Source organism: Streptomyces sp. CoH27 (assembly GCF_020181035.1).
Taxonomy (GTDB): domain Bacteria; phylum Actinomycetota; class Actinomycetes; order Streptomycetales; family Streptomycetaceae; genus Streptomyces; species Streptomyces camelliae.
Window position 1 is genome coordinate 100,705 of the sequence record NZ_JAIQYY010000022.1, and the last position, 57,671, is coordinate 158,375.

At 70.3% G+C, this 57,671-nt stretch carries 31 protein-coding genes and 5 pseudogenes (1 of these 36 running past the window's edge); 15 read left to right on the forward strand and 21 right to left on the reverse strand.

Features of this window, described 5'->3' with window-relative positions; translation table 11 throughout:
* From LE548_RS32885 to LE548_RS32930, 10 genes and pseudogenes are all read left to right on the forward strand, one after another.
* Window positions 1-762, forward strand: a 762-nt coding sequence (locus LE548_RS32885) for a carbohydrate ABC transporter permease (RefSeq protein ID WP_225100660.1), incomplete at its 5' end; no start/stop codon positions are given.
* Window positions 763-874: 112 nt separating this feature from the next.
* On the forward strand, window positions 875-1,729 hold the full coding sequence (locus tag LE548_RS32890; protein WP_225100661.1) for a carbohydrate ABC transporter permease: 855 nt from the start codon (window positions 875-877) through the stop codon (window positions 1,727-1,729).
* A 74-nt stretch (window positions 1,730-1,803) separates the two neighbouring features.
* A complete protein-coding gene (locus LE548_RS32895; protein WP_225100662.1) occupies window positions 1,804-3,816 on the forward strand; it encodes a hypothetical protein in 2,013 nt (670 codons plus the stop codon).
* Window positions 3,813-4,160 carry an L-rhamnose mutarotase gene (locus tag LE548_RS32900; RefSeq protein ID WP_225100663.1) on the forward strand — a complete coding sequence of 116 codons (348 nt, stop codon included), beginning with the start codon at window positions 3,813-3,815 and terminating at the stop codon, window positions 4,158-4,160. Before LE548_RS32895 ends, LE548_RS32900 begins: the two co-directional genes overlap by 4 nt.
* A 38-nt stretch (window positions 4,161-4,198) precedes the next feature.
* Window positions 4,199-5,083: an amidohydrolase gene (locus LE548_RS32905; RefSeq protein ID WP_225100664.1), complete on the forward strand. Its 885-nt coding sequence runs from the start codon at window positions 4,199-4,201 to the stop codon at window positions 5,081-5,083.
* A 38-nt stretch (window positions 5,084-5,121) separates the two neighbouring features.
* Window positions 5,122-5,964: pseudogene (locus LE548_RS32910) on the forward strand (alcohol dehydrogenase catalytic domain-containing protein).
* Window positions 5,965-6,018: 54 nt separating this feature from the next.
* Window positions 6,019-6,721 (forward strand): annotated as a pseudogene (locus tag LE548_RS32915) (SDR family oxidoreductase).
* On the forward strand, window positions 6,718-6,858 hold the full coding sequence (locus LE548_RS32920; protein ID WP_225100665.1) for a hypothetical protein: 141 nt from the start codon (window positions 6,718-6,720) through the stop codon (window positions 6,856-6,858). Before LE548_RS32915 ends, LE548_RS32920 begins: the two are co-directional and overlap by 4 nt.
* A gap of 324 nt (window positions 6,859-7,182) precedes the next feature.
* A complete protein-coding gene (locus tag LE548_RS32925) occupies window positions 7,183-10,284 on the forward strand; it encodes an RICIN domain-containing protein (RefSeq protein WP_225100666.1) in 3,102 nt (1,033 codons plus the stop codon).
* A gap of 97 nt (window positions 10,285-10,381) precedes the next feature.
* Entirely contained in the window at window positions 10,382-12,433 is a 2,052-nt protein-coding gene (locus LE548_RS32930) for a family 43 glycosylhydrolase (RefSeq protein WP_225100667.1), read from the forward strand.
* Between the two features lie 16 nt (window positions 12,434-12,449).
* On the opposite strand, the gene LE548_RS32935 is transcribed toward LE548_RS32930, so the two are convergent.
* The 4 genes from LE548_RS32935 to LE548_RS32950 form a co-directional block, all read right to left on the reverse strand.
* Entirely contained in the window at window positions 12,450-14,006 is a 1,557-nt protein-coding gene (locus tag LE548_RS32935) for an alpha-L-arabinofuranosidase B (RefSeq protein ID WP_225100668.1), read from the reverse strand.
* Window positions 14,007-14,088: 82 nt separating this feature from the next.
* The gene (locus tag LE548_RS32940) at window positions 14,089-15,645 is read right to left on the reverse strand and encodes an alpha-L-arabinofuranosidase B (RefSeq protein WP_225100669.1); all 1,557 of its coding nucleotides are present in this window, start codon (window positions 15,643-15,645) and stop codon (window positions 14,089-14,091) included.
* A 150-nt stretch (window positions 15,646-15,795) separates the two neighbouring features.
* Window positions 15,796-18,489: an RICIN domain-containing protein gene (locus LE548_RS32945; RefSeq protein WP_225100670.1), complete on the reverse strand. Its 2,694-nt coding sequence runs from the start codon at window positions 18,487-18,489 to the stop codon at window positions 15,796-15,798.
* Between the two features lie 343 nt (window positions 18,490-18,832).
* Window positions 18,833-20,758 carry a glycoside hydrolase family 97 protein gene (locus tag LE548_RS32950; RefSeq protein WP_225100671.1) on the reverse strand — a complete coding sequence of 642 codons (1,926 nt, stop codon included), beginning with the start codon at window positions 20,756-20,758 and terminating at the stop codon, window positions 18,833-18,835.
* A 312-nt stretch (window positions 20,759-21,070) separates the two neighbouring features.
* Between LE548_RS32950 and LE548_RS32955 the strand changes: the two genes are divergently transcribed.
* A complete protein-coding gene (locus LE548_RS32955) occupies window positions 21,071-22,564 on the forward strand; it encodes an RICIN domain-containing protein (RefSeq protein WP_225100672.1) in 1,494 nt (497 codons plus the stop codon).
* 347 nt (window positions 22,565-22,911) lie between these two features.
* On the opposite strand, the gene LE548_RS32960 is transcribed toward LE548_RS32955, so the two are convergent.
* From LE548_RS32960 to LE548_RS32970, 3 genes and pseudogenes are all read right to left on the reverse strand, one after another.
* Window positions 22,912-23,694, reverse strand: a complete 783-nt coding sequence (locus LE548_RS32960) for an alpha/beta fold hydrolase (RefSeq protein WP_225100673.1) — start codon at window positions 23,692-23,694, stop codon at window positions 22,912-22,914.
* A 284-nt stretch (window positions 23,695-23,978) separates the two neighbouring features.
* A complete protein-coding gene (locus LE548_RS32965) occupies window positions 23,979-25,511 on the reverse strand; it encodes an APC family permease (protein ID WP_225100674.1) in 1,533 nt (510 codons plus the stop codon).
* Window positions 25,512-26,103: 592 nt separating this feature from the next.
* Window positions 26,104-26,373, reverse strand: a pseudogene (locus LE548_RS32970) (transposase); the annotation flags it as partial.
* Here LE548_RS32970 and LE548_RS32975 point away from each other — a divergent pair.
* Both LE548_RS32975 and LE548_RS32980 read left to right on the forward strand, forming a co-directional pair.
* Window positions 26,373-26,519, forward strand: a pseudogene (locus LE548_RS32975) (DinB family protein); the annotation flags it as partial. The pseudogenes LE548_RS32970 and LE548_RS32975 overlap by 1 nt on opposite strands.
* Before the next feature lie 215 nt (window positions 26,520-26,734).
* A complete protein-coding gene (locus tag LE548_RS32980; protein ID WP_225100675.1) occupies window positions 26,735-27,427 on the forward strand; it encodes a SpcZ in 693 nt (230 codons plus the stop codon).
* A gap of 31 nt (window positions 27,428-27,458) precedes the next feature.
* On the opposite strand, the gene LE548_RS32985 is transcribed toward LE548_RS32980, so the two are convergent.
* The 14 genes from LE548_RS32985 to LE548_RS33050 all read right to left on the reverse strand — a co-directional run bounded on the left by LE548_RS32985 (window position 27,459) and on the right by LE548_RS33050 (window position 55,945).
* A complete protein-coding gene (locus tag LE548_RS32985; RefSeq protein WP_225100676.1) occupies window positions 27,459-28,331 on the reverse strand; it encodes a TauD/TfdA family dioxygenase in 873 nt (290 codons plus the stop codon).
* A 25-nt stretch (window positions 28,332-28,356) separates the two neighbouring features.
* The gene (locus LE548_RS32990; protein ID WP_225100677.1) at window positions 28,357-29,064 is read right to left on the reverse strand and encodes a hypothetical protein; all 708 of its coding nucleotides are present in this window, start codon (window positions 29,062-29,064) and stop codon (window positions 28,357-28,359) included.
* On the reverse strand, window positions 29,027-30,067 hold the full coding sequence (locus LE548_RS32995) for a GSCFA domain-containing protein (protein ID WP_225100678.1): 1,041 nt from the start codon (window positions 30,065-30,067) through the stop codon (window positions 29,027-29,029). Before LE548_RS32995 ends, LE548_RS32990 begins: the two co-directional genes overlap by 38 nt.
* Complete coding sequence (locus tag LE548_RS33000; RefSeq protein WP_225100679.1) at window positions 30,064-39,429, reverse strand: non-ribosomal peptide synthetase; 9,366 nt, start codon at window positions 39,427-39,429, stop codon at window positions 30,064-30,066. Before LE548_RS33000 ends, LE548_RS32995 begins: the two co-directional genes overlap by 4 nt.
* Entirely contained in the window at window positions 39,429-43,328 is a 3,900-nt protein-coding gene (locus tag LE548_RS33005; RefSeq protein ID WP_374116204.1) for an amino acid adenylation domain-containing protein, read from the reverse strand. Before LE548_RS33005 ends, LE548_RS33000 begins: the two co-directional genes overlap by 1 nt.
* A 1,792-nt stretch (window positions 43,329-45,120) precedes the next feature.
* Window positions 45,121-45,621 (reverse strand): hypothetical protein, encoded by a 501-nt coding sequence (locus tag LE548_RS33010; RefSeq protein WP_225100681.1) that lies wholly within the window; start codon window positions 45,619-45,621, stop codon window positions 45,121-45,123.
* A 39-nt stretch (window positions 45,622-45,660) separates the two neighbouring features.
* Window positions 45,661-45,870: a hypothetical protein gene (locus tag LE548_RS33015; RefSeq protein ID WP_225100682.1), complete on the reverse strand. Its 210-nt coding sequence runs from the start codon at window positions 45,868-45,870 to the stop codon at window positions 45,661-45,663.
* A 235-nt stretch (window positions 45,871-46,105) separates the two neighbouring features.
* Window positions 46,106-46,801: a TetR/AcrR family transcriptional regulator gene (locus tag LE548_RS33020; RefSeq protein WP_225100683.1), complete on the reverse strand. Its 696-nt coding sequence runs from the start codon at window positions 46,799-46,801 to the stop codon at window positions 46,106-46,108.
* 49 nt (window positions 46,802-46,850) lie between these two features.
* A complete protein-coding gene (locus tag LE548_RS33025; protein ID WP_225100684.1) occupies window positions 46,851-48,515 on the reverse strand; it encodes an allophanate hydrolase in 1,665 nt (554 codons plus the stop codon).
* Window positions 48,516-48,520: 5 nt separating this feature from the next.
* Window positions 48,521-52,114 (reverse strand): urea carboxylase, encoded by a 3,594-nt coding sequence (uca, locus tag LE548_RS33030; RefSeq protein ID WP_225100685.1) that lies wholly within the window; start codon window positions 52,112-52,114, stop codon window positions 48,521-48,523.
* The gene (locus tag LE548_RS33035; protein ID WP_308030887.1) at window positions 52,111-52,911 is read right to left on the reverse strand and encodes an urea amidolyase associated protein UAAP2; all 801 of its coding nucleotides are present in this window, start codon (window positions 52,909-52,911) and stop codon (window positions 52,111-52,113) included. Before LE548_RS33035 ends, uca begins: the two co-directional genes overlap by 4 nt.
* A 1-nt stretch (window position 52,912) precedes the next feature.
* Window positions 52,913-53,824, reverse strand: coding sequence for an urea amidolyase associated protein UAAP1 (locus tag LE548_RS33040; protein WP_225100686.1), 912 nt, complete (start codon window positions 53,822-53,824; stop codon window positions 52,913-52,915).
* 61 nt (window positions 53,825-53,885) lie between these two features.
* Window positions 53,886-55,490 carry an amino acid permease gene (locus tag LE548_RS33045; protein ID WP_225100687.1) on the reverse strand — a complete coding sequence of 535 codons (1,605 nt, stop codon included), beginning with the start codon at window positions 55,488-55,490 and terminating at the stop codon, window positions 53,886-53,888.
* Window positions 55,491-55,660: 170 nt separating this feature from the next.
* Window positions 55,661-55,945 carry a hypothetical protein gene (locus LE548_RS33050; protein WP_225100721.1) on the reverse strand — a complete coding sequence of 95 codons (285 nt, stop codon included), beginning with the start codon at window positions 55,943-55,945 and terminating at the stop codon, window positions 55,661-55,663.
* Between LE548_RS33050 and LE548_RS33055 the strand changes: the two are divergent.
* A pseudogene (locus tag LE548_RS33055) lies at window positions 55,916-56,047 on the forward strand (IS5/IS1182 family transposase); the annotation flags it as partial. The gene LE548_RS33050 and the pseudogene LE548_RS33055 sit on opposite strands and share 30 nt — an antisense overlap.
* 469 nt (window positions 56,048-56,516) lie before the next feature.
* A protein-coding gene (locus LE548_RS33060) for a lipase family protein (RefSeq protein WP_225100688.1) crosses the window boundary here: on the forward strand, window positions 56,517-57,671 show its 5' portion. The gene runs 60 nt beyond the window's last position; only the first 1,155 of its 1,215 coding nucleotides appear in the window; it begins with the start codon at window positions 56,517-56,519; its stop codon lies off the right edge, out of view.

Below are 57,671 nucleotides of genomic sequence, written 5' to 3' on the forward strand. Positions count from 1 at the left end.
TTCACCGACGCCGGGGGCACGGTCACCGGCTTCGCCAACTTCGTCACCACGGTGCAGGACTTCCGCTTCCTGGACGCTGTGAGCCATGTGGCCGCCTACCTCGCCTTGTGGCTGGCGTCCCTGATGGTGTTCGTGGTGGCCCTGGCGCTGCTGTTGCACCGCCTGGCCTCGGGTTCCGCCGGCAAGGCGCTGCGCTTCCTCTACTACATCCCCGGAGCGCTCGCCGGCGCCGCGAGTGTGCTGGTGTGGCTGTTCATGCTCGACCCGACCGTCAGCCCGGTCAGCTCGCTGCTGGGCGCGCTGGGGTTCCACACCTTCGGCGAGGTGATCGCGCCCGGCAACCTGCCCCTGCTGTTCACGATCATCGCGTTCTGGACCGGCGCGGGCGGCTGGATCGTCGTCATGTACGGCGCGCTCAACAACATCCCCACGGACGTGATGGAAGCCGCGCGCATCGATGGCGCGGGCGCCTGGAAGACCGCCTGGCACGTGCAGATCCCGATGCTCCGCAAGTGGATCGTGTACATGGTGATCCTGGCTTTCGCGGGCGGCGCCCAGCTCTTCGTCGAGCCGCAGCTGCTCTCCCTCGCCAGCGTGGGCGTGGCCGGACGCGACTACTCGCTCAACCAGCTGACGTACGACTTCGCCTTCCAGATGAACAACGTCAACGGCGCCGCCGCGGTCTCGGTGGAGCTCCTGGTCGTCAGTGTGTCGGCCGCCGCCGTCTTCGTCGCACGGTCGGGGTTCTTCGATGCCGAATAAGTCCTCTGCCATCCCGGTCGCCGCCACCCCGCATGCGGAAGGGGAACCGAGCGTCATGAGCCGAACGCAGCACCGGGCTCCGCAGCGGCGGCGTCCCCGTCCCCAGCGGCGCGTGGCATCACAGCTGCTGACCGGATCCGTACTGGCCGTGTTCCTCGCCTTCTTCGTGCTGCCGGTGCTGTGGCTCGTCCTCGCGGCGACCAAGACCGACCAGCAGCTGGTCCACGACAACCCGCTGTCCTTCGGGTCGTGGCACGTGCTGAAGGCCAACTGGGACGCGCTCACGGCGTTCCAGGACAACGCCGTCATGCAGTGGCTGGGCAACTCGGCCCTCTACGCGGTGATCTCGCTGGTCATCACCCTCGGTGTCGCCATTCCCGCGGGATACGCCCTGGCCATGACCGAGTTCCGCGGCCGGCACACCCTGCTGGTCGCGACGCTGGTCGTGATGCTCATGCCGAATGCCACCCTGGTGGTGCCGTTGTTCCTGGAGATCAACGCGGTGCACCTGATCGGCACGATGTGGTCGATCATCCTGCCGTACTCGTTCTACCCGTTCGGCGTGTACCTGACGTACATCTACTTCACCACCGCCGTACCGAAGGACCTGCTGGCGGCGGCCCGGATGGACGGCTGCTCGGAGTTCCGCGTCTTCTGGCACATCGCGCTGCCGCTGGCGACCCCGGTCGTCGCGCTCGTGGGCTTCTTCAGCTTCGTCGCCAACTGGACCAACTACTTCCTGCCCTACGTCATGCTCCCCGAGAGCAGCCAGATGCCCATCCAGGTGGGAGTCGCAACCCTGCTCAGCAACGTGCCGTCCTTCAATCCGGCCGTCGGTGACCTGGCGATCCAGCGGCCGGAGCTGGCCCTGGCGACGCTCGTGGCCATCACGCCCGTGCTGATCGTCTTCCTCTTCGCCCAGCGCTTCCTGGTCAGCGGGATGCTCGCCGGCGCCACCAAGGAATGACACAGGCCCAGTCCGCCCGGCCGTCGTCCCCAGCGTGCGCCGTCCCCGCCGCCCGCCCCGAACGGAGTACTCCCATGCCCTTCAGCTCTGCCGGCCGCACCACGGCCGAGGACGCCCCCTGCGACCACCCGGTCGCGCCACCCGAGATCGAGGCGGGGGTGCCGCTGCTCGAACCACCCGGCTGGGCTGTGGCCCAGCGGTCCCTGTTCGACCTCCTCGACCACGCCTGGCGCCGCTTCGCCCGCGATTTCACCGGCCCGGACGGACGGCTGAACTACTCCGGCCGGCTGACCACCCGTGACGGCGTGGACGACTTCTACGAGGTGTTCTTCAACTGGCCCCAGCTGTACCTCCTCGGCGGCGCCGACGACCTGCTGCCCGCCAGTGAGAAGCACTGGGAGGGCGTGACCCGGCAGCTCACCGAACTGGGCATGCTTCAGCAGGAGTTCGAACGCGGCTACGACTGGTTCCACCAGGGCGAGAGCATGCTCCTGCTCTACTTCCTGTGCATGGCCGCCCCCGACCGCTGGTCCGAGCGCGCTCTGCGCTTCGCCGAGTTGTTCGTCGACCCGGCCAAGGGCAACTACGACCCCGAGCACCGCGTCATCACCCGCCCGCACAACGGCAGCGACCCCGACCGCACGGGCCTGTTCGACGGCGACGTCTATCCCTGGCTGGAGAAGGAAGCGGAGACATACGGCTTCCCGCTGGACTGGATACCCGAGGCGGACGGCGGCCCGCACCCGCTCTCGGAGGATCCGCGTCTCGGCGCGCAGATGCGAGACCGGATGGGCGTCGGCGACACGGCGGTCAACCTCGCCGCGGCCGGGCTGGTCCTCAATGCCTGGCTCCTGTCCGGCGAGGAGCGCTACCGTGACTGGATCGTCGAGTACGTCGGCGCGTGGCGGGAGCGCACCGAGGCGAACGGCGGTCTCATCCCGGACAACGCCGGCCCGGACGGCGTCGTCGGCAGCCTGCTGGAGGGCCGCTGGTACGGGGGCCACTACGGCTGGTCCTGGCCGCACGGCTGGCACAGCGTGGGCCACGCGGCCTGTGTGGCGGCGCTCGCCGCGGCCACGGTCACCGGGGACGACGACTACCTCTCCATGGTCGCGACCTCCCTCGACACCCTCATCGGCCACGCCAAGGTGATGCCCCACACGGAGGCGGACTCCAGCCTCCCCTCCAAGTGGGCGGTCGAACTCGGCCCCGACATCCACACGCCCACGCTCCACCTTCCGTTCCGCCACAACGACTCCGGCTGGTTCGACTACAACCCGGCCACCCCGCCGGTCCCGGTGGCCCTGTGGCACCACACCTGCTCCGACGCCGACCGTGCCCGGCTGGAGCGGCTGCGTGAGGCCGACGGCGTCGACTGGCGCACCGTGCGGCCGTTCCGAGCCAAGGAGGAGTCCGGACACGAGAAGGCGTGGTTCGCCTTCCTCGCCGGCGACGACCCCGGCTACCCCGAGCGGATCCTCGCCGCGGCGCAGGCCCAGATCCGCCACCGCCTCAGCCGCATCGACCGCTACCGCGACCTGGACGTGCCCGAGGCCGACATCCACGTCTGGCAGCAGTGCAACCCCGTGTCCACCGAAGCCCTCGTCCAGCTGACCTGGGGCGGCCCCCAGGTGCTCTACAACGGCGGCCTGCAGCAGGCCCGGCTGCGCTACCACGACGCCGAGGCCCGCCGTGCCGGCCTGCCACCGGACGTGGCCGCTCTGGTCACCTCCATCGACCCCGAGGAGACCACCGTCGAGCTGGTGAACCTCTCTCCCGAGGCCGAGCGCACGGTGATCGTCCAGGCGGGCGCCTTCGCCGAGCACACCATCACCGCCGTCCGGTACACCACCTGCCAGGACGACGGCTGGATCGGCGACATGTACGACTACGGCCACACCGAGCCCGTCGTCACCGAGTCGGAGCAGGTCTGCGACAACACCTTCCTGACGGTCCGGCTGCCCGCCTCCACCCGCATCCGGCTCGCCCTGCGCCTCCGACTGCGCGCCGGCACACCCAGCTACCGCACTCCGTTCGACACCCCAGCCGGCCGGCCCTCGCGGGTCACGGAAGGAGAAACCGCATGAAGCGCGTCGCCCAGACCATCAGGCTCCGACCCGAGCACCGCGAGGAGTACCTTGAACTCCACTCGGCCGTCTGGCCCGGCGTCGAAGCCGCCCTGCACCGGGCGAACATCCGCAACTACGGCATCTTCCTCCACGGCGATGCGCTGTTCGCCTACTTCGAGTACCACGGCGACGACTTCGAGGCCGACATGGCCGTCCTCGAAGCCGACCCCGAGACCCAGGAGTGGTGGAAGCTCACCGACCCCTGCCAGGAACCCTGGCCCGACCGGGGCGACTCACGCCAGTGGACGGAACTCACCGAGATCTGGCACCTGAACCCGCCAGGCGAAGACGCCACCCCCTGACCCGGCCCGCACCGGACCGAACCGACTTGGAACCTGCCGTGACCTCCACCCCCGCCCCCGTCCTCATCGACGCCCACCACCACCTGTGGGACCTCGACCAGCGTCCGCAACCCTGGCTGGACGACCCCGCCGTGGCATCGATCCGTCGCACCTTCACCCCCGGTGACCTGAGGGCCACCGCCACTCAGCCCATCGCGGGCCGCCGTCTGCACAGCACGGTGGTCGTGCAGTGCATCCCTGACGTGCCCGAGACCGAGGACCTGCTCGCCCTCGCGGAGCAGGAGCCGCTGATCGGGGCGGTGGTCGGCTGGGCCGACCTGACGTCTCCAGCCATCGGCGAGGTGCTGGACCGGCTGCTCGCCGGACCGGGCGGCGCGTATCTGCGCTCCCTGCGCCATCTCGTCCAGGGTGAGACGGACCCGGGCTGGCTGCAACGCCCGGGCGTTGAGCGGGGGTTGGCGGTGGCCAGGGACCGCGGGCTCTCCTACGACGTGCTCGTCCGCAGCCATCAGCTCGACCAGGCGATCCGGCTGGCCGAGCGGTTCCCCGACCTACCCCAGGTGCTCAACCACGCGGGCAAGCCTCACATCGCCGGGCGCGAACTGGCGGACTGGGGACGCCAGGTGCAACGGCTGGCCGCGCACCAGCAGGTGGTCTGCAAGCTGTCGGGACTGATCACCGAGGCCGACCACGACAGCTGGACCACCGCCGACATCCGCCCGGTCTGGGACATCCTGATCACCGCCTTCGGCCCGGACCGGCTGATGTTCGGCTCCGACTGGCCGGTCGCCAACCTCGCCGGCGGCTGGAACCGCTGGGCCGCCACCGTGGACGAACTGCTCACAGACTGCACCGAGAACGAGATCCACGCGCTCCTCGCCGGCACCGCGACCGCCTTCTACCGCCTTCCCGCCCGCAGCTGACCGTCGGCGCTGGTGCTGAACGAACTCTGGGGAACACGATGACACTCGCCGTCCGACACACGGCCGCCCGCACCCTGGACACGGCCCCGCCGAGACCCGCTCCCACGGCCCCGCTGAGGTGGAGCCGGCCCCCGGATGTGGAGGGCTGGGTGCCCGGCGACGCGGTGACCGTGATGCCCCTGCGGTGGGACAACACCTGCCCCGCTTGCCTCAAGGGCCATCAACACACCTGCTATCACCTGATCTTCATCGGCATCGACCCTCCCGGCGCGATGCAGCAGTGCTGGACAGTGCCTGCCTGCCTCGTTCGCCTGCCCGACGCACTGGCACTGGACCGGGCCGCGCTCGTGGAGCCCACCGCGGTGGCCGTGCACGACGTGGGCCGGGCTGAGTCGCCGAGGGCGAGAAGGTCGTCGCGGTCGGCGGTGGCCCGTCGGCATCCTCGTAGAGCTGGTCGCGCGGGCGGTCGGAGCCGATGTCCGGGTGGTGGAGCTCAGCGCCCACCGACGGCTGCTCGCCGAGGAGTTGGGCTGGCCACGTGCGATCCGACAGCCGCTGATGTGCCCGAGCTGGTCCGTGAGTGGAGCGGGGACGCGGGCGGCTTGCGCCTGGTGGTCATTCACCCCCCAACCCCGGCAGATCAATCTGCGCCGCTTCTTCTGGCGCGAATTCACCCTGGCCGGGGCCCGGTTGTACGTCCGGACCGACTTCGGGAAGGCGGTGTCGCAGCTCGACGACAGCACTATTCCGGCCGAGCGGCTGATCAGCAAGGTGATGCCGCTCGCTGAGGCGTTGGCCGCTTTCGAGGCCCTGGAGGCGGCGGTGACGTGATGAAGATCCTCGTGGACTGCACCGTTGACGTTCAGGGAGTGGCCGCATGACCGCTTTTCGACCTCACCGGGAAGCTCGCCGTCGTCACCGGAGCCCGGCGCGGCATCGGCCGGGCCATGGCCCGCGCGCTCGCCGAGGCCGGCGCGGACGTCATCGGCGTCAGCGCCTCGCTGGAGGAGTCCGGCAGCGACGTGGAGAAGGACGTCCTCGCCGCGGACCGCAGCTTCGAGGCGATCCGGACCGACTTCGCCGACCCCGAGGCCGTACATGCCCTGGGTGCGAACCTCGCCGGACGGGAGCGGCAGGTGGACATCCTGGTCAACAACGCGGGCAAGATCCGTCGCACCCTGTCCGCCGAACCTGGCAACGGAGACTGGGAGTTGGGGCTCCAGGTCAACCTCAGCGCGCAGTTCGCGCCAATTCGAGCCGTCTGCGGGGCGAGGATGGTCCGCGATCAGGGAAAGGTCATCCTTACGGTGTCGCTGCTCAGTTTCCAGGGCAGAATCACCGTGCCCGGCTGCACCGCCGCCAAGCACGGGGTCGCCGGACTAACCAAGGCGCTGGCCAGCGAGTGGGTGCCGCACGGCGTCAACGTCAACGCCATCGTCTCGGGCTGCATAGCCGCCGACAACACCCAGGCCTTCCAAACGCCCCGGGCCGCAGCAAGCGATCCTGGACCGCATCCCGGCCGGACGCTGGGGCAGCGCCGGCGACCTGGCGGGCGCCACGGTCTTCCTCGCCTCCGCTGCCGCCGCCTACGTCCACGGCACCGTCCTGCCCGTCGACGGCGGATGGCTCGGCCGATGAACGCCGGCCTCGACTCCGTGCTGTCCGGCACGCACATCGTGCCGGTGTTGACCGTGCCGGTGGTGGCGTCGGCCGGCCCGCTGGCCGACGCGCCGGCGGCGCCCGGTGCGCCGTGGGGCACTTCCCGATGCCGCTGATCGACAAGGACGACCACCGCGGGGCAGCCACCGTGGACGAACTGCTCCACGACCTCGTACAGGACGCGATCCACACGATCCCCGCCGGCGCCACGACCACCTTCTGCCGTCCACCCGACCGATTACACAGGCCACGCCGCGTCCGTCGGGAGGGAAGCCCGCACCGCTTCTGTCGCTGCGAAGTCGCCCCCATCCGCGAGGCTGTGCCCCCGGGCCGCTCAAGGGCCGGGGCGATGAAGATCCACGTCAATCACACCGACAACACCCTCGGAGCCGCCGCATGAACGCTTTCCCGACCGTCCGAACCAGCAGGAGGGGCAGACGATGAGGCCCGTCACCTCCGCCATCCGCACGTTGTCAGCAGTGCTCGTGATGGCCCTCTCCGCGGTGCTGCTGACATCCCTCACGACGCCGACCCCGGCCTCGGCCGCGACCCAGGCGACCTACTATGTCGCCCCGGACGGTGACGACGCCAACGCCGGGACGATCAACGCGCCGTTCAAGACCCTGCAGCACGCACGGGATGTCGTGCGCACGGTCGACAGCAACATGACCGGAGACATCAACGTCTATCTCCGGGGCGGTACCTACCCGGTGGGCAGCACCGTCGACTTCACCTCGGCCGACTCCGGCACGAATGGACACCGTGTGGTCTACGCCGCCTACCCCGGCGAGAAGCCGATCCTGGAGGGCGGCGTTCAGGTGACGGGCTGGACCCAGCACAGCGGGAACATCTGGAAGGCCACCCTCAACCGGGACGACAAGCTCCGCGCGCTCTACGTCAACGACAAGCGCGCTCAGATGGCGTCGAAGACGATCAACTCGGCCGGATGCTACGGAACCTACAGCGTCACGGCAGGCCAGGCCCCCTGGGCCTGGGAGTCGGGTTCGCAGTGCGACGGAGCCAAGTACAGCCTCTCCGACCTGCCCGCCATCGCCTCCAACCAGGACGACGTCGAGATCAAGTCGATGAGCACCTGGAACACGGCCATCGTCGGTGTCCGCCAGATCACCACGAGCTCGGACGGCGCCAATCGCGTGGCGCTGTTCCAGGAACCTGGCGCGGCCATGGCCCAGGGATCGGCGTACGCCAACTTCGTCGCCGGCAGCGGCAGCCACACGATCATGAACGCGTTCGAGTTCCTGGACCAGCCGGGCGAGTTCTACTTCGACAAGAGCACCCACACGCTATACTACTACAAGTCCAGCACCGATGACATGACGACGGCGCAGGTCTTCGCGCCGAACCACCTCTCCACCCTCATCCACGTCGCCGGCACGTCCACGACCGACCACGCGCGGAACATCACGTTCTCCGGGCTCACGATCCAGCACTCCGACTGGAACCTGGTCAACGTCGCGGGCTCCGTCTTCCGGCAGGGCCAGCAGGGCAACGCCAGCACCAACGTGTACGCCAAAAAGAACTTCCACGCGTACACCTACCGCAACGTCGACCTGCCGCCCGCGGCCGTCCAGATCGAGAACGCCGACGGGATCGTCCTGCAGGGCAACACGGTGCAGCACACCGGCGCCGACGGAATCACCCTGGCCAACGACGTGACGGACACGCAGTTGACCGGCAACGTCACGAATGACGTCGCCGGGTCCGCCATCACCGTGGGACACCCCCAGCACGTGTACATCGGTGACTACACCTCGACGAACAACGAGAAGTACCCGGTGAACGTCGAAGGCCTCTGCAAGAACATCACCGTCACGGACAACTACCTCTACGACAGCGCGGTGCTGTTCGAGGGGTCCAGCCCAGTGTCGGCGTACTTCGTCGATTCCCTTTCCGTGCAGCACAACCGGATCGAGAAGTCCCCGTGGGCGGGCATCACGCTCGGCTGGGGTTGGTGGAACTTCGACGGTTCGACGAACTCCGTCAATCCTGGGAACCCGACCACCACGGCGAAGAACAACACCATCAAGTACAACGAGATCTTCGACACGATGCAGGTGCTCGGCGACTCCGCTCCCATCTACACGCTGGGCAGCCAGCCGGGAACGGAGATCAGCAACAACTACATCAAGGGCGTTCCGGCCGGCCACAAGTACGGCCTGCACCCCGATGAGGGCTCCGCGTTCATCAACGAGCACGACAACGTGCTCGACGTCGACCCGGGCGTGTACTACACCATCAACTCCGGCACCTGGGGCCGGCAGCACGACCTGAACCTCACCAACAACTACGGCACCGTCAACAAGATCGCCGGCAGGAACGTCCCGAACAGCACGATCACGGACGTGCGGGGCTACGGGGACAACGTGTGGCCGTCGCAGGCGTACAGCATCGCCCTGAACGCGGGTCTGGAGGACGCTTACAAGAACCTCGTCCCGCAGAGCAGAGTGGCTCTCCAGGACTACACACTGCCCGCGAGCACGTTCGCCGGTACGGGCGTGATGACCGTTCCGTTGCGCAGCCCCAAGGACGCGGCCAAGACGCTGTGGCTGGCTCCCGCCGGTACGACGACGTTCGCCGCCGGTGCCACCATGACCAGCGCGAGCGGCACCGCGACGAGCATCAGCGTCCCGCAAGCGGCGGGTGACTACCACCTCTACGTCGTGGACGCCCAGGGCAACGCGTCTCCCGCGTCGAAGGCGATCGTGCGGCAGCGCTGGAACCACGTCGACGACAAGGCGGCCGGCGTGACCTACTCCGGCACGTGGTCGAACTGGAACGACAGCAAGGACATGAACGGCTCCGAGAGGTTCACGAACACCGCGGGCAACTACGCCGAGTTCTCGTTCACCGGCACGGGCGTGCGGTACCTGAGCATGACGCAGCCGAACATGGGCAAGGTGGACGTCTACATCGACGGCGCCCTGGCCCAGGCGGGTATCGACGCCTACGCCCCGACGGTGACGAAGCAGGTGCCGCTGTTCGAGAAGACGGATGTCGCCGCGGGCCCGCACACGATCAGGGTGGTGTGCACCGGGACGAAGAACACCGCCGCCTCCTCCGCCGTCTGCGCGTTGGACGCATTCGCCTCCATCCAGTTCCCCGCGACGAACGCCAACTACAAGGTGGTCAACAAGGGCAGCAACAAGGCGGTCGATGTGTCAGGCGGATCGCTGACCGCTGGAGGCAACATCATTCAGTGGACCGACTCCGGAGCCGGGAACCAGAACTGGCGCTTCGTCCCGGTGGGTGACGGCAGTTACAAGGTCGTCAGCCGCAACAGTGCCCTGGTCATGGACGTCAGCGGTGCTTCCACCGCGGACGGCGCGACCGTCATCCAGTCGTCCGACACCAACGCCGCGAACCAGCACTGGACCCTGGTCGCCACCGGAAACGGCTACTACAAGATCAAGAACGTGAACAGCGACAAGGTGCTCGACGTGTCCTCGGGAGGAACTCAGCTCGTCCAGAACACGGACACGAACGCCGACAGCCAGCTGTGGAAGGTCGTCAACGTCGACTGATCCGCGAGGCAAAAGGGTTGAGGGACGGTGCCGACCAAACCCGGACCGGCGCCGTCCCCGCCGCACATGTGATGACGCCTACCAAGGGACGGGACGAGTGGACATCACCAGACGACAACTTGGCCGACTCGCCGCGGTCGGCACCGGAGCGCTCCTGCTGCCGGGCCTGCTGTCACCGGGCACAGCGGCGGCAGCGGCACTGTCGGCCGGCAAGTGGGGCGACCAGGGCGACGGCACCTACGTCAACCCGGTTCTCCCGGGCGATTTCAGTGACTGGGACTGCATCCGGGTCGGCGCCGACTACTACGGCATCACCAGCACGTTCGGGTACTCGCCCGGCGTGGCCGTCCTGCACTCGACGGACCTGGTCAACTGGCGGACGCTCGGCGGCGCTGTCGACGACGTCGCCGCCATCGGACCACAGCTGAACTGGGACCGGATGAACCGCTACGGCCGCGGCGTGTGGGCCGGGGCCATCCGCTACCACGCGGGGCGGTACTGGGTGTACTTCAACACCCCCGACGAAGGCTTCTTCATGACGTCGGCCCCGTCGCCGACCGGGCCCTGGGAGCCGTTGACTGCGGTGTGGCGGACGTCCGGCTGGGACGACCCCTGCCCGTTCTGGGACGACGACGGCCAAGGCTACCTGGTCACCACGCACTACTCAGACGGCTACAAAATACACCTGTTCAAGCTGTCCGAGGACGGAAAGTCGCTGGTCGGCCCGTCCACGGTCATCCACCAGTCGCCGGGCAGCGAGGCCAACAAGCTGTACAAGATCAACGGGCTCTACTACCACCTGTACAGGGAGGTGAAGTCCGAGGGCCGGGTGCTCATGATGAACCGCGGCTCCAGTCTCTACGGCCCGTTCGAGACCCGGCAGCTGGAGCACGTCAACGCTTCGGTGGACCGCGAGCCCAACCAGGGCGGGCTGGTGCAGGCTCCGGACGGCACCTGGCACTTCGTGACCCATCACGGCCACGGCGACTGGGAGGGGCGCGTGCTGTCCCTGCTGCCGGTGACCTGGGTGGACGGCTGGCCGATCCTGGGCCAGGTGGGCACGGACGGCATCGGCAACATGGTGTGGACGGGCCAGGTGCCCGCCGGCGGCACGCCCGGTCTGCCGGTCGACGCGGTGCCCGCCGTGGTGACCAGCGACCTGTTCACCGACAGCCGTCTGAAGCCGCAGTGGGAGTGGTACTACCAGCCGCGCGCGGACCACTGGTCGCTGACCGAACGCCCCGGCTACCTGCGGCTGAAGGCGTTCGCACCGCTGGTGGCGGACAACCTGACCAAGGTCGGGAACACACTCACCCAGCGGGTGCTGCGCACGGCGGGCGGCGCGACGGTGACCGTCCGCCTCGAACTGGCCGGCCTCGGCGAAGGCCAGCACGCCGGGCTGTGCCACTACGCGGCAACCTACGCCGGGTTGGGTGTCCGGCGTTCGGGGACCGACACCACGATCGCGCTCAACGTCGGCGGCAGTCTGACCTACGGTCCGGTGATCACACAGAACGCCGTGTGGCTGCGCACATCCTGGGACGTCAACGGAGTCAGCCGGTTCTCCTACAGCCTCGACGGGAAAGCGTTCACCTCGTTCGGTGCCACCTACCAGCTCACCTGGGGCGGATACCGCGGTGACCGTGTGGGCCTCTACACCTACAACCCGAACGGCACCGGCTACGTCGACGTGGATGCGGTGCAGTACAGCATCGCACCCACCAGGGCGTACAAGTGCGTCAGTGTGCGCAGCGGCAAGGTCGCCGACGTCTCCGGTGCCTCGAACGCGGACGGCGCCGCCGTGATTCAGTGGTCCGGCACCGGCCGACCGAACCAGCAATGGGCCTTCCAGTCCACCGGGGACGGCTACCACACCATCATGTGCGTCGGCAGCGGCAAGGTGCTCGACGTGGCGAGGTCCTCGCTGGCGGACGGCGCGCGGGTCGTGCAGGCGACCGCCGACGGCCGGGCGAGCCAGCAGTGGCAGTTGCGCCCGCAGACCGGTGGCGAATTCGCCCTGGTCAACCGCAACAGCGGCAAGGTGCTCGACGTCAGGGGAGGCAGCGCGGCCGCCGGTGTCGCGCTGATCCAATACCGCGACACCGGCGGCTCCAACCAGCGATGGACCTTCCACCGCGTCACCGGCTGAGCATGCCGGTTACGCGTCAGCTCCAGGGAGATACGGTGAGCCAACTGGTGTCCTGGGCCCACGACGACGTGGAGTCCCAGGCGTTGGAGCCGCCATTGCCGGCTATGTAGGCCGTGAAGTTGTAGTGGCGGATGTACTTCGTCGGGTAGTTGACGGACTGGAAGGAGTGGCCGACCCCGCTGTTGCCCGTGGTGGGGCAGAAGGTGGCGTCCTGCGCGAACGAGCTGCCGCCGTTGTCAGTGTTCAGGTAGAGCTCGTAGTTGTAGTGGCGCAGGAACTGGCCGGGCTTGTTGGCGGACTCGAAGGACAGGCAGGAGCTGTTGGCCAGGCCGGCGCGGACGATCCACGTCGCGTCGGCCTTTTCGGTGGCCGAGCTGGAGGAGCTGACGGGGGAGATGACGACCTTGGTGTCGGCGTCGTCGTGGCGGAGGTAGTCGGAGGTGCAGCAGGGGGCGGTGGTGGCCCGCAGGGAGATCCGGGAGCCGGGCGTCAGCGAGCCGGTGCTGGTTGAGCCGCTGCTGTAGCCGGCGGCCGTGATGTTGGCCTGTACGGCGTTCTCCGTGGCGTCCGAGGGGTAGCCCGAGGTCATGACGCCTTCGTAGAAGGTGCCTTGCGCGCCCTTGCTGTTGTCGCCGCCGATGCCGAGGATGATCGCGCCTTCCTTGTGCATCGGGTTGTAGCCGGAGACGTTGGGGCGCACGCCGCTGTAGTAGGTGGACAGGCTGCCCGACTGGGCGTTGCCGCCGCGGATGGCCCACTGGTTCGGGCCGCCCTTGACGATGGCGGTCAGGAACCGGTTGGTGACGGTGGGGTCGCCTGCGTTGAGGTGCTGGTTCACGCCGGAGAACAGGCCGTTCTCCAGGTCGGCCATGATCCAGGGGCCGTTGCCGCTGCCATAACCCCAGTGATTCTCGGTGCCGAAGTAGATGGCCTCCATGTGGCCGTTGCCGGTGTCGTGGTTGTTGGTCTCGGCGTTGCCGTAGTCGAAGCAGCAGCCGTTGTTGAAGTGGGTGCCGTCGAAGATCGCGTACTCGCCCTCGGCCTGGTCGCCGGTGGCGATGCCCTTGGTGTTGTCGTTGCGGTAGCCGGTGCCGGGGGCGACGTAGACGCCGTACGCCTCGTGCCCGCCGACGGTGACCGGTGCTTCGAAGGCGTTGGCGAGGTTGTCCGGGCCGCTTGCGGCTCCGCCCGCGGGCGCCTGGGTGAGGTTGTTGCCCTTGCCGGACTGGTCGTAGATACGGGTGATGACGCAGCTGGTGGTGGCGCAGAAGGAGTCCTGTGCGGGGGCGTTGGCGTATCCGCCGGTGCTCAGCACGCCGATGTCCTTGGTCGCGTTGTCGGAGGCGCGCCTGATCTGGTACAGCGGGCCGTTGTACGCTGCGTACAGGGCGCGGGTGGTGCTGTGCGCGGCGACGCAGGGGGTGCCGCCTGCGGCGTAGATGTCGCACGGCCCCTGGGCGGCGGCCTGCGAGGTGGTGGCCGTGGCAGTGAGCAGGCCGGCGGCGAGCGCGGCGGTGGCACCGGCCGCCAGGAGCGCGCGCCTGATGCGGCGGATCCACGGTGGCTTGGACATGAAAAGCTCCTTCACGGGGTGGGTGGGGTGTGAGCGTCGATGAACCCCGGTGTCCGGCTGTGGGGACGGCGCGGGTTGCTCGTCAGCTCCAGGGGGCGGCGGCGAGCCAGCTGGTGTCCTGGGCCCACAGTGAGGTGGTGTCCCAGGCGTTGCTACCGCCGTTGCTGGCGATGTAGCCGGTGAGGCTGTAGTGACGGACGTACTTGGCCGGGTAGTTGAAGGATTGCAGGGAGTAACCCGTGCCGCTGTTCCCCGGCTTGGGGCAGAAGGTGGCGTCGGCGGCGAACTGGCTGGTGCCGTCATTGGGCTGGAGGTGGAGCTGGAACGCGTAGTGTCTGAGGTAACTGCCGGATGCGTTGGCCGACTCCAGGGAGATGCAGTTGCTGTTGGCCAGGCCGGCGCGGACGATCCAGGTGGCGTCGCCCTTGAGGGCAGAGGAACTGCTGGAGGTCACCGGCGCGATCACGACTTTGTCGTCGCTGGTGTCGTGCTGCAGGTAGGCGCCGGTGCAGCAGGAGGTGGTGGCCTGCAGCGACACCTTCGCACCCGGGGTGAAGGGGTTGGTGGTGCCGGTGGTGTAGCCGGCTGCGGCGATGTTGGCCTGGACCGCGGCGTCGGTGGCGTCGGAGGGGTAGCCCTTGACCATGGCGCCCTCGTAGAAGGTGCCCGCGCTTGCGTTGTGGTTGGTCTGGCAGCAGTCGCCGCCGCTGCCGAGGATGATGGCGCCCTGCTTGTGCATCGGGTTGTATCCGCTGGGCAGTGAGCCGCTGTAGAGCTGGGCCAGGCTCCCGGACTGGGTGCCTGCGGCCTTGAGCGCCATCTGGGTGGTGCCGTTGTTCTTGAGCATCGCGGTGACGAAGTGGCTGGTCTCGGAGACCTGGCTGGGGTTCCACGCCTTGCTGCCGCCGGAGAACAGGCCGTTTTCCAGGTCCGCCTGCGCCCACGGTCCGGTTCCGCTGCAGCCGCCGAACCAGCATTCCGTGCTGAAGTTGATGGCGTCCATGGCACCGTTGCCGTCGGCATGGTGGTCGGTCTCGGTGTTGCCGTAGTCGAAGCAGCAGCTGTTGTTGACGTGAGTGCCGCTGGTGACCATGTACTCGCCCTCGGGTGAGCTGCCGGTCGGCACGCCCCCGGTGGAGCTGTAGGCGAAGTAGCTGTTGCCGGGGTTGATGTACAGGGCGTAAGCCTTCTGGCCGCCCACGCTCAGCGCTTCGGTGGTCGCGGTGGCCGCCGTGTCGGCGCCGCCGGTCCCGCCGGGTCCCTGGTAGACCAGGGTGTTGCCGCCGCCGGTCTGGTCGTAGACGCGGGTGATGGTGCAGGTGGTGCCCGCGCAGAACGAGTCCTGCGCCGCGGCGTCGGCGACCCCTCCGGCGGACAGTACCCCGATGTCCTGCGACGTACTGTCCGATGCCCGCCGCACCTGGTAGAGCGGGCCGTTGTAGGAGGCGAACAGCGCGCGGGTGGTGCTGTGCGCCGCGACGCACGGCGTGCCGCCCGCCGCGTAGATGTCGCAGGGCCCCTGCGCGGCGGCCTGCGAAGCGCCGCTGAAGGCGACAAGGCCTGCGAAGGCGAGTGCCACCGCGGCCAGGCAGACAACCACCTCCCGGCGCAGTCGTCGGAACATGAGCAGTGCAGGCATCATGAACTCCCTTGTTCGTCGAAAAGGGGACAGCAAGCCGCGCCCCACCGGGTTCGCGTGGACTGATGACGGGGGCGGCTTGATGGGAGACCAAGGGCAGGCGGACGCGTCCGGGCGAGCGGATATACGCCGATGCGTCGGGTCACCGTGTCACTGGATCGTCCAAGCCTGGTTGGACTGGTTCAGGGGCATCCACTGGTCGATGGCGGCTCCGTTCGCCGTCGATCCGTTGCCCACCTCCAGGACCTGCCTGCTCTCGAAGTTGCGGATGAGGTACCCACCGCTGGTCGGCTCGAAGTACCACAGCTGGTTGTTGCCGCCGTTGTCGGTGTACTGCTGCAGCGTCGTCCCCCTCCGGTGGCTGGCGGCGCTGATGTCGAGGGCCTTGCCGCTGTTCCTGTTCACGATCTTGTAGAGCTGGCCACTGACCGGAACGATGTTCCACTGCTGGTTGGTACCACCGGTGCCCGGCCACTGGATGACGCTCGCGCCGTCGGTGGTGGATTTCTGGTACACGTCCATCAGTTGCCCGCTGTTGGAGTTCTTGATCGTGTAATACGTCGAGGGGTTGATGTTCGGCGCACCGGTCGAGTCCTCCAGCGCCCCGCCGGCCTGCTGCACACTGAAGTCGGCGATGAAGAAGTAGGCGCCGTCGGTCTTGGCGACCCGCACGTAGCGGAACTTCTGGCGGACGTCGATGTTGCCCGTGAGTGTCGACGCGAACGGCAGGGTGGTGGCGCCCTGGCGCCCCAGCACGGTGTAGGTGACGAACGACGGGTCGTTGGAGCCACGGATCTCGAACTGGCTGCGTGTCTCTGGCTGGTCGATGTCCTGGCGCGTCGTCAGAGAGAACTGCCCGAGCTGGTAGGCCTGCCCGAGGTCGACCTGCCACCAGGCCGCGGTGTCGCTGCCGGCCGGCGACCAGCCGGTGGCGCTGTTGTTGTCGTTGGCTCTGGCCGCCACCCAACTGGAGCCGTTCACCGAGGAGGAGGACGCCGGCTTGTTGTATGCGAGGTTGATCGTGGCCGGTAGCCCCTGGTAGGCGGGTTCCAGCCCCGAGGCCTGCATCACCGAGGTGCCGGTGGTCGCGTTGCCGGAGAGTGTGACGTGGGCGCCGTTGCGGTTCTGGTTGATGAATCCGTCGGTACGCGCCAGCACGTTGTTCGAGACGGTCATGTTGTCCGACCCCTCGTCCAGGTAGATGCCGCTGACCGCGGAAGTGCAGGCGGCCGGCCCACGGACCACGTCGTGGATGTAGTTGCCGTTGATGACCGTGCCCGGGTCATTGGAGAGGTGGTAGATGCCGGCGGTGTCGCACAGCCGGTTGAGCACGTTGCCGATCCGGTTGAAGCTGATGGAGTTGTTCCCCTCGGCGTTGGCGGCCGACTGCCAGCCCCAGCCGAGGGAGATGCCGGCCCACGGCGCGTCGCTGATGTCGTTGTGGTTGATCGTGGTGCTGTTGACGAAGCCGGCGTTGATCCCGGCAGTGCCCAGATAGTCCTGACCGGTCCGGGTGATCAGGTTGTCGTTGACCGTGACGTTCTTGACGACCTCGCGGGGGTCCTCACCGGCCGGGGAGGCCGGTGGGTTGTAGACGGTGTGGAACTCCACGGTCGGGTCGGAGAACTTGCCGACCATGATTCCGTTGCCGGCGATGTCGTGGACGAGGTTGCCGGTCACGGTGCTGTCGTGCACGCCGTGGTGCAGGTCGAGGGCGGTGGCTCCCATCTGCGTGAAGGTGTCGCCGGTGAAGGAGACGCGGTCGGCGTCCGAGGCCTGGACCCCGGCCGGCGGACGACCGACGTACTGGTTGTTGGAGGTGTCGGCCGAGAGGTTGTAGTTGCCGCCCTGGCCGTTGAGGTAGCCGTTGTCCGTCGCTTCCATCCAGGTGGTCTGGGCGAAGGTGATCCCGGAGAAGCGCAGGTCGTGGGCGGGACTGTCGAGGTTCGTGCCCTTGATGTCGAAAAGGGTCTGCAGCGTCGGCGCCTGCACGGTGGCCGTGGACATGTCCTCGCCGGGGCGGGGCTTGTAGTAGACGGTCTGCGCGGCCGTGTCGACGTAGAACTCGCCCGGTTCGTTGAGGAACTCGTGGGCGTTCTCGAAGTGCAGGGGAGAGCCGTTGGAGAGTATCGGATAGGGGCGAGGGAACAGGATGCCCGCCTCGTGGTCCTGGATCGACACGTTGGCGATGCCGTTGCTGGAACTGATCGACTTCAGCCGCAGGTAACTCTCGCCCCACTGCGTTTCCAGCATCATCTCGACCTGGTTGAGGTGGTTCCAGTTGGAGACCTGCGAACTGAGCACCTTCAGCAGCTGGTTGGTCTTGTCACTGCCCTGCAGCTGGAAGTCCGAGCCGAGGTCGGGGTAGCGGGCCCGGGTGGCGCGGACCCCGTTGACGTACATCTGCCGGAAGTTGAGGGTGCCCACGGGCGCCTTGTACTCGCCGCCCGCGGCCGCGGTCCAGCCCGTGATCGCCTTGCCGCTGGTGATCACGGGCGTCTCACCGTTGTACGCCTGGTAGACGACCGTGTGGCCGTTCGTGCCCGAGTCACTGGTGCCGAAGGCGATCGGGGCGGTGAGGGGGTAGGTGCCTCCGCGCAGGTTCACGACGATGTCGTCGGACATGTGCGCGTTGACGGCTCGGACCGCGGCCTGCGCGGCCTGGATGGTCCTGAACGCTGCGGTAGTGCTGCTTCCCGAGTTGCTGTCACTGCCATGGACAGGGTCGACGTAGAAGTTCGTCGTGGCCGCGTAGGCGGGTTGAGCGGGCAGCACGGCCGCGAAGACGACGGCTGCCGCTGCAAGTGCCTTGACCGTCCCCGCGCCGATGCGTAGGGGTCTCATCTGTGGTGTCCCTCCTCCGAACCCGCTTCCTATGAGTGGCATTTATCAGTGTGAGGAGGCACTCCAGTCAAGATGATAGGCATATCTATTTTTCACTGCGGCAACACTGATGACATGCGCGCGCATCAGGATCGGCGCCGTGCGTACCCCGTGTAGCGAAGGATAATCCCAGGTCACAGCACCGTCATCTGTGGCGACCGGCCGCCGGCTGTATCCCTCTCAGCCTGTCGAGCGAAAACGCCCTTCCGAAAATGAGTAGTACTCATTTAAGAAATCCTCTCGCCCGTCAATCTCCCATACATGGGACGGTGAAGGTTGCCGTAAGCATGACGGGGGCAGCTGCTCATGCATGGCTCAGGACGACGGCCTGGCCGCCCGCGGGGGCCATCGCGACGCTCAGCGTGGTCGACGAGGTCACGGTCTGTGTGCTCACGACGACGGGGGTCTGGTACGGGCTGCTGCCCGGTGTTCCGTCGGCGTAGATCGTGGCGGTGTAGGTGCCGCTGCCGAGGAAGGACAGCGGGATCGAGAGGGTCCGGGCGGTCTCGTTGGTCATCGCCCCCAGGTACCAGGCGGTGCCGCTGCGCCGGGCGACGGCGACGTACTCGCCGATCGAACCGGCGAGGGTCCGGCTCTGGTCCCAGACGGTGGGGATGGCGTCGAACCAGGGCAGCCCGGGCCAGTTGGCGGGGGTGGAGTACTGCGAGGGGGTGCTGTACCAGTACAGGAAGTTCAGGGGCTGGTAGTACACGGCGGCCATCGCCATCTGGTGGGCGTTGGTCGTCCGGTCGCGGGACTGGCCGTAGCAGATGGTGTAGTCCATCGGCCCGCCGATGTTGCGGGCGAAGGGCAGGGTGACGTTGTGGGTGGCGGTCGGGAAGTGCTCGTTGCCCCGCACACCCTCCAGACTGATCCAGTTGGGGTAGGTCCGCTCGTAGCCGAACGGCCGTACGTCGTCGTGCGTGTCGATCAGCAGCTTGTACCTGGCCGCCGTCCTGACCCAGGCGGTGATCTGGTTCGTCATCGCCTGTGTGCCGTCGTTGATGAAGCCCAGCTTGACGCCCGCGACGCCCCAGCTCCGGTAGCGGGCGAACAGGCTGTCCGGGCTGCTCAGGGCCATGGGGTTGACGTAGAGGATGACGCCGATTCCCTTGCCGGTGGCGTAGGAGATCACCGTGGGCAGGTCGATGGCGGAGATCGGCTGCGTGGCGTCGGTCGAGGTGTGCTCGGGGCCGTACCACCCCGAGTCGTACTCGATGTACTGCAGGCCGCGGCTGACGGCGAAGTCGACGCCCGCCAGCCCGGCCGCGGTGGTCAGATTGCACCGGAAGACCTTGCCCGGCTTGATCCACGACGTGTCGGCGAGGGCGCCGGCCGGGGCCAGGTTGAGCACCAGCTCCGCGTTGTCGACCAGTTCGGCGTGGGTGGAGCCGATCACCACCGCGCGCCAGGGCGTGGCGAACGGCGTCCTGACGGTGGAAGTCGTCTGGACGGTTCCAGAGCCGCGCGCGGTGTGCTGCATCAGGTACGCCGCGAGCGTGTTGGGCTGCCCGGAGACCGAACTGAGCATCATCCGTGGGTAGTTGATGCGTGCCGACTCGCAGACGCAGGCGATGAGCCCGCCGCCGTAGGTCGCGGTGAGGGGGAGGTCGGTCAGGGGGCCGGTGTCCGTGGAGGTGGTTCCGGTGGGCGGGATGGAGCCGGGCGCAACCGGGTTGTAGTCGTCCTCGTCCCGCGCGCTGTAGACGAGGGTGCCGTCCGGGAAGGCGAACGTCGTCAGTTCGCCGGCGATGATGGCGGTACCCGGGTCCAGCAGGACGTAACGGAACGCGACGCCGGTCGCGTAGGCCCGGATCTGGACACCGAAGTTGATGGAGGTGCGGTTGTCCCGGAGGTTCCAGCGTATCTCCTGATAGGTGTCCAGGACGGTCGCGTTGCGGCCGTACGCCGGCTTCCATGTGCTGTCGACGTGCCAGTGCTGATAGTTCGTCAGAATAGCGTCGGTGCCGAGGGCGGTCCCGTCACTCAGCCGCAGGCCCATGGCCGAAGTGGCCACGACAGTCGCGCCGTTGCGCCGGGCCGACCACTGGAGCGAGCCGCCCGTCAGCGACATGGTGATGCTGGTGGTGCCGTCGCGCGACGTCGCGGTGACCGAGGCGTCCGAGGCCTCGGCCGGATATGTGCTGCCCATTCCCAGGGCGGCCGTTGCGGCAGCGACCGCCGCGCCCTTGAGCACCCTGCGGCGGGAGGGTTCCTGACGCTCTGACATGTTCACAGTCGGTCCACCTCGCTTGGACATGGTTTCCAACAAAGTCAACCAGCAAGTAACAGATTCTGACTGTCGCGGAGTTTCTACGCCTGCCCCGACCTGAAGGTCAACCCCTCGTATCTGCCCCCTACTTGTCCGAAATCCTGGACAGTCCGGGCGACTTGCGACTCTGGGGAGCCCGACCGGGTGCACCGCGATCTGGTCAAGCTTAAACAAATTCGAACGCGATCCTTGACGCCGTAAACGTGCCACGGCTCTCATGGGTCCCCGCCGCCATCAAGGGATCGTCAACCTCGACAGAGAGGGACGCACATGTTCAAGGGAGTTCCCGGGACGCCCGCCGGCCGGTGGCGGCGCAGAGTCGTCGCGTTCCTGACCCTGCTGGGAGGCCTCGCGGCGCTCCTGCTTCCGGCGACCGAGGCGCACGCGGCCTCGGTGTTGTTCACCACGGGCGCCGCACGCACCGACCAGAACGGGAACGCGCTTCAACTGCACGGCCTCGGCATCGTCAAGGTGGGCAGCACCTGGTACGGCTTCGGGGAGGACAAGACCGGCGAGACATCGTCGGACACGTCGTTCCAGGACATCCCGTGCTACACCTCGACCGACCTGGCCACCTGGACCTACCAGGGCGTCGCCCTGGCCAGGCAGAGCAGCGGCGACCTGGGGCCCAGCCGCATCGTGGAGCGGCCCAAGGTCATCTACAACGCCTCGACCAGCACGTACGTGATGTACATGCACATCGACAGCACCAACTACTCCGAGGCCAAGGTCGGTGTGGCGACCAGCAGCACCCCCTGCGGCCCCTACACCTACCGGGGAAGCTTCCGGCCGCTGGGCAACCTCAGCCGTGACCTCGGCCTGTTCCAGGACACCGACGGCACCGCCTATCTGCTGAGCGAGGACCGCAACAACGGCCTGCGCATCGACAAGCTGTCCGCCGACTACCTGTCCGTGGACAGCGCTGTGGCGGTGCTCGGCAGCAGCGGCAGCAGCGGCAGCGTCGAGGCGCCCGCCATGGTCAAGGTGGGCGGCACCTACTACGTCTTCGGCTCGCACCTGACGGGCTGGGGCCTCAACGACAACATCTACGCCACCGCCACGTCACTGGGCGGCCCCTGGTCGTCGTTCCGTGACCTGGCCGCACCCGGCACCCACACCTACGGCAGCCAGACGGCGAACGTCATCACCGTCCAGGGCACCTCCGGCACCACGTACATCTACGCCGGCGACCGCTGGAACACCTCCGACCTCGGCGCGTCGAAACTGATCTGGCTGCCCCTGACCATCAGGGGAACGACGGTGAACCTCGGCCAGTACCCCACCTGGTCACTCGACACCGCAGCGGGAACCTGGGCGGCCGGCAGCGGGATCCCCGCTGAGGGCGTCCACACCCTGAAGAATGTCAACAGCTCCATGCTGATGGACGTGTCGAGCGGCTCCACGGTGAACGGCGCCAAGATCATCCAGTGGCCGTCGACCGGCGGTGCCAACCAGCAGTGGACGCTCACGCGGGTGGCGGACAACATCTTCACGCTCAAGAGCGTGAAGAGCGGCCTGTGCCTGGACGTGCCGAACCAGTCGACGGCAACCGGCCTGCAACTGGAGCAGTGGACCTGCAACGGCGGGACCAACCAACAATGGTTCCTCGACCTCGTCGGCAGCTACACCGGCAGCACCTACATGTTGGCCGGCGTGGGCAGCGACTTGGACATCGGTGTCGCGAGCGCCTCGACCACCAGCGGGGCGGCCGTGGACCAGGAATCGGGCACCGGCGCGTCGAGCCAGCAGTGGAGTCTTTCCTGACGGGTGCGCCAGGACCACTGAGGCGGATCAACGGCCACGTCGGCACCGTCGGGAAGCACCTGCGCTACTTCGCCGCCGCCCACCGTCTGCCCGACCTGGACCCGGCCGAGCGCCTTGCGCGGGCTGCTATCGAGCTCGGTGTCGACGGTGCCCAGGTCCCAGGGCTGTTTCAAAGCCTGACTTATCGCGTATCTGTGCTGGTCAGCGGAGTCCGAGGAGCTTCCTCGCCGGGACCGGTCCATGAGCTGGACAGGAGGACCTGCCGCCATGCCCGGGCCTACGGAGAACCACTCGACCGAGAAACACAGTTCGACTGCCGAGCGCCCCTCGCTCGGAACGACGACTTGTCAGGCCAGGAACCTGGCCACCCGGTCGCCCCAGGCGCGCACGCCCGCAGAGTCGCTCGTCACGTGCAACTCAGCGCCGGGGAGTAGGCCGGCGAGCTGTTCGGCAGTGGACCTCGGGTGGCTGGGGTCGTCCGCGAGGGCCAGGATCAGGGTGGGCTGGGTGAGTTCGCCGATCTTCTCGCGGGGCGGCAGGTCCGAGGCGGCCAGCCCGTGGAAGAGCGCGGGCAGCAGCTCGGGGTGCACACCAAGCTCCCGCGGCGGGTAGGGAAGGCCGGACAGCGAGGGCGGAATCGGAGCAGTGGCGGCCGCCGCGGTGAACGCGCCGATGCCGTGCTCCGCCACCAGCCTTGCAGCCATGCGGTAGTTGTCGGCCTGCGCGGCCCTGGTCTCCCATGCGGTGGGCGGGATGACCAGCATGAGCCGGTCGAACAGTGCCGGGTCGTTGACCGCTGCGTGCAGCACCGTGGCACAGCCCAGCGAGGACCCCATTCCGGTCACCGGTCGCGTCCCGCCCAGGTGGTCGAGGAGTTCGACGAGGTCGGCGGCGAAGCGTTCGAAGCGGTAGTCATCGGGATCCGGGCGCCCAGTGGAGGCGCCGTGCGCCCGGGCGTCGTAACGGACGAACCGCCGCCCGGGCAGGCTCTCGACGGCCTCCCAGTTGAGCATGCCCAGCTCGTCCTCGGCCTTGCGGCTGAGGAGCGCGCCGTGGGCGTAGACGGCAAGGGGGCCTTCGCCCTGGGCGTCGTAGTCGATGCGGATGCCATCGTGAAGGGTGAAGTGCATGATCACGGCAACCGGAGATCGGGCACTTTCATTCCGGGCGTCCGGGTCGCAAGGGGGCAACGGAAGGCTTGCTGACGGTTCGCCAGGACTGTCGTCGCGTCCCAGGTGTTGGACGGCACGAAGCTCTACTTGCAAAGTAATACCCACCGGCCTTGGCGACGGCGTAGCCTCAAGAATCGGAAGGCCATGCCATCGGCCGGTCCCGCGACGGACCGACCACGAAGGTCCGCCTCACGGCACGCGGACGGCCTTGTGCCGATCCCGGCCGACGAGATCCCGGAGTGCTACTCCCCGTTGGTGGCAGGTGCGGTGCGGGTCGGTCTGCCCAGTACCCAGAAGAGCACGCCGAGGAGCATGAAGGCGACGAGCGGGACGGCCTCCGTCAGCAGGTACTTCCAGCGCTCGCCGTAACTCCAGCCGGCCGGCGCGTAGCCGGAGCCGAACCAGTGGTCGCCGAGTCCCGGGGCGACCAGTTGCACGCTGGCGAACAGGATGAGCAGGGTGAGCACCGTGCTGATGGTGCGGGGGATGGGTGCCCTGTAGGGGCGGGGGAAGTCCGGAGCCTTGCGGCGCAGTACCGCGAGCGCCGGGAAGATGCCCAGGTAGCTGACGAGGGTGGTGGAGACGGCGAGGCCGAGGACGGCGCCGAAGAGCTTGCCGGCGCTGCCACCCGTCAGTTGGTGGGCCAGGACGAGGACGGTCGTGGAGACCGCACCGCTGAGAATGTTGACCCGTACGGGGGTGCCGAACCGGCTGGAGATGACGCCGAGGAAGCGGGGTGCCGCGCCGTCGTAGCCGGAGACGGCGAGGGCACGGTCGGATCCCATGATCCATGTGACTCCGGAGGACAGCACCGTGAGGATGAACATGATCGCGGCGAGGTCTCCGAGCAGGCGGCCGGCGCCGCTGAGCGTGGCTGTGCCGTCGGCGGCGACATGGCCGCCGTACACAGTGAAGACCTGCCGGATGGCGTCGATGAAACCGCCGAGACCGGTGATGGCCTTGACCGGCAGGACGAGCAGGATGCCGAGGATCGGCAGCGCGTACAGCAGTACGGCGAGGCCGGCGCTGCGGAAGATGGCGAACGGCACGTCCTTCTGGGCGTCGGTCATTTCGTCGCCGGCGGTGTTGGGCAGCTCGAAACCGACGTAGTTGAACATCAGGACAGGTACCAGTGCGACGAATCCCGCGTAGGTCGGGGAGAAGTCGCCGACACCGAATCCATGCAGGCCGTGTCGGATGCCGTACACCACGACGGTGACGGTGAACAGTCCGAGGAGGATGAAACGGCTCCAGGCGCCGATGGTGGGAATCCACTTGCCGACGTCGAAGGAAAGGATCGCGGCGAGCACGCCCACCCAGACGAACACGAGAGTGAAGGCGTAGAAGGCCGGGGTGCTCAGGTTCTTCCCGTCGTTGAAGAAGGTGGTGTAGGCAGTGGCGGCGGACACGGAGAGCGTGCCGCCCAGCCACACCGGATTGGTGATCCAGTACAGGAAGTTGTTGACGGCACCGGCGAGCCGCCCGAAGGCCCGGCTGGTCCAGATGTAGGGACCGCCCTCGTCGGGGAACGCGGCTCCCAGTTCGGCGGTGAGCAGTGCGGACGGCACGAAGAACACCGCGGCCAGCACGATGAGCCAGGTGAACGCTTCAGCACCCTTCGAGGCGACGGTGCCGATGGTGTCCACGCCGACGATGGTGCACAGGAGGAAGAACAGGATGTCGAAGCGGCCGAAGTGCTTGCGCAGCTTCTGCCGCTCCGCGAGAGCTGCTGCCGGCGTGTCGGCAGGCTCGGAGGTTATCTGACCAGCGGCCACCGGGAGCTCCTGCGTGCGTGGGAAGGGGCGGGATGCGGCCAATGATCAGCCGTACCTCAAAAGCACACAAGTGTTCATGTCTAACTCTTGACCATCCCTATCCACCCGAAATGCGACGGAAACCGCACCGAAACACGGGAATGGAGGCAGGAACCGCCTCGCCGAGCGGAGGCCGATCCGCTGCGCGCCGGCTGACGACCAGCGCTGGGCGGTCGCGTCTTCTTCTTGTGGTGTAGCCGATCAACGGGACGTGGTGTTGGTGGTGTTGGGTAGCGTGGGGGCTCGTTCGAGGAGCTCGGTGGGCTTACCTATCGCGGTGACCAGGCCGTTGATGTGGTCTGAGCGGCGCTCCGCCGGAGGTTGGGTCTTGCCAGGCCGGCCCCAGCCCGCGAAGGTGATCACCTTGGTCGACCGGGCACTTTTTGTCTGCGAGAGCTTGGCTGACGGCGATGACACCGTTGTTCAGCCTGACCCGCGGAATCTCGACCTCCTGGATGATCTGCTGGTCGGTCTTCCCGACCCCGACGACCGGATGACGGCAATCGGCCGTCGTGCTGGTGGTGTTGGGCACTACTGGGGCGCTTTCTGCGATCCACTCGTCGTGCAGTTCGAAGAGCACGGCGGTGACCAGTCGCAGGAGCGCGTCGTCGTTGGGGAAGACCTGGACGACGTCGGTGCGGCGCTTGACCTCGCGGTTGATTCGCTCCAGCGGGTTGGTGGACTGGATCTTCTTCCAATGTCGCTCGGGGAATGCCGCGAAGGCGGTCAGGTCGTCGGCGACGATGTCGAGCTGGGTGCGGACCGCGTCGGCGGTGGACTGGGCGAAGATCGTGCGGATCGTGGCGGCGGCCATCTCGGCCGCTTCCGCCGACGGTGGGTCCCGAGCGGTTTCCCGTGGACGGCATCGTCCTGCACGTCAACGGGGAGCTGATCCATCACGGCGCCGAGATTTCCCTGCTGCGCGACCTCTACCGCTGGCAGGACGGAGCCGTACCGCGCCGAATATGACTTTCCGGTGAGAGACCACCCCACGGCCGACGGGCACAGCCTCGGCTGGAGCTGTTCCGCCGGCTGTCGTACTGCAACCGGCGCCGTCGGCATTCCACATCACGTACGCTGTCACTCGTCGCATGAAACCCGGTGTCCACTCCCGGGATCAACCCCAACGGCTCTTCACCCGACCTTGGTTCCAGGGACGGGACCCACACGTTCTGGAGGCTGCGATGACGACCGAACCGGGTGCCCTGCCCGAGGCTCTTCAGCCCGTGTCGGTACCGAGCTGGCTGGACCAAGTCCGCGAGGTGCTTGCCGAACCGGTGGCCGTCCACGACGGATGGGGGCACTCCGTGGCCGTGGTGCCCTTCGCCGCGGTCCACCACTGGCATGCCGGTGCGGTGGCGGATCTCATCGCCGAGGCGGTAGCCCGGCACGGTGCGGACGCTGCCCCGCACGACGCCCTGCGCGCCGTACACGCGCGCGCGGCAGCCGGCGAACCGATCGCTGAGGACGTGTGGTCGGCGGTGCTGCGGCCGGCGTTGCGCGAGGTGTATCGGATGGCCTATCCCCGCCTGCGGGTGCACGCGCGGGCGTCGTCGGCCGCGGCCTCCTTCGCGCGCTCGCGCGGCTGGTCCGCGGACGAGGCCGACCGCTATGGCGAGACCTACGCGCGCATGAACACGGAGGTGAGCGATCGCGTGCACGCGGAGGCGAACGCCATCGCGAACGCCGCCGCGTACGCAGGTGCCTTCGCTGCCGGGGATGCGCAGGAGTACGCCCGCGCCTGGCCGTTCGCCGTGGTGCGGGCCTGGATCGCCGCGTACGCGGGACCGGACGGCACTGCGGGGCCGGCGGCCGAGGAGGCCCGGGTGCGCCTTCGGGACGGCCTCGCCGACGCGGTGAGGCGCACCACCCCGTGAGCAGGCGACGACGCCTCACCGGGTCGTGCGGTCAGCCCTTGACGGGGCCGCCGTTGATGGCGACGCGCTGGCCGTAGCGGGCGTAGGGGTAGTAGTCGTACGTCGCGTGGTGCTGGACGCAGCGGTTGTCCCAGAAGACGAGGGTGCCTGGAGTCCAGCGCACGCGGCAGTGCAGGACCGGTCTGCGGGCGACGATGTCGAAGAGCATGTCGAGCAGGGCCTGGCTCTCCTGGGCGGAGAGCTGCGGGATGCGGCTGGTGTAGGCCTTGTTGACGTAGAGCAGCTTGCGGTCGGTCTCGGGGTGCCGGGCGACGAGCGGGTGTTCGCTCTTGGGGATGACGTAGTCCGCGGGCGGGGTGTAGCCCGCCAGGGCCTGGGCGCCGTCGTGGATGGCGGTGAGCGGGTCCAGCAGGGAGCGCATGGCCGGCGAGAGCATCTCGTAGGCGAGGTGCATGTTGGCGAAGAGGGTGTCCCCGCCGCAGCCCGGCTCGGGGATCTCGGTGATGTAGAGCATCGACCCGAGCGACGGTTCCGCGTCGGCGGTGCCGTCGGCGTGCCAGCCGTTGCCCGCCACGTTCGCGGCGGCCGACGTCGTGCGGATCTCCAGGATGTAGGGGTCGCCCTCGGGCGGCGGCGGGTTGACGGGACGCAGCTCGCCGAATGCGCCGGCGAAACGCTTGTGGTCCTCGGTGGTGATCGTCTGGTCGCGGAAGACGAGGACGTGGTGGTCGAGGAAGGCGGTGCGTATCTCGTCCAGTTGCTCGGCCGGGATCTCCTTCGACAAATCCACGCCCGAGACCTCCGCGCCCAGTACGGGGGTGATCCGCTCGACCGTGAGGGTGTGGTAGGGGTGCACGGGACGCGTGGTCACCGCTTCCAGTGCTTCGCGTTCGTATGGCTCCATGACGTCCTCCGGAGGGGGGTGGGGGTTACAGGCTTCGGTCGAGCAGTTCGGCGAGGATGATGCGGCCGAAGGCGAGGTTGCCATGGATCTCGTCGTCGGCCTCGCACAGCTCGGGGCGTTGCAGTCCGTCCGGACCGGTGGTCCGGTGGCGCAGGTCCACGATCTCGACCCCGAGGTCTGTCACGGCCAGCCGGATGCTTTCCTGCGCGGCCATGAACACCGCCGGATCGGACTGGCCGGGGACCCGTTGCGGCGGCATCACCGCGAGGACACGCAGCCCGAGGCCTACGGCGTGTGCATAGAAGGCGAGGGCGTCCCGCACGGCGGCGCGCACGATGGCGTCGAACAGGGGTCCGGCGAGGAAACCCGGCACGACGGCACCCGAGCGGTCGCGATAGAGGTCCCAGTTCTCCCGCAGCGCGACGAAGTGCGCGCAGAAACCGAACGTCGCGACCAGCGGGACGCCCAGCCCGGCGAGTGCGTCGACGCCGAGTTCCTTGAGGAAGCGGCGGTAGTGTTCCTCGGCCTCGTCGGCGCGGAAGACGACGTCGGGGCCGCCGGGGGTGTCGCGGGGGGTGAAGAAGCTGTCGGTGAACTCCCGGCCGGCGCCGATGGGGCCGCCCTGGAACGGGATGCCCGCGTTCTGGGCCGCTCGGCCGATCGGTCCGGCGTGGGAGTCGCCGAGCAGCAGGAACCTAGCGGGGGCTGTAGTAGTCAAGGACGGCGTCCTCACAGGCGGCATCTGTCGAACGGGCGGTGGTGTCGCGGGCGGAGTGCGGTTGCGTGGGGCGGTGGTGGAGTCCGGCCACGAAGTGCCGCATCACGAAGTCGACTCCCTCGGGGGTCACGGTGCGCTGGTTCGGGCCGAAGAACCTGCCGCCGAAGACCGGGCCGGTGATGAGTTCGTAGGACGGGAAGTAGTCCACGTCCGGGTCCTCCAGGGCGAGTTGCCCGGCGACCGCGCGCAGCACGGACTTGGTGTATCCGTTGGCGGGGAGTGCGTGACCTCCGGTGGCGGTCGCGGTCAGCGGCTGCGGTGACACCGTCAGCAGGATACGCAGACCGTGGTTGACCCGGCGTGCCATCGCGATCGCCTCGGTCATGTCCCGGTGCGCCTCGACGAAGGTGAAGTTGTGCAGCGTGTACCGCTCGGCGTCGAAGGTGCCGCGCACGGTGCCCGGGCAGGTGGGGTGCACAGTGCCGTCAGCGGTGTCGCGCCATGCCTCCGTCAGTCCCATGGTGAAGACCAGGCAGCTCGCCGTGGTGACGGCGGTACGGATGGCGGCCAGGGTGACCTCACGTGCCCGCAGCATCTCGGCCGGGGAGGCGAAGCCGTCGGGTTCGATCGCGGGGCGGAACGGGTCGACGTAGCGGTCGCCGTCGGGCCAGGCCTCCTCGGGCGGCTGCGCGTGGCCGAGGGCCCATGACAGCCACTGGCGCAGCACGGCGGGGGTATAGATGTTGCCGGTGCGGAAGGAGAAGGCGCCGTAGCCGCGGTCCTGGCGCTGCTGCCGGGTCAGGCCGGGCGGGGCGGGTTCGGCGTCCAGCCAGTTCATTCCCGAGTCCAGCAGGGCCCTGCCGATCTGTGCGGCGAAGCAGGAGCCCGCGGTGACCACCGGGTCGTCCTGGCCGAGGGCGAACTTGGGTGTCCAGACGTCCTCGATGTCCAGTGGTTCGGGCTCGGCGACCGCGGGCCGCCAGAACGACCTGACGGGCAGGGACTGGTAGGGGTTCACTGGGCGCGCTCCGATTCTTGCTCGCGGCGGGACCGTGCACCGGCGGCCGGGTCCGACAGCGTTGCCGTGATGGTCTCGGTCACCGTGTGGACATGGGGTGGCGCGACGATGCCGTAGTGGTCGGTGGGCAGGGATCGCCGTACGGCGGAAGGGGGCAGGCAGGTACTCCACTGCCGGTCCGTCTCCTGCGGGTCGCCGGGTGCGGGCACACCCGCTGTGGGCTGTTCGGCCAGCCACAGGAATGTGGGGACGGAGGCGAGCGGCCGCACCCGGTGCTCGCCCATACTGCGCAGGTTCGCCCGGCAGCAGCGGGCCAGCCTCGCGGCGTACGCCTGCGCGTGTTCTGCCGGCACCGGCGAGGCGCCGGTGCCGAGTTCGGCGGCGAACACCTGCTCCAGGTGGGTCTCGTCGTAGGCGGCGACCAGCGCCTCCGCCCGGGGCGGCGGCGGGTCCAGCAGGTAGAGGGCCTCCAGCGGCTGCCCGCCCGACTCGGCCAGGCCGGCCATCTCCATGGCCACCCGGGCGCCGTAGGACCATCCGGCCAGGTACAGCCGGTGGCCGGAGCCGCCGAAGCGGTCGCGCAGTGCCGCGTCGTAGTGCCGGGCGCGTTCGGCCAGCGACCATGCGGGCATCCCGGCGTCGCGAAGTGCCGGATCGGCGATGAGGCACACGGTCGGTGCGGGCCCGAGCGCCGCCGCCAGCGGCCGGTAGGCCTGGATGTCGCCGCCCACGGGGTGCACCAGGCACAGGACGGCGGATCCGGTTCCCTCCTGCCAGATGTCGAGGACGACCCGGGAAGCGGTGTTCCCGGTCGCCCCGGCGGTGGGCCCGACGGGGGTGAGGGCCGCCTCGATGTGTTTGAGGATCTCGGTGAGGCTGACCCGGTGGCTGAAGGCGGCCAGGTCGAATGCGACGCCGTAGTCGTCCTCGATCCGGGCGATCAGGCCGAGCAGGGTCAGCGAGTCGGCGCCCAGGTCGTACAGGGAGTCGTCCGGGTCCAGTTCGTCCACGCCCAGCAGGTCCCGGACCACGCGGGCCATGGCGCCGGCCCGTGCCTCGGCACCGTCCGGGTCCGAGGGCCGGCCCTCGCCGTCCGCGTCGTACGCCGGACCCGGCGGTGCGCCGAGCGGTTCCGGCCGGCCGTCGGCGCTGGGGGCGTAGAACGCGCGGGAGACATCGATGTCGGTGGTGGAGACGAGGAGCTGCGGCAGTTGCAGGGCCAGGGCGTGGGCGAAGACCGCCTTGCCCTCCTCGACCGTCAGACCGACGGCCAGGTGGGCCTGGTGGCGGCTGTCCTCGGCCAGGACCCGGGTCGCCATTCCGGTCTCGCGCCAGATGTCCCAGTCGATGCCGATCCGGACGGTCGTCTCCGTCTCTGTGGCGCGGTGGTGGGCGAAGCCGTCGAGCAGGCTCGCGCCGGCCGCGTAGTCGCTCTGGCCGACGCCGCCGAGCAGGGCGGACATCGAGGAGCAGTAGACCGCGACCTCCGGGTGGAAGGCCTCGATCAGCTGCTCCACGACGAGTGCGCCGTTCTCCCGGGCCGCGGCGGCGTCGCGCATCGCGCTGGCGTCGCGTCGTACGAGCAGCCCGCCGGATCCGAGGCCGGCCGCGTGGATCACGCTGTCCAGCTGTTGTGTGTGTCCGGCGACGGCGGCCGTCACCTCGTGCACGGGCGTGACCGCCAGGTCCGCTGCGACGAGGCCGACGCGATCGGTCCAACGGGCCAGTTCCGAGGGCAGTTGCGGATTCCTCGACAGCAGCAGGACCCGGCCGCCGGTGTGCTCCAGCAGCCAGGCGGCGATGGCGCGGCCTATGCCGCCGGTGCCGCCCAGTACCAGATGGACGGTGTCCGCGCCGGACGGCGGGAGCCGTGTGCCGGACGGCACCGGCACGGGCGTGGTGCCCGGTCGCCACCAGTAGCCCTGCCGGAGCGCGAGCTGCCGGGGCAGTGCGGGGCCGCCGGCAGATCCGGCTCGGCGTGCTTCGGCGACCGCCGAGGCCACGTGTCCGGCCCAGCGGGTGAGGACGCCGTCGGGCAGGTCCAGCCAGTGGCCGTCCAGGGCACCCTCCTGGGGGGCGACCTCGACGGGCCCGGCGAGGAGCGCCAGTTCGGGCCTGTCCACCGCTCCGCCCACGGGCCGGGCGCCGTACGACAGCCACCACACGCGCGGGGAGCCGGTCCGCCCGGACAACGCCCGGGCCAGGGCCGCGGTGGTGTCCAGGCAGGCGTGGCGGGCGTGTTCCAAGGTGCCGGGACCGACCGGCCCCGTCACGTCCAGGGGCAGGGCGTGCACCCATTCCGCGTCGGCCAGGCCGTCGTCGGCGCCGTCCTCGGACAGCGCGTCGAGCAGCAGGCGCAGGGACGCCGGGTCGGCCGGGTCGGCCTCGAAGGCGTCGGGTCCCCTGCGGGCGAAGGTGCCGGACGGGTGTACCCGCACCACCCGCGACGCCACGGCCCCGAACGGTGCGAACGCTGTCTGTGGCGTGCTCGCGGCGGCCACGATGACGACGACGGACGCGCGGCCGGCCGGTGCGGCGGTGCCCGTGGTGGTGGCACGGCGCTGCCGGACCCAGTGCGGTTGGTGCAGCCAGTCGGACTGCGGCAGCCGCTGGGGTCCCGCGGCCGCGGCCTCGGGCGTGCGGTCGAAGTCGTAGTGCGCGAGCGCGAAGGACGGGGGCGGGAAGTCCCAGGGCGCCGGCGCCGGGCCCGGTCGCCAGGCCACGGGCTTTCCGGCGGTCCAGTCCTCGGCGATGTCCTGTGCCGTGCGGCCGGCGGCCGGAACCGTCGCGGCGTCCGGGTCCGCGATGCCGTGCGGGACCTCGCCCGCGGCCACCGCGCGCAGCCAGCGCACCGCGGCCGCGGCGTCCGCGACGGGTGCCGCCGTCCGCAGGCGGCGGGCCGCACGTCCGGCCTGCAGGTGACGCAGCACCGACTCGTGGTGTTCCGGCCGCAGTTGGAGGTAGTCGGCGATCCGGGCGGCGTCGGCGGCGAGGGCGTCCGTGCTGGAGGCGGAGAGCACCAGGCACCCGGGTACGTCGCCGGGTGCGGCGGCGCCGGTCCCGGTGTCCTGTTCCACGACGACGTGGGCGTTGGTGCCGCCGATCCCGAAGCTGCTGACCGCGGCCACCCGTTCGCGTCCCCCGGGCCAGGGCGTGGCCCGGGTCGGCACATGGAAGGGGGCGGGGTCGGGTCCGATCTCCGGGTTGAAGGCGCGGAAGTTGATGGTGGGCGGGACGGTGCCGTGGTGCACGGCGAGGACGGCGCGCACGAGGCCCACCACGCCCGCGGCCGCACCCATGTGGCCGAGCTGGCTCTTGACCGAGCCGAGCGCGCAGCGACCGGACTCGCTCACACCGAACGCCTGGCGGAGCGCGCTGACTTCGATGGGGTCGCCCAGCCGGGTGCCGGTTCCGTGTGCCTCGACGTAGCAGAGGTCCGCACCGGTGCGTCCGGCGCGGGCCAGGGCGGTACGGATCACCTCGCGCTGCCCGGCCAGGGACGGCGCGGTGTAACTCATCTTGGCCGCGCCGTCGTTGTTGATCGCGGAACCTGTGATCACCGCGTAGACGGTGTCGCCGTCGCGGCGTGCCTGCCGCAGTGGTTTGAGGACCACGACGCCGACACCGCTCGCGCCGACCGTTCCGGTCGCGTCGTCGCTGAAGGGCCGGCAGTCGCCGTCGGCGGAGAAGATGTGCTGCGGGCGGTAGCGGTAGCCGCCGGTCAGCCCCGGGTCGACGAGCACCCCTCCGGCGAGCATCACCTCGGCCTCGCCCTGCCGGAGCATGCCGGCCGCGAGGTGCACGGCGACCAGGGAGCTGGAGCACGCCGTCTGGGCGCTGAAGGCGGGACCGGTCAGCCCGAGGTGGTAGGCCACCTTGGTGGCCAGGAAGTCCTTCTCGTGGTGCAGGGCGAGCTGGAAGCCGTCGGGCAGCCGGCCGGGGTCCGCCTCGCGCAGCATGGACTGGAAGTAGGTGCTCTCCCCGGCGCCGGCCACCAGTCCCACGCGCGTGGTGGACGTGTCCGCGACGCCGGCGTGGGCCAGGGCCTGCACACTGGCCATCAGCAGGTGACGCTGCTGGGGGTCCATCAGGCGGGCTTCCTGGGGGCTGATGCCGAAGTGGCCCGGGTCGAAGCCGAGCATCCCGTCGAGCGTGCTGTGCGCGCCGATGACGCCCTCTGGGGCGTCGACCCGGCGGATGCCGGTGCCGCCGGAGACCACCAGGTCCCAGAAGGCCGCCAGGTCCAGGGCGCCGGGCACCCGCACCGCCATGCCGACGACCGCGATCGGTTCGCCGGCCTCCGGGGCTCGGCCGACCTCCACGGCCGGCGCGGCAGGTGTCCGGCGGTCGCGGTGGTCGTCCCCGGCGAGGTGGCGGGCCAGGGAGCGGACGGTGACGTGCTCGAACAGGTCCGCGACGCCGAAGCGCAGACCGAGTTCCGTCGTGCAGCGCAGATGGAAGCGCATGAGAACGAGGCTGGAGGCACCCGCCTCGAAGAAGGTCTGGTCCGGTTCGATCGTCGCCCCGGTGACCTCCTCGAAGGCGGCGGTGAGCCGCTCCTCCTCGGCCGACAGCCAGGTGCGGGCGGGCGCCGAACGGCGCAGCTCCTCGCCCGGCGCCCGAAGCGCCGCCTTCCGGTCCAGCTTGCCGCTGGGGGTGCGCGGCAGCCTTTCCAGCATGCGGAAACGGTCCACGCGCACGTAGGAGGGCAGCAGAGCGGAGAGATGCGCGGTCAGGTCGTCGGCGGACGCCGGCTGACCGCGGAACTCCAGGCAGGCCGTCAGCCGGTCGCCGTCACGTGCGACGACGGCGCTGACCACCGCCGGATGGCGCAGCAGGGCCGCTTCGACGGAACCGAGTTCCAGCCGGTGCCCGCTCAGCTTGATCTGCTGGTCGTCGCGGCCCGCGTAGTGCAGCAGGCCCTCGCGGTCGAACCAGGCCCGGTCCCCGCTGCGGTAGAACAGGCCCTCGCCGGGCATCTCGACGAAGCGGGTGTCGTCGACAGCGGGTTCGTCGAGGTAGCAGCGGGTGGTCATGGTGCCGCCGATCAGCAGCTCGCCGGTGCACCCGGGCGGAACCGGGTCGCCCTGGGCGTCCACCACGCGCAGGTCGGCGCCGGCCACCGGGCGCCCGATGGCGGGCCGCTCGGGCCACTGACCCGGATCGCCCTCCAGGCACAGGGCACTGACCACGTGCGTCTCGGTCGGCCCGTAGTGGTTGAACAGGCGGGCGCCGGGCAGTCCGGCGAACCAGCGGCGGATGGTGTCGGTGCACACCAGCTGCTCGCCCGCGGTGACCACCTCACGCAGCCGGGAGGGGAACCTGCCCAGGCGGACCCCGTACTCGGCGAGCAGTTGCAGGGCCACGTAGGGCATGAAGATCCGCTCGGTTCCCGCGGACTCCAGCCGCTCCAGCAGCGCGGGGGCGTCCTGACGCCACTCGGGGCGTATGAGCTGCAGGCTGCCGCCGGTGCACAGCGTCCCGAAGATCTCCTGGAACGACACGTCGAAGGCCAGCATCGAGAACTGCTGGGTGACCGCCGGGGCGGTCAGGCCCCCGGAGAGGGACTGCCACCGGATCAGATCGCACAGCGTGCGGTCATGGACCTGGACGCCCTTGGGGACGCCGGTGGAGCCTGAGGTGAACAGTGTGTACAGCGGTCGGGTGCCGTCGTGCGTGCGTGCGTCGTACGGCACCGTCGCCCCGGCGTCCGGCCGCGGCGCCGGGTCCGTCAGGGCCACGAGGTGCCGGTCCACGCCGTGGGCGAGCAGCGTGTCCAGTGCCGGCGCGGCGTCAGGCGTGACCAGGACGCACAGCGGGTCGACCCGCTCCAGGACGCGGCGCAGCACCTCGACCGGGTAGGAGGGGTCGAGGGGGATGGCGGTGACGTTCAGCCGCGCCAGCGCCAGCAGGGCCACTACGTGCTCGGCGGACGGGTCCAGGTACAGGGCTGCCCGGCAGGGGCTGCCGTCCGCCGGGATCGGGTAGCGGTCGGCCAGGTCGGCGGCGAGGACCGCGGCGCGGGCGTCCAGCTCCGCGTAGCTCAGGGTGTCTCCGTCGGCGGTGACCACGGCCGGGGCGTCCGGGGTGCGGGCGACCTGTCGTGCGAAGCCCTTGGCGATCGTGGTGAAGCCCGGTTCCGGGGCGGCCCCGCGCCCGTGTTCCGGCAGGGACCGACGGTACGGCGCGACCAGCTCCCGCGCGGTGGAGCGGCCACCGGAGGCGAGCGCGTCCACGCCCCGCCGCAACAGGTCGGCCATCGCCTCGACGGCCTGGTCGGTGAAGCGGTCCTCGGCGTACTCCCACAGCACGTCGAGGCCGTCGGGGTGCTCGACGACGGAGACCGTCAGCGGGCACTTGGCCTCGGGCGCGGCCCACCACAGGGGGCGCTGGACGCAGCCGGGCAGCCGCAGCGCCCCGAAGTCGGTGTTCTCCAGAACGAACAGGACATCGAACGGGGTGCCGTCGCCGACAGCCTCCCAGCCGGTCAGCACGTCCGCGAGTGCCACGTCCTGGCGTCGCAGCACCTCCACCGTGCCGGCCCCGGTGCGGGCGAGCTGCGAGCGCAGGTCCTCACCGGGCGCGACGGTCACGGGCAGCAGCACGGTGTTCGCCAGCATGCCCACGCTGTCCTCGAACTCGCGTACCGGGCGGTTGGCGACGGGGGCGGCGATGCGCGGGCGGACCAGGCCGGTCACGCCGTACAGGCTCCAGGAGAACACGCCCAGCAGCACCTGGAAGCGGGTCAGCCCGAGTTCGGCGCAGAGCCGGTCCACTGCGGCCCGGCGCACGACGTCGAGGGAGGTCTGCAGCAGCCGTGCCCGCGGTGCCGGGTGCGCGTCCTCGGCGGGCAGCGGTTCCTGGGGCTCCTCCAGGTCCTGGTAGTACGCCAGGAGTTCGTCGCGCTGTGCCTGGTAGGCCGCCGTGGCGAACCAGTCGTTCTGCCAGGCGGCGAAGTCCAGCGGGTTCGGCGCGGATGCCGTCTTTCGGCCGGCTTCGCCGTCGCTGTCGTCGCCACCGCTGTCGGTGTCGGCGTCTGTGGTCTCGGCGTAGGCGGCGGACAGGTCCTGGAGCAGGACGCTCAGCGACCAGCCGTCGACGGCGATGTGGTGCAGGTGCAGCAGAAGCGTTCCGCCGCCGTCGCGCGGCAGCCAGCAGGCACGCAGCATGCGGGGTACGGCGAGGTCGAACGGCTCGGCGAAGAAGGTGTCGGCGAAGGCGTGCGCTTCCTCCTCGTCCCATGCCTGCAGCGTGCCCTGATCGTGCCAGGGGTCGTACGGTTCGCCGACTGTCTGCCGGAGTCCGTCGGCCCCGGGAGCGAAGCCCGTGCGCAGGGCCGCGTGGCGTGCCACCAGGGACCGCAGCGCCCGCCGGAGGGCAGCGGTGTCGACGGGTCCGTCCACGCGGAACGCCTGATGGACGGAGTACGCCCGGGAGCCCGGGGCGCGGCGCTGCAGCAGCCAAAGCCGCTGCTGCTCGCTCGTGGCGGCTGCCGACAGGGCGCCGGTGATCACCGGCGCCGGACAGGTGCTCTGCTCGCCGGGGCGGCCCGTGGTGACGGCCTGGGCGATTGCGGCCAGGTCCCCGTGGAGGACGGCCGCCTGCGTCAGGTCGCGGCCCCACCGCTGCCGGACGGCGAAGCAGAACCGCAGGGCCTTCAACGAGTCGCCGCCCGCGGCGATCCACCGGTCGCCGAGCCCGAGGCCGGTCGTCCCCAGGATCTCCTCGGCCAGCTCCAGGACCTCGCGCTCCGTTCCCGTCGCCGCCGGTCCGTCGGAGGCGGCCGGCCGCCAGGGCCGGTCGGCCTGCTCCAGCAGCGCGGCCTGGTCCACCTTTCCGTTGGCGTTGAGTGGCAGTTCCGTCACGAGATGCATCTGGTGCGGCCGCATGTAGGTGGGCAGGTGGGCCGCGAGGTGGCGGTCGAACTCCTCGTAGGACAGCTCCCGTTGCAGGACGACGAACGCCAGCAGTTCGTTCGGCCCCTCCTGACCCGCGCGGCGCGTGCAGACGTAGGCCTGCCGGACCGCCGGGTGGGCCAGGACCTGCCGTTCCACCTCACCGGGCTCGATCCGGAAGCCGCGGACCTTGACCTGGCGGTCGGTCCGTCCGACGTACTCCACCAGGCCCTCGTCGTCGGCTCGTACGAGGTCACCGGTGCGGTAGTACCGCTCCTCGCCGCCGTCGAGCCATGCGAGCCGCACGAAGCGCCGCTCGGTCTCCTCGGGGAGGTTGCGGTACCCGACCGCGAGTCCGGCGCCGCTCAGCAGGAGTTCGGCGACCTCGCCGGGTGCGGCGATCCTCTCCTGGCCCGGCACGACCAGAACGGCACCGGTCTGCGGCAGGGGCCGGCCGATCGGCACCACGTCACCGGCGAAGTCCCGCGGGATCGGGTGGCACAGGGCGAAGGTGGTGGACTCCGTCGGCCCGTAGACGTTGAACAGGCGGGTGCCGCTGTCGGGGTTGTCCCGGTACCAGCGGCGCATCACCCGGGGGTCGACCCGCTCACCGCCCACCAGAACCTCGCCGGCCGCGGCGAAGCAGTCCGGCACGGCCGTGACCACCGCGTTGAACAGCGCGGTCGTGACGAAGGCGGTGTCCACCCGCTCGCGCCGCAGTGCCGCGGCGAGCCGTTCGGGGGTCTGCACGTCCCCCTCGCGCAGGATCACACAGCAGCCGCCCGTCAGCAGGGGGGTCCAGACCTCGAAACTCAGCGCGTCGAACGCCGGATTGGCCAGACAGGCGTAGCGCAGACCTGGCTCGACCCGGATGTAGCCGGGCCGCGCCAGCCGCATGACTCCGGCGTCGCGGACCTCGACGCCCTTGGGCCGCCCGGTCGTTCCGGAGGTGTAGAACAGGAAGGACACCTCGGACGCCTCGCCGGCGGCGGCCGGCGCGGGCACCGTGTCCACGGCCTCCGGGAGTCGGGTCAGCAGAGAGTCCACGGTGATCGCCTTCACGCCCCGCACAAGCTCGGGGATGCTCTCGGGATCGGCGTGCACCAGGGCGGCCGCCGCGGAATCCTCCAGGATGAAACGGCGGCGTCCGACCGGGCTCTGTGTGTCCAGCGGCACCACCTGGGCACCCAGCCGCAGAATGCCCAGCATCACGCAGACCAGACGCCACGAGCGCGGCAGCGCCACCGCCACGGCCTGTCCGGGAGTCACGCCCAGGCGGCCCAGCGCCTCGGCCACGGCGGCGGCCGCGGCGTCCAACGCCGCGTAGTCCAGCCGTACGTCGCCGTCGGTCACCGCTTCCGCCCGGGGTGTGCGCAGGGCCTGGCGGTGTATCTCCAGCGCGAGCCCGGCCGGTGCACCCGGGTCCTCGGTCACGCCGGCGGGGGATGTCTCGACGCGCGGTTCCATCATTCCTCCGGCGTGCAGGAAAGGGCCGGGCGCTCCGTCACGGCCGCGCGGGGGCCGGTTGCCAGCCGGTCCAGTTCGGCGGCGAGGACGGCGGCGACGCGTGGCAGCTCGTCGCTCTCCAACATGTCCCAGTGACCGCAGGCCACCGGCTCGACCAGGAATCCGCCGCTGACGCGGCGCCGCCAGAAGGCGCGCAGGCGGTCGGCCGCGTCGGCGCCGTCCTCGTCGTCCACGGCTGTCGCCTGCATCAGCACGACACGGGCGGGCGATTCGGGTACGGCGTAGTCGCGCGCGGTCTCGCGATGGTGGTTGTACACGGTCAGGTACCGGGCCACCTGGTCGTCGTCGATGCCCGGGTACATGCCGTTGAAGCGCACCAGCTTCTCCCGGAACTCCGCCATGCCGACCGGCTCGGTGGCGGCGTGCCGCTCCGCGTCCTCCGCGCCGTGGGTGTCGAGCAGGACCACGCTCACCCTCTCGTGCCCGGCCGCCACCAGGAGGCGGCCCATCTCGTACGCGACCAGGCCGCCGTAGGAGAGCCCGCACAGCACCAGTGCCTCGTCCGGGCGGGGATCGACGAGCCGCAGATACTCCCGGGCCATCGCCTCGACACCGGGCAGGGTGGACTCGCCGGGGTTGATGCCGGGCGCCTGGAGTCCCACCACGCCGACCTCGTCGGGAAGCGCCGTGGACAGCGGCAGGTAGCAGAACGCGGTGCCGCCGGCCGGGTGCACGCACACCACGCGCTGCCGGCCGTCGCCGGCGCGGAACTCCACCAGGCTGCCGGGTTCCGCCGGCTGTCGGGGCTCGGCCCCGTCGCTGCGCACCCGCTCGGCGAGCGCCTCGATGGTGGGGTGCAGCATGACGTCCCGGACCGGCAGCATCACGCCGAGTTCGTCCTGGACGGCGGACGCCATCTTGATCGCCGAGATCGACGTGCCGCCGAGTTCGAAGAAGTTGTCGCCGATCCCGACGTCCGGGTGCAGCAGCACGCGCCGCCAGATCCGGTACAGCGCCATCTCGACGTGGTCGCGGGGCGCGGCCGTGTTGACCCGCCCGGAGCGGGCCCCCGCCGTGGCGCGCAGCACTGCCGTCCGGTCCACCTTGCCGTTGCGGTTCAACGGAAGCCGCGGGAACTCGGCCACCACGACGGGGATCATGTAGTCCGGCAGGCGGTCCTTGAGCGCCGCGCGCCACTCGTACGGCGTCCGCGTCGCTCCGGCGTCACATCCCACACCGGCGACCAGCTGGGGGCCGCCGGGTGTGTCGCGGTCGGCCAGCACCACGGCCTCCCGCACACCGGGCACCGCCAGGAGTGCTGACTCGACCTCGCCGGGTTCGATGCGGAAGCCGCGCAGCTTGAACTGGTCGTCTCGACGGCCGACGTACTCGGCGTTGCCGTCCGGCAGCCAGCGCGCCAGGTCGCCGGTGCGGTAGACGCGTTCACCGGGCACGAAGGGGTCGGGGAGGAAGCGCTCGTCGGTGAGGTCCGGCCGGTTCAGGTATCCGCGGGCCAGGCTCGCTCCGCCGAGGTAGACCTCACCGGTGACCCCCACGGGTACCGGGCGCATGCGGTCGTCGAGCAGGTACAGGCGGGTGCCGCGCAGCGGCCGGCCGATGGGGCACGAGCGCTCGTACGGCTGCGGGTCGGTGTAGGCGGTCGAGTAGAGCGTGGCCTCGGTGGGGCCGTAGCCGAAGCAGATGCGAAGACCGGGCAGCAGCTCGCGCATGCGGTGCAGGGCGCGCTCGGGCAGTGACTCCACTCCGGTGAGGAGGTGACGCAGGCTCAGCCCGGCCAGTCGCGCGCCCGGATCCTCGTCGATCCACAACACGTAGGAGGGGGGAAGGAAAGCCTGGGTGACCTTGTGTTCACGCAGCCACTCCATGAGGGCCGCCGGGTCGCCCCGCAGCTCGTCGGGAACCACGTGGAGCACGGCCCCGGAGGTCAGCGGCATGAGGAGTTCGTGCACCGACGCGTCGAAGCCGATGCTCGACCAGGCCGAGGACGCCTCACCGCGGGCGTCTCCCATGAGTTCACGCCAGTGGTCGAAGAGATTGACCACGCTGCCGTGCGTCACCGCAACGCCCTTGGGACGGCCGGTCGACCCCGACGTGTAGATGACGTAGGCGAGCCGGGTCGGGTCCGCGTCGATGGCCGGTGCGGCGTCGTGCGTTCCCTCGGCCTCCACCTTCTCCAGGTTCTCCCACCGCTGCCGGTCGTCGCCCGCGGTGTCCGCCTGGTCGGTCAGCACGAGTGCCGGTGCGGCGTCGCTCACCATGGCGGTGAGCCGTTCGGAGGGCTGTCCGGGGTCCAGGGGCAGGTAGGCGGCGCCGGCCTTGAGGATGCCGAGCACGCCGACGACGAGTTCGGCCGTGCGCCCGGCGTGCAGGGCCACCACGTGGTCGGGCCGGACACCGCGCGCGATCAGTGCGTCGGCGAGCCGGTTGGCCCGGCGGTCCAGCGTCGCGTAGTCCAGTTGCGTCTCCCCGGTCACCACCGCGGGCTGTCCCGGCCGTTCCCGCACCTGCGTCGCGAACCGCTCCAGCAGGCCTGCGGGTGCCGTCACGGTCACGGCGGGCCCCGCGCTGAAGGTGGCGAGGAGTTCGCGCTGTTCGTCCTCGTCCAGCAGCGTCAGATCGGCGATCCCGGCTTCCGGGCGTTCGGTCATCAGGCGCAGCACGCGCAGGAACTGGCGCACGTACCGTTCGACGGTCGTCCGGTCGAAGAGCGCCACCGCGTAGTCGATCTCGCCGGTGAGGTGCCGGCCCTCGTCGGCCAGGGCCAGGACCATGTCGAACTTCGCCGGGACGTGGGCCGCGTCCTCCCGCGGTTCCACCCGCACGCCCGGGAGTTCGAGTTCCCTCCGCATGGAGGGGACCCAGGCGAACATGGTCTGGAACAGTGCCGTGTACGCGGGGCTCCGCGGCGGGTTGACCAGTTCCACGACCCGCTCGAAGGGCAGGTCGACGTGTTTGAGGGCGTCGCGGATCCGCTGGTTCACCTGCTTGAGGGCACCGCTGACGCTGAGGGAACCGGACAGGTCCACCCGCAGGGCGAGGGTGTTGACGAAAAGGCCGATCAGGCCCTCGACGTCCCCGCGGCGGCGGTTCGACGTCGGGGCGCCGATCACGATGTCGTCCTGTCCGGAGAGCCGCGACAACAGCACGGACCAGCCGGTCATGACGGTCGCGTACAGGGAGACAGCGTTGTCATCGGCGAGGTCGCGCAGGGCCTGCGTCAGTTCCTGGTCCACGGTCACGGGCACCCGGTCGCCCTGGAAGACCTGCTCGGGCGGGCGGGGCCGGTCGGTGGGCAGGGAGAGCACGGCCGGAGCACCGGCCAGCGTGTTGGTCCAGTAGTCGGCGTGCCCGGCGGGCTCTTCCCCCGACATCCAGTCCCACTGCCAGCGGGTGTAGTCGCTGTACTGCCACGTCAATTGCGGCAGGTCCGGGTCCCGCCCCTCCTGGAGCGCGGTGTACACCAGGCCCAGTTCCCGCAGCAGCAGCGAGCGGGACCAGCCGTCGAAGACGAGGTGGTGAGCCGTCAGGAGCAGGACGTGGTAGTCCGCTTCGAGCGCCACGAGTCGGCCGCGCACCATGGACTCCTCGCCCAGGCGGAACGGGGTGCCTTCCACCTCCTGCCGCATCCGCGCGAACCGCTCGGCCGCGTCCGGCACTCCGGTCAGATCCTCGAAGGCCACCGGGAACCCGGTCTCCGGCGGATCGACGACCTGGAGCGCCGAACCGCCGGAGGGCACCAGCCGGGTGCGCAGGCCCTCGTGCCGGGCCGCGAGCAGGTGCAGCGCCTGGAAGAGCAGGTCCCGGTCCAGCGGCCCCCGGATGTCGAAGGGCATCGGCTCGTTGTAGGCGGCGCTGGCGTCTCCGTCCGTGCGCGCCATGACCCACAGCCGCTCCTGCGCCAGTGACAGGGGCGCGGGAGATTTTCTTTCGTCGGAGTGATGGGTGACTGTGGTGTGGAGGAAGGACACGAATTACCCTTCACGAGAAAAGAACGCAGCGGAATCGGATCCCGCGTTTCCGAAGGATCGAAGTTTCAGGCAAAGGCGCGCGAATGCACCCGACATGCCTGTTCCCGAAGGATCTGGCACGGCGTCCGGAATGTGCGCAGAAAAGAAATGCGTGCAGGATCTCCAGCGAGGCTTGCACTGCGGTCGATAGGCGAAGTGACGTGGTTAACGCCGGTATTGAGCCGAGGTGTCGAACATGAGTGGTCGGCTACCGAGGATCTCGAACCGATATCCGTGCCGGTTCACCGGCATCTTGCGTGATCCGTGAATGTCGCCATTTCTAATGGAAACTCCACAAAAGTGCGTCAGGTGCATCGGGGAGAGCGGTTAAAGAGGTGTCTATTTTGCTGGACTACTCTTTCCTCATTTCCGCAAATATTAAATGCACGCTGCTTGCATGGTCAACTGTGACCCATGTCACATTCTTTTGGCGATGGATTGCCGTGCGTGCGCGAACGAGCGATGTCGACACATTGGCCGAAAAAGCTGTCCCGGATGCACTTTTGGGCACCGTCAATACCTAAACGGACATCAGTTCTCGATGTCACGGGCGTGTTGCGCGGAAGTAGCGTATTTGGCCACGGAATCAGCGAACCGACCGCGACCGTTACCCACGCGCTCACCGCAGTGAGCATTCCAATGCTTCCCGGTGATCGGAAACCCCCTGACAGGCCCTGTGAACCTGCCTCACCACCCCTGCGTCACGGAGCCGGGCCATGGCGACGTCACCCGCATCGACCCGGACCTCGATGCCCCACCGGCACCGGTCCTGCCACCACAAGATCGTGGACACGAGACGTGGCCGGTCGGACAACTCGTAGCCGTCGACCGGACAACTCGTAGCCGTCGACGATCAGCCTCATGCGCCGGGCTACTTCCTCGACGTCGGTGACCGAAGGGCCCAGATCGAGGTACTGCCAGCAGACATGAGCGATATCGTGGATCCACCCGCCCGGCGCAGCAAGGTCCCAGCCGATGAACGCCGCCGGCCGAAGCTCACCACTGCATAGCTGATAGAGGTTCCCATGCCTCATGGCCATCGAGGTAACCGAGGACTTCGCGGCCCTCGTTGTCCAAACCGCGATACCGCGGAGCACCACTCCAGCCACTGGCTTCCAGCAACCTCAGCAGATCACTCACGAATTTCGTGTGACCCGAGGCTGGACGGCGCACCGTGTCTCCGACACGAACGACCGCATTGATGAAACCTCCTGGCAAGGACGACTCGGGCATCCGCCCACCTTGCCTGATCGCTCCTCCAACGCTCAATGGCTTGTCCGGCACTCGATCCGCGCCCGAGACAACTTCGCCAGATGATGTACTACTCGGACTGCCACTTACGACCAGCGCGAGCACGCCGACAGACGAGCACACCAGCACGCGTCACATCTGTTCAGCCGCCGGTTCACGGTCCAGCATGAACAAGCCCGCCCACGCCCGCCCTTTCCCGCGGGAATCGACGCGATCCGGTTGGAGCCGCCGGCACGGCCTTTGCTTCCCCCACAGCGTGGCCAGAAAGGCGCCGCAGGCGAGCGGCGCAGTACAGAAAGACGCCGCAGGCAGCAGGTGTGGGCCCGGGCCCTGCAGCGGGGAACTGCCGCGGTGGCGGTTGCCACGACGGCCTTGCGAAGCCAGGACTGCCGGGAGACGGCGGAACGCTTCATCATGTTGGCATCAGGCCGGGCACGGCGTCCCACGGCTCCTCGTCGGCCGGGGCGAGGGGCAGCTCGCGCAGCAGGTCGGCGGCGTCGGCTGGGCACAGCGGCCGCAACCGCAGCACGGGCAGGCCGAGTTCGTCGTGCGCCGACGCCATCGGATGGCCCGCGCGCACCGCCGCCGCCCTTGTGGTGGCCCAGTGGGCGAGATACGACAGCACGGCGGCCGTCGGCTGGTCGAGCCAGTGGACGGCGTCGGCGATGACCGCCACCGGGGCGGCGGCCTGAAGCTCCGTCAGCAGTGTGCGGCCGCCCGGGCCACGGACTGCGGGCTCGGGGCCGGTTTCCCGGGCGCCACGCGGCCCGAGGGCGCTGGCGAGCACGTCGGCACTCGTCCGGGCGGTCGGGTCGAGCAGGACCGAGTTGCCGACGCCAGGCTCCCCGACGACGAGGGCACCGCCGGCGCCCTCCCCCCGCCGGGGCCCGACGAGGTCGCCGAGCCGGAGCATGTCCTCGTCCCCACGACCGGACGGTGCCGGGGGCGCGGCTCAGCCGATGTACAGCACCGAGCCGACGCACCAGGCCGACCGGGAGTCACCGGGATTCTGGATCGCCCGGCTCAGCGCGGCCATGGCGCAGGCCGACGGGGTTCCGTAGTCCTTGGAGATCACCTCCGAGGCCGAGGCCGTTCCAGCGCCCGCGCACATGAGGACGGTGACCGCGGCCGCCGCGGCGGAGAACAGCTTCACCTTGTGCATGTCATGGGCTCCTGAGGTGAGTGGTGGTCGGGACCAGAAGGAGCATGGCTGGGGGACCTGCTGCCCATGTCGCGCTCGGCCCGGAATGCTCCGGCGGGAAGACAGGTGTGCCCTTACGGCCGGTTCGGACGGCGGCGCCGGCCATTCCTGCCTTGTCCCGGGCTGGAGACCGCGGCCCCGGGTGCGGCAGGAGGATCGTCGGCGCAGTGATCGCCCGCGGCGGCGATCGCGCTCGTCAAGACGTCGGCCGGTCCGAACCGCTCAGCAGCGCCGCCGCCGCGCCCCTCGCCCGGGCCACGGCCCGCTCGTCGAGGCCGCACAGCCGCAGGCACGACGACGCGATGGCGTCCGTGTCGGCCGGGTCCGGCTCGCGGGAGCGCCGTATCTGGATGACGACCTCGACCAGCTGGATCAGCAGCTCGCCGATCCGTTCGGCGGTCATGCTCCGGGTGACGTCCTCGGGCGCCGCCAGGGCGCCGAGCGCGCCGTAGCCCGCCTGGAGCCGGCCCCGCTCCGCGCGGAAGGCGTCGAACCGTTCGGCCCGCACCTCCGGCAGCAGATAGAGCGTGCCGATGTTGTAGCTGGTGCCGGAGAGGGTGCGCACGTCCATCGCGGCCACCGCGTAGAGCGCGGCGGCCGGGTCGATCCGTTCGGGCACCAGCGCCTGGATGCGCTCCACCATCCGCAGACTCGGTCGTACGGACGTGGCCAGCAGCTCGGCGAGGATGTCCTCCTTGGTGGCGAAGTGGTAGTACAGCGAGGCCTGCCGGATGCCGACGCGCTCGGCGATCATCCGCGTGCTGGTGCCGGCGACCCCGCGTTCGACGAAGAGCGCCCCGGCGGCGTCGAGTATCTGTTCCCGCGCGGAGGTGCCGGGATCGGACGGCGGCGTGTGCCGGGGCCTGCCTTGGCGGGGACGCGTCGTCGTCATGGCCCCATCCTGCCACCCCGGTGCCAGGCGCCCGCGCCGCCGCCTTCGCTCACGTGGCGGCCGTGTAGGCTCGCCAGCCGCCGAAGCGGGTGATGTCGGGCGCGCCCTCGACGGCGTACGGCTCGGCGAGGAAGCCGCTGACCCGCCGCCCGTCGGCCAGTTCCACGGTGCCGATGGTCATCGGCGGGGGAACGGCAGCGGTGAACGTCCCGAACCCGGCCGCCGGAAGCCGCCAGACCTCGCCCTCGACGCCCCGCCCCGTACCGCCTGCCGCTTCCCCGGTGACGCGGACCAGACCCGGCTTGGGCGGCTCGGTCGGCAGGGCGTACAGCCGGTAGCCGGCGGCCGTGCGCGCCGGGCCCACCAGGGTGCCGCCCGCCTGCACCACCTGGGCGTTGAGCGGCTGTCCGGTGAGGTGGGCGCCGACCACGAACAGGTCCAGCGACGGATCGGCGAACCGCTCGGCCAGGGCGGCCAGCGTGCGGTCGGAGAAGGCCGGCCCGGTGAACATCACACCGAACGGCAGGCCGTCCACGAACCCCGCGGGCACGGCGAGCGAGGCGCAGTCCAGCAGGTTCGCGAAGTTGGTGAAGCGGCCCAGCCGGGCGTTGGCCCCGACCGGGTCGGCCGCCACCTGAGCGAGGGTGGGGTGCCAGGTGGTGGTCGGGGTCAGCAGCGCCGTACAGCCGCCGAGAAGGGCGCGTCCGGCGGCGCCCAGCGCGGCCAGGCGCGCGGTGTCGGCGGCCCAGTCGGCGGCCGTCTTCTCCCGGCCGGCCAGCACGAGCGAGGCGACGGTCGGATCGAGGTCCGTGCCGATCAGGTCGCGGTGCTTCTCCAGATGCGCGCCGACGGCGGCGTACCGCTCGGCGACGAACGCGCCCCCGTACAGCAGCTCCGCGGCCTTCAGCAGCGGCGTGACGTCGGCCTCGACGATCTCCGCTCCGGTGTTCGCCAGCCGGGCGACCGCGGCGTCGAAGGCCTCGCGCCAGCCGTCGGCCAGGCCCTGAAGGTGCTCCGGGGCCGGGACGGCGATCCGAGGGCGCGCGGGAGGTGGCGGGAGCGGGGTCCCGGTGCGGGAGAGCGGGTCGGCCGGGTCCGGGCCCTCGATCAGCTCCGCCGCCGTACGGGCGAGTCGCAGGTCGCGGGCGAAGACGGTGACGCAGTCGAGGGTGTAGCAGGCGGGGACCACACCGGTCACCGGCACCAGGCCCTTGGTCGGCTTGACGCCGACGATGCCGTTGAGGGCGGCGGGCACCCGCCCCGAGCCGGCCGTGTCGGTGCCGAGCGCGAGGTCGGCGATGCCCAGCGCGACCGCGACGGCCGAGCCGGAGGACGAGCCGCCCGAGATGCGGTCCGGGTGCCAGGCGTTGCGCACCGCACCGTAGGGGCTGCGGGTGCCGACGAGGCCGGTGGCGAACTGGTCCAGGTTGGTCTTGCCGAGCACCACCGCGCCGGCCGCGCGCAGCCGCGCGGCCGCGGGCGCGTCGGCCCGCGGGACGTACGCGTACGACGGCGCGCCCGCGGTCGTGGGCAGCCCGGCCACGTCGATGTTGTCCTTGACGGCGGCCACCAGGCCGGCCAGCGGCAGCGCGGGGTCGATCCCGGCCGCCTCGTCGAGCACCTCCTCGCGCGGCCTGAGGTGGATCCAGATCTCGGGCCGGTCGGCGCTCTCGACGCGGTCGTAGGCGGCTGCCACACGTGCGGCCGGTGTCATGGCACTCATGCTCGCACCGCCGCGAGGATCTGGCCGGGCGCGACCTGTTCGCCGGGCCTGACGTAGATCTCCAGCAGGGTTCCGGCGGCGGGGGTTTGTACCTTCGACTCCATTTTCATCGCCTCCAGGGAGAGGATCGGATCGCCGTCGGCCATGGTGGCGCCGGGTTCGGCGGTGATCTGCCAGACCGTGGCGGTGAACGGCGCGGTGACCGGGACCGCGCCGTCCGGGACGGTGACGGTGGCGGCGGCCGTCGCGGGTTCCGGGTCGTCGTCGCGGTCGAACTCGCCCGCGGCCCGCCAGCGCCGCTTCTCGGCCTCGAACGCGGCGCTCTGCCGCTGCCGGAAGGCCGCGATCGAGTCGGCCTCGGCGGCCAGGAAGGCGTGGTGCTCGGCGATCGAGAAGGTGCCTTCCTCGACCGGGAAGTCACCGCGGCCGGCGTCGGTCTCGGCGCGCAGTTCGAGCAGTTCCTCCGCCGTGACGGGATACCACTCGATGCGGTCGAAGAAGCGCAGCGCCCAGGGGGAGTCCTGGAACAGGCCACCCCTGCGGAATCGGTTCCAGACCTGCACGGTGCGGCCGACGAACTGGTATCCGCCGGGGCCCTCCATGCCGTAGACGCACAGGTAGGCGCCGCCGATGCCGACGGAGTTCTCCGCGGTCCAGGTGCGGGCCGGGTTGTACTTGGTGGTCACCAGGCGGTGGCGTGGGTCGAGCGGGGTGGCCACGGGGGCGCCGAGGTACACGTCGCCGAGCCCGAGCACCAGGTAGGAGGCGTCGAAGACGGTGCGGTAGACGTCGTCGGCGCTCTCCAGGCCATTGATACGGCGGATGAACTCGATGTTCCACGGGCACCAGGGGGCGTCGTCGCGCACCCCGGCCATGTACCGCTCGATGGCCAGCCGGGTCGCCGGGTCGTCCCAGCTGAGCGGCAGCCGCACCGTGCGGGAGGGCACCACCAGCTCGTTGCTGGGCGGGACCTCATCCTCCAGTTCGCGCAGCAGGGCCGTCAGGTCACGGGCCCGCAGCCGGCGGGCATCGGTGTGGATCTGGAGGGAACGGATGCCCGGGGTGACGTCCACGATGCCGTCGGGTGCATGCGCGGCCAGGGTCTCCTGCAGGGCGTGCACCCGCATGCGCAGACCGAGGTCGAGCACCATGGGACCGTACTCGACCAGGACGTTGTCGTCGCCGTCCCGGCGGTAGGTGACGGCCGGCCGGGCGTCGGTGGCCTCCAGACGGCCCAGCACGCCGTCGTCACCGTCACCGCCCGCGCTGGTCGGCGCGGGGGAGGCACGGCGGGCGTCGAGGCCGGCCGCGTCGGCTTCCTTGACCGGTACGAAGCGGACGGTGTCGCCCGGCCGGACCTGGCCGAGCTTCCACAGGTCACCGCTGGCGACCACGGCGGGGCACACGAACCCGCCGAGGGACGGCCCGTCGGGCCCCAGGACGATCGGGGTGTCCCCGGTGAAGTCCAACGCGCCCACCGCGTACGGGGTGTCGTGGATGTTGGAGGGGTGCAGTCCGGCCTCGCCGCCGTCCTGGCGAGCCCACCGGGGTTTCGGCCCGATCAGGCGGATGCCGGTGCGGGCGGAGTTGTGGTGTACCTGGTAGTCGGTGGCGTAGAGGGTGTCGATGTCCTCGCGGGTGAAGAACTCGGGTGCCGCGTGCGGGCCTTCGGTCACACCGATCCGCCAGTGCGAGACGATCGCGGGCCGCCGCCCGGCCGGGGTGGGGCGGCCGCCCGCGGCCCGGGCGGTCCCGGGCCGCAGGACGTCCCCGGCGCGCAGCGCCCGCCCGCCGTGCCCGCCGAAACCGCCGAGGGTGAACGTCGAGGCGCTGCCCAGGTACGCGGGTACGTCGATCCCGCCCCGGACGGCCAGGTAACTGCGCAGGCCGGGCCCCTGGCAGGGGCCGAGCACCAGGGTGGCGCCGGCCGACACCGGCACCGGTTCCCACCGGGCCGCCGGGGTGCCGTCCACCGTCACCGGGACAGGGGCGCCGGTGACGGCGACCACGGTGGCGTGCGAGAAGCGCAGGGTCAGCCCGCCCGCGGTGACCTCCAGGCCGGGCGCCGTCCGCGGGTTGCCGACGGCCAGGTTGGCCTCGGCGAACGAGACGGCGTCGAACGGCCCGCTCGGCGGCACGCCCACGTGCCAGTGGCCGAGCCGGCCGGGAAGGTCCTGCACGGTGGTCAGTGCCCCCGGCACCAGCACGTCGATGCGCGGCTCGGGGTCGCGGGCGGTGTCGAGCGTGCTGGTGCTGTGCACCGCCCCGCGCACCTCGCCCCGCACGGTCAGCTCGCGCAGCAGGCCCAGGTTGGTCACGATGCCGTCGACCCGGCTCGCGGCCAGGGCCCGGCCGAGCAGGTCGAACGCGGCGTCGCGGGTGGTGCCCTTGGCGATCACCTTGGCGAGCATGGGGTCGTAGTACGGCGACACCTCCAGGCCGGTCTCGGCGAAGCCGTCGACGCGGACGCCGGGCATGGCGTCCGCACCCTCGCCGGGGAAGACCGCCCGGGTGATCAGACCCGAGGAGGGCAGCGAGTCCTTGCCTGGGTCCTCGGCGTAGACGCGGGCCTCCACGGCGTGCCCGGCGGGTGCCCACTCCCGCTCGAACACGGCGTCGTCGACCTCGCCGTCCCGGGCCAGCAGCAGCATGAGTTCGACGAGGTCGACGCCGTACGCCTCCTCCGTCACCGGGTGTTCGACCTGGAGGCGGGTGTTGACCTCCAGGAAGGCGGCCTCCTCGCGCACCGGGTCGTAGACGAACTCCACGGTGCCCGCGCCCCGGTAGCCGACCGAGGCGAGCAGCCGGCGCGAGGAGTCGTGCAGCAGCGCGCGCACCCGCGCGGGCAGCGCCGGGGCGGGGGCCTCCTCGATCACCTTCTGGTTGCGGCGCTGCAACGAGCAGTCCCGGTCGCCGAGTACGGCGATCCGGCCGGTGCCGTCGCCGAAGACCTGCACTTCGACATGGCGGGCGGGGCGCACCAGGCGCTCCAGGAACACCCCGCCGGAGCCGAAGTTGGACTCCGCGAGCGCCGCGACGCGGGCGAACGCCTCGCGCACCTCGCCGGCCGTGGCGCAGGCCCGCATACCGATGCCGCCGCCGCCACCGGTGGCCTTGACCATCACGGGCAGCCCGATCGAGGAGGCCGCGGTGACGGCCTCCTCGGCACTCGCGAGCAGTTCCGTTCCGGCCAGCAGCGGCACTCCGGCCGCCTTCGCCAGGGCGCGCGCGGTGTGCTTCTCGCCGAAGGCGGTGATCTGGTCGGCGGTGGGCCCGGCGAACCTGAGGCCCGCCTCCTCCACGGCACGGGCGAAGGCGGTGTTCTCGGAGAGGAAGCCGTACCCGGGGTGGATGATGCCCGCGCCCCGGGCGAGAGCGGCCTCGATGATCGCCTCGCCGCGCAGGTACGACTCGCGGGCCGGCGCCGGTCCGAGGCGGACCGCGTGGTCGGCCTCGCGGACGTGCGGCGCGGCCCGGTCGGCGTCGGAGAAGACGGCGACGGTGGCGAGCCCCATCCTGCGGGCGGTACGGATCACGCGGCGGGCTATCTCACCGCGGTTGGCGACGAGTACGGCGGTGGGACGGGTCACGCGGCTCCCTCCGGAGTGCCGGCGGCCCGCGCGGAGCGTGCTTCGCCGGCCGCCGGTGCCGGGTCCACGACGAGCATCCGCAGCGGGGTCGGGTTGAAGTCGTTGCACGGGTTGTTCATCTGCGGGCAGTTGGACACCAGCACCAGGACGTCCGTCTCGGCGCGCACCGCGACCCGGCGGCCCGGCGCCGACATGCCGTCCACGATGCCCAGCGCGCCGTCCGCCTCGACGGGCACGTTCATGAACCAGTTGAGGTTGGAGACGAGGTCCCGCACCCCGAGACCGCGTCGGCCGGCCTCCGCGAGGAAGTTCTCCCGGCAGCCGTGCTGGAACATCACGTGGTGGCCGTAGCGCAGGGTGTTGGACTCTTTGCCGCAGGCGCCGCCGATGGTGTCCTGGCGGTCGATCTCGTCGGCGACGACGGTCATCAGCGGGCGGCCCTCGTTGCTGCGCAGCACGGTGCCGGTGCGCACATAGGCGGTGCCCTGCCAGGCCAGGGTGTCGGGGACGCTGTAGCGCTCCTCGGGATCGTCGGCGTCGTACAGGAGGCAGTCGGCCGACTGGTTGCCGCCGACATCGACGATCGTCAGGACGTGCCCCTTGCGTACCACCGCCGACCAGGGGGCGTTGGGGGCCACCGTCTCGTCGAGGACGACGGTGCCCTCGACCAGGCTCGCTCCCCGGTCCAGGCGGGAGTCCTCCGCGTACACCGCGCCGACCGGGACGGTGGAGGCGACGGTGCCGCCCGAGACGGTCGGGCAGGTGACCGGTGTGTTCCCGCTCGGTGTGGTCGCCATGTCACAGCCCCCGTGCTTCGCAGTAGTCGACGGTGTTCAGGTACGCCCGGTGCAGTTCCGGCGTGGCGGTGAAGCGCGGCTCGCCGGGGCCGGTCGGGGTGCCGCGCCAGGCGTGCACCCGCAGCGGGCCGACGACGTACTCCGGGCGCGGGTCCAGCGGGTGGACGACGTTGGCGACCAGCACCAACAGGGGCATTTCCGCGACGAGTTCGACATGTGTGCCCGGTCCGGCGCTGCCCTGCCAGCCGAGGGTGCCGTCCGCCTCGACGCGCACGCCCTGGAAGAAGGACACGCCGGGCGGCAGGTCGCGCCGGCCCAGACCGTGCTTGGCGGCCGCCTTGAGGAAGAGCCCACGCCCGGACGGAGACGGTCCCTCGGGCCGGGCGTCACCGTACTTGCGCTCGTTCCAGGCGTCGGTGGTGGTGCCGCAGAAGGCGTCGTGCCGGCCGGAGGAGTCGGCGCTGACGACGGCCAGGACCCGGCCGTCCCCGGACAGCAGTGGATGGTTCTCGCCCAGGTAGGCCTGCCAGGGCACCTTCTGGGTGTCGGCGACGTTGAGCCGCTCGACCGGTTCCAGGGCGTTGTAGAGCAGCAGGTGGGCGCAGGCGTCGCCGGTCGGGTCGTCGAACCGCAGCCGGGTGCCGCGGGCGAGCACCTTGTGCGTGTAGCCGCCGGGCGCCACCGTCTCCGCCCACACCAGGGTGGCCGGGTCCACCCCCGGCGGGCGGTGCGGGCTGCCGGACGCCGGAAGGTACGGCATCCACTCCCCGGACCGCCCGCCCTGGGCACGGGCGTCGCGCCGGGCGCTGCGGACACTGTCGGTCAGATGCAGATCACGGGCGCGGGCGGAAACCCGCCCGTCGGGGTGGCTGCCGTGCGGCGCGCCGGCCGTCGGACTCTGCGTGGTGGTCATGATGCTCCCGTCGTCCCTTCGTCGGTGCGTGGCCGGTGCCGCTGTCCGCGTCGCCGGACCCTCAGGCGGGCTCGGCGACGGCCGCGGCCTCGCGGGGCGGCTCGGCGTGCGTGTGCGGCACGTGCCGCAGCTCGATACGGCGGTGCAGCCGGCGGGCCAGGAAGTAGCCGGCACCGGCGGCGAGGCTGAGCCCGATGAACAGCAGGGCGCTCCAACGCAGCCACCAGGTACCGCCGGTGAGGTCGTAGATCTCCGCGCGCGGCCAGACCAGGTTGACGGTCATCCCGGCCTGGTAGAGCACCGCGACCGCGTTGACCGCCACTCCCCACCGGCCCAGCGAGAACAGGGGCCGCCCGGTCTCGTCGACGCCCGCCGGCAGCCCGCCGGCGGCCCGCTGCCGGATCCGGCCGACCAGCAGCGGCAGCGTCACACCGAGATAGGCCAGGTACAGCAGGGCGATGCAGAGGCTGGAGAGCGCGGTGAAGATCGCCGCCTGGCCGATGTTCACGAGGAGCGCGGCGGCGGCCGCGACACCCACCACGATCGACGTGGTGACCGGTGTGCCCGTGCGGGCCGAGACCTTCGCGAGGCGCCGGTGGAACGGAAGGGCGCCCTCGCGCGCCATGGAGTACATCATCCGCGCCCCGGAGGTCTGCACGGCCAGGGTGCAGGCGAACACCGCGACGGCCACACAGCACAGCAGCAGCCGGCCCACGACCGAGCCGAGCCGGTCGGTGAGCACCCAGGACAGTCCGCCCGCGGCCAGCTTCCCGTCGGTCAGGCTGCCCGCCGCCATCAGCCCCGACAGGATCAGCAGCGCCCCGCCGACGCCCGAGGTGATCAGGGCCCGCAGGATGGTACGGGGGGTGGTACGGCGCGGGCTGTGGGTCTCCTCCGCCAGCTCGCCCGCCGAGTCGAAGCCGACCATGACGTACGCAGCCATCAGGGAGGAGGCCAGAAAGGCCCCGGCATAGCCGCCGTGTCCGGCCCAGCCGGTGTGGTGGAGCACCACCCGAGGGCCCCGCTCGGGCAGGAAGAACAGCGCCAGCACGAGGGCGATCACGCCGATGATCTCGACGGTGACGCCGAAGCTGGTGGCGGCGGCCATCTGACGGATGCCCAGGATGTTCACCACCGTGGTGACCGCCAGCAGCAGACAGCCCAGCAGGACCGCGTTCCGCGCGCCGGTCGGGGAGCCGACCGACGGATCGGCGCCCGGTCCGCCGACGATCTGGAACCCCGACCAGATGCCCGGCAGGACCGCCTGCGCGGCGATCGCCGCCGCCGCGACGGTGAGGATCTGACCGATGACCATGATCCAGCCGACGAACCAGCCCGCCGTGGTGCCGGCCAGTCGGCTCGACCACTGGTAGATGGCCCCGGATATCGGCCAGCGTGCCGCCAGTTCGGCGAAACAGAGCGCGACCAGCAACTGCCCGGCGAAGACGAGCGGCCACGTCCAGAAGAACGATGCGCCGCCGAGGCCGAAGCCGAGCCCGAACAACTGGAAGACGGTGGTGAGGATCGACACGAAGGAGAAGCCGGCGGCGAAGGAGGCGAAGCCGCCCACTCCGCGGCGGAGTTCCTGCTGGTAGCCGAGGGGAGCGGTCCTGGTCGTGGCGCCGACGTGCGCACTGTGCCCGGGGGGAATCTGGGGCCGGCTCATCACCGCACCTCCGATCGGTCGACGAATACCTGTCGCTTGACAGGTATGGCGATCGTCGGCCGGACCTGTCTCCCGCCCGGGTCGCAGGGGTTAACTTCGTGTATCCGCAGCCACGAAGGGGCCCACTCCGGCCAGGGGTGGGCCCCTTCGTGGCTGCAGCGGCCCGGCGATCAGTAGCCGAACTGCTGGATCTGCCGGTCGCCCGGCCCGTACGTCCAGCCGGTCCTGGTCGCCGGATCCAGTTGCAGGGCGTTCTCCGCCCCGCCGCGTCCGGCGGCGGTGACCCCGGTCAGGGTGCGCAGCACCGTCCCGGTCGCGAGGTCCACCACCGCGAGCTGGCCGGTGGCGTTGTTGTCGGGCACCCACATGCCCGCCCCGACGTACGGCGTGCCCGCCGGTGTCGGGAACCAGACCACGGTGATCCGCTCGTCGACTGGGCCAAGTCCTTCCTCCACCTCACGGTCAAGACCGTGAGCAGGCCCAAGGATGCGCAGGGGTTCGTGGTCCCGCTGCCCAGGTGGGTGGTGGAGAGGTCACTCGCGTGGCTGCTTCACGCCATCGGCGGTGTTCTCACTTCGTCCGGATCAAGCAGATCCAGTATCAGCGTCTCCACCACTCAGGGGGAGGCCCCGGTTCTCATGGCGCGGGCGTGGACATCAACCACATCACCATGCGGCCGACGGGCGGCTGGGCTGATGCGGCGCCCTCCGCACGCCCATCCCGGCGCTTGCCCGGGCCGCAACCGCTGGGGCAACCGTCCCGCCCCCTGACGACGCCTTGGGTGATCCATCGCCGGCCGGTCCTGACCAACAGCCTCCCGGGGGGTTTGCCCCACCCCGCTCTCCTCACCCCGGTCGGGGGAGCAGCCTCATGGGCTCAAGGAGCCGGGAACGGAAGAGTGATGTCCTGTCAGCAGTCCTTTTCGAAAGAGCGGATCAGACGATGCCACTGAGTAGCCGACGAGACGTCTCCACCCCATCCACCCGCCCCTTCCGGTCCCCTCGCCGCAGCCGCGCTCGTGCGGCCTTGGTCGCCGCGGTCTGCCTGTCCGTCGCGGCCGGCACCGCGGCCCCGGCCCTGGCCACCGGGCCGGCGCGCGTCGCGGGACCGCAGCGCGGCACGCTGGTCTCCGCCGTCGAACTGGAGGGCATGGACGTCGCCCAGGCCACCGCGTACGTCAAGGACATCGGCTTTGTGGCCCCGGACGCCGCGAAGAACGGTGTCGACGTCTACCGCATCACCTACCGGACGATCACTGCGACCGGTCGGCCGACCATCGCCAGCGGCTTGGTCACGCTTCCGCGTGCCGCTTCCGGCCACGGTCCTCGACGGCTCAGTACCGTCTCGTACACCCATGGCACCCTGGCCTACCGGGGCGGCGCCGGGTCGGTCGCCGACGGTGCGGACCGTGCGGTGACGGTGATGTTCGCCGGCGCGGGTTTCGCCGCCGTCGCCCCGGATTACCTGGGCCTGGGACTCGGCACCGGGCCGCACCCCTACATGGACATCGGTTCGGAGACCACGGCCTCGGTCGACATGCTGAAGGCCGCACGCGCCTTCGAGGCCGAGAAGGGGGTGATCGCGGACGGAAAGGTCATGGTCACCGGCTTCTCCCAGGGCGCTGCCGCCGCGATGGGCCTGGGCCGGGCCCTGCAGCGCGAGGCCGTCCCGGGCCTGCGACTGACGGCGCTGGCCCCCGTGAGCGGACCGTACGACCTCAGCGGCGCCGAGATCCCCGCCGCCTTCGACGGCCGGCTGGCACCGCGGACCGCGACCTTTTACCTCGCCTATGTGATCACCGCCTGGAACCGGCTGCACCCCCTCTACAGCTCGGCCGACGAGGCCTTCCGGGCTCCTTACGCGAACACCGTGCCCGCCCTCTTCGACGGCAGCCACCCCGAGGAGGAGATCGCGGCCGGGCTCCCGGGCACCCCGGAGGAACTGCTCACCCCGCGGTTCATCGAGCGCCTGAAGCACCCCAGGGGGGTGCTCGCACGCATCCTGCGCACCGATGACGCCGTGTGCACCGACTGGGCTCCGCACGCCCCCGTCCGCCTCTACGACGGCAACCTGGACACTGACGTCGCCCTCGCCAACACGCTGTCCTGCCAACATGCTCTGGCGGCCAACGGAGTCGACGCGCCGGTCGTCAACGCCGGAAACGTCGACCACACGGGCTCG

What these genes read in the sequence shown, in the direction of transcription:
- LE548_RS32895 (WP_225100662.1), top strand. Translation starts at nt 1,804, where the DNA reads ATGCCCTTCAGCTCTGCCGGCCGCACCACGGCCGAGGACGCCCCCTGC.
- LE548_RS32900 (WP_225100663.1), top strand. Translation starts at nt 3,813, where the DNA reads ATGAAGCGCGTCGCCCAGACCATCAGGCTCCGACCCGAGCACCGCGAG.
- LE548_RS32920 (WP_225100665.1), top strand. Translation starts at nt 6,718, where the DNA reads ATGAACGCCGGCCTCGACTCCGTGCTGTCCGGCACGCACATCGTGCCG.
- LE548_RS32925 (WP_225100666.1), top strand. Translation starts at nt 7,183, where the DNA reads ATGAGGCCCGTCACCTCCGCCATCCGCACGTTGTCAGCAGTGCTCGTG.
- LE548_RS32935 (WP_225100668.1), bottom strand. Translation starts at nt 14,006, where the DNA reads ATGTCCAAGCCACCGTGGATCCGCCGCATCAGGCGCGCGCTCCTGGCG.
- LE548_RS32940 (WP_225100669.1), bottom strand. Translation starts at nt 15,645, where the DNA reads ATGCCTGCACTGCTCATGTTCCGACGACTGCGCCGGGAGGTGGTTGTC.
- LE548_RS32945 (WP_225100670.1), bottom strand. Translation starts at nt 18,489, where the DNA reads ATGAGACCCCTACGCATCGGCGCGGGGACGGTCAAGGCACTTGCAGCG.
- LE548_RS32950 (WP_225100671.1), bottom strand. Translation starts at nt 20,758, where the DNA reads ATGTCAGAGCGTCAGGAACCCTCCCGCCGCAGGGTGCTCAAGGGCGCG.
- LE548_RS32955 (WP_225100672.1), top strand. Translation starts at nt 21,071, where the DNA reads ATGTTCAAGGGAGTTCCCGGGACGCCCGCCGGCCGGTGGCGGCGCAGA.
- LE548_RS32960 (WP_225100673.1), bottom strand. Translation starts at nt 23,694, where the DNA reads ATGCACTTCACCCTTCACGATGGCATCCGCATCGACTACGACGCCCAG.
- LE548_RS32980 (WP_225100675.1), top strand. Translation starts at nt 26,735, where the DNA reads ATGACGACCGAACCGGGTGCCCTGCCCGAGGCTCTTCAGCCCGTGTCG.
- LE548_RS32985 (WP_225100676.1), bottom strand. Translation starts at nt 28,331, where the DNA reads ATGGAGCCATACGAACGCGAAGCACTGGAAGCGGTGACCACGCGTCCC.
- LE548_RS33000 (WP_225100679.1), bottom strand. Translation starts at nt 39,429, where the DNA reads ATGGAACCGCGCGTCGAGACATCCCCCGCCGGCGTGACCGAGGACCCG.
- LE548_RS33005 (WP_374116204.1), bottom strand. Translation starts at nt 43,328, where the DNA reads ATGGCGCGCACGGACGGAGACGCCAGCGCCGCCTACAACGAGCCGATG.
- LE548_RS33010 (WP_225100681.1), bottom strand. Translation starts at nt 45,621, where the DNA reads ATGCTCCGGCTCGGCGACCTCGTCGGGCCCCGGCGGGGGGAGGGCGCC.
- LE548_RS33015 (WP_225100682.1), bottom strand. Translation starts at nt 45,870, where the DNA reads ATGCACAAGGTGAAGCTGTTCTCCGCCGCGGCGGCCGCGGTCACCGTC.
- LE548_RS33020 (WP_225100683.1), bottom strand. Translation starts at nt 46,801, where the DNA reads ATGACGACGACGCGTCCCCGCCAAGGCAGGCCCCGGCACACGCCGCCG.
- LE548_RS33025 (WP_225100684.1), bottom strand. Translation starts at nt 48,515, where the DNA reads ATGACACCGGCCGCACGTGTGGCAGCCGCCTACGACCGCGTCGAGAGC.
- LE548_RS33035 (WP_308030887.1), bottom strand. Translation starts at nt 52,911, where the DNA reads ATGGCGACCACACCGAGCGGGAACACACCGGTCACCTGCCCGACCGTC.
- LE548_RS33040 (WP_225100686.1), bottom strand. Translation starts at nt 53,824, where the DNA reads ATGACCACCACGCAGAGTCCGACGGCCGGCGCGCCGCACGGCAGCCAC.
- LE548_RS33045 (WP_225100687.1), bottom strand. Translation starts at nt 55,490, where the DNA reads ATGAGCCGGCCCCAGATTCCCCCCGGGCACAGTGCGCACGTCGGCGCC.